This is a genomic window from Pedobacter zeae, from assembly GCF_014196715.1.
In the GTDB taxonomy this organism is placed as follows: Bacteria; Bacteroidota; Bacteroidia; order Sphingobacteriales; family Sphingobacteriaceae; genus Pedobacter; species Pedobacter zeae.
In genome coordinates this window covers 576127-633797 of the sequence record NZ_JACIEF010000004.1, presented here as the reverse complement: position 1 = coordinate 633797, position 57671 = coordinate 576127, and the positions used below count along the sequence as shown (strand labels likewise).

The 57671-nt window shown below is 39.3% G+C and carries 46 protein-coding genes (2 of these 46 only partly in view); 20 read left to right on the top strand and 26 right to left on the bottom strand.

What is annotated here, in order from left to right:
• The 7 genes from GGQ60_RS21320 to surE all read right to left on the bottom strand — a co-directional run.
• Nucleotides 1-1177 carry the 5' portion of a GH92 family glycosyl hydrolase gene (locus tag GGQ60_RS21320; RefSeq protein WP_183768157.1) on the bottom strand. 1091 nt of this gene lie to the left of the window's left edge, so the window shows 1177 of its 2268 coding nt (coding positions 1-1177); its start codon is at nucleotides 1175-1177; its stop codon lies beyond the left edge, outside the window.
• Nucleotides 1178-1731: 554 nt separating this feature from the next.
• Entirely contained in the window at nucleotides 1732-3390 is a 1659-nt protein-coding gene (locus GGQ60_RS21315) for a RagB/SusD family nutrient uptake outer membrane protein (RefSeq protein WP_183768155.1), read from the bottom strand.
• 11 nt (nucleotides 3391-3401) lie between these two features.
• On the bottom strand, nucleotides 3402-6437 hold the full coding sequence (locus tag GGQ60_RS21310; RefSeq protein ID WP_183768153.1) for a SusC/RagA family TonB-linked outer membrane protein: 3036 nt from the start codon (nucleotides 6435-6437) through the stop codon (nucleotides 3402-3404).
• A gap of 335 nt (nucleotides 6438-6772) precedes the next feature.
• Nucleotides 6773-7777: a LacI family DNA-binding transcriptional regulator gene (locus tag GGQ60_RS21305; protein ID WP_183768151.1), complete on the bottom strand. Its 1005-nt coding sequence runs from the start codon at nucleotides 7775-7777 to the stop codon at nucleotides 6773-6775.
• Between the two features lie 142 nt (nucleotides 7778-7919).
• On the bottom strand, nucleotides 7920-9023 hold the full coding sequence (lpxB, locus tag GGQ60_RS21300) for a lipid-A-disaccharide synthase (protein WP_183768149.1): 1104 nt from the start codon (nucleotides 9021-9023) through the stop codon (nucleotides 7920-7922).
• Between the two features lie 77 nt (nucleotides 9024-9100).
• Nucleotides 9101-9373, bottom strand: a complete 273-nt coding sequence (locus GGQ60_RS21295) for a stationary phase survival protein SurE (protein WP_183768147.1) — start codon at nucleotides 9371-9373, stop codon at nucleotides 9101-9103.
• Nucleotides 9374-9376: 3 nt separating this feature from the next.
• Nucleotides 9377-10222, bottom strand: a complete 846-nt coding sequence (surE, locus tag GGQ60_RS21290) for a 5'/3'-nucleotidase SurE (protein ID WP_183768145.1) — start codon at nucleotides 10220-10222, stop codon at nucleotides 9377-9379.
• Between the two features lie 220 nt (nucleotides 10223-10442).
• On the opposite strand from surE, the gene GGQ60_RS21285 reads away from it, so the two are divergent.
• Nucleotides 10443-13376, top strand: a complete 2934-nt coding sequence (locus GGQ60_RS21285; protein WP_183768143.1) for a M16 family metallopeptidase — start codon at nucleotides 10443-10445, stop codon at nucleotides 13374-13376.
• A 270-nt stretch (nucleotides 13377-13646) separates the two neighbouring features.
• Here the strand turns inward: GGQ60_RS21285 and GGQ60_RS21280 are convergent, their stop codons facing one another.
• Nucleotides 13647-14699, bottom strand: a complete 1053-nt coding sequence (locus GGQ60_RS21280) for a glycoside hydrolase family 130 protein (protein WP_183768141.1) — start codon at nucleotides 14697-14699, stop codon at nucleotides 13647-13649.
• 66 nt (nucleotides 14700-14765) lie between these two features.
• The gene (locus GGQ60_RS21275) at nucleotides 14766-14951 is read right to left on the bottom strand and encodes a CsbD family protein (protein WP_029276197.1); all 186 of its coding nucleotides are present in this window, start codon (nucleotides 14949-14951) and stop codon (nucleotides 14766-14768) included.
• A gap of 198 nt (nucleotides 14952-15149) precedes the next feature.
• Between GGQ60_RS21275 and GGQ60_RS21270 the strand changes: the two genes are divergently transcribed.
• Nucleotides 15150-18152 (top strand): SusC/RagA family TonB-linked outer membrane protein, encoded by a 3003-nt coding sequence (locus GGQ60_RS21270; protein ID WP_183768139.1) that lies wholly within the window; start codon nucleotides 15150-15152, stop codon nucleotides 18150-18152.
• Between the two features lie 20 nt (nucleotides 18153-18172).
• Complete coding sequence (locus GGQ60_RS21265; protein ID WP_183768137.1) at nucleotides 18173-19540, top strand: RagB/SusD family nutrient uptake outer membrane protein; 1368 nt, start codon at nucleotides 18173-18175, stop codon at nucleotides 19538-19540.
• 186 nt (nucleotides 19541-19726) lie between these two features.
• On the opposite strand, the gene acs is transcribed toward GGQ60_RS21265, so the two are convergent.
• A complete protein-coding gene (acs, locus tag GGQ60_RS21260; protein WP_262891945.1) occupies nucleotides 19727-21655 on the bottom strand; it encodes an acetate--CoA ligase in 1929 nt (642 codons plus the stop codon).
• 396 nt (nucleotides 21656-22051) lie between these two features.
• On the opposite strand from acs, the gene rpmB reads away from it, so the two are divergent.
• The 8 genes from rpmB (at nucleotide 22052) to GGQ60_RS21220 (ending at nucleotide 26567) form a co-directional block, all read left to right on the top strand.
• The gene (rpmB, locus tag GGQ60_RS21255; protein ID WP_025145121.1) at nucleotides 22052-22285 is read left to right on the top strand and encodes a 50S ribosomal protein L28; all 234 of its coding nucleotides are present in this window, start codon (nucleotides 22052-22054) and stop codon (nucleotides 22283-22285) included.
• Between the two features lie 44 nt (nucleotides 22286-22329).
• Nucleotides 22330-22512, top strand: a complete 183-nt coding sequence (gene rpmG, locus GGQ60_RS21250) for a 50S ribosomal protein L33 (RefSeq protein ID WP_010599807.1) — start codon at nucleotides 22330-22332, stop codon at nucleotides 22510-22512.
• Between the two features lie 84 nt (nucleotides 22513-22596).
• Entirely contained in the window at nucleotides 22597-22752 is a 156-nt protein-coding gene (locus tag GGQ60_RS21245) for a DUF4295 domain-containing protein (RefSeq protein ID WP_010599808.1), read from the top strand.
• A 117-nt stretch (nucleotides 22753-22869) separates the two neighbouring features.
• Nucleotides 22870-23097 carry a hypothetical protein gene (locus GGQ60_RS21240; RefSeq protein WP_183768133.1) on the top strand — a complete coding sequence of 76 codons (228 nt, stop codon included), beginning with the start codon at nucleotides 22870-22872 and terminating at the stop codon, nucleotides 23095-23097.
• Nucleotides 23098-23505 (top strand): type II toxin-antitoxin system VapC family toxin, encoded by a 408-nt coding sequence (locus GGQ60_RS21235; RefSeq protein ID WP_183768130.1) that lies wholly within the window; start codon nucleotides 23098-23100, stop codon nucleotides 23503-23505.
• A gap of 6 nt (nucleotides 23506-23511) precedes the next feature.
• Nucleotides 23512-24474, top strand: coding sequence for a signal recognition particle-docking protein FtsY (ftsY, locus tag GGQ60_RS21230; RefSeq protein ID WP_183768128.1), 963 nt, complete (start codon nucleotides 23512-23514; stop codon nucleotides 24472-24474).
• Nucleotides 24475-24594: 120 nt separating this feature from the next.
• Nucleotides 24595-25926, top strand: a complete 1332-nt coding sequence (gene rimO / locus GGQ60_RS21225) for a 30S ribosomal protein S12 methylthiotransferase RimO (RefSeq protein ID WP_183768125.1) — start codon at nucleotides 24595-24597, stop codon at nucleotides 25924-25926.
• Nucleotides 25927-26060: 134 nt separating this feature from the next.
• Nucleotides 26061-26567: a hypothetical protein gene (locus tag GGQ60_RS21220; RefSeq protein ID WP_183768123.1), complete on the top strand. Its 507-nt coding sequence runs from the start codon at nucleotides 26061-26063 to the stop codon at nucleotides 26565-26567.
• 60 nt (nucleotides 26568-26627) lie between these two features.
• Here GGQ60_RS21220 and GGQ60_RS21215 read toward each other — a convergent pair whose 3' ends face one another.
• The 5 genes from GGQ60_RS21215 to GGQ60_RS21195 all read right to left on the bottom strand — a co-directional run bounded on the left by GGQ60_RS21215 (nucleotide 26628) and on the right by GGQ60_RS21195 (nucleotide 32232).
• Nucleotides 26628-26972 carry a hypothetical protein gene (locus GGQ60_RS21215; protein WP_183768121.1) on the bottom strand — a complete coding sequence of 115 codons (345 nt, stop codon included), beginning with the start codon at nucleotides 26970-26972 and terminating at the stop codon, nucleotides 26628-26630.
• Between the two features lie 653 nt (nucleotides 26973-27625).
• Nucleotides 27626-28120, bottom strand: coding sequence for a hypothetical protein (locus GGQ60_RS21210; protein WP_183768119.1), 495 nt, complete (start codon nucleotides 28118-28120; stop codon nucleotides 27626-27628).
• Between the two features lie 103 nt (nucleotides 28121-28223).
• Nucleotides 28224-29222, bottom strand: coding sequence for an NAD(P)H-dependent glycerol-3-phosphate dehydrogenase (locus GGQ60_RS21205; RefSeq protein ID WP_229685181.1), 999 nt, complete (start codon nucleotides 29220-29222; stop codon nucleotides 28224-28226).
• 173 nt (nucleotides 29223-29395) lie between these two features.
• The gene (locus GGQ60_RS21200) at nucleotides 29396-30727 is read right to left on the bottom strand and encodes an efflux RND transporter periplasmic adaptor subunit (protein WP_183768117.1); all 1332 of its coding nucleotides are present in this window, start codon (nucleotides 30725-30727) and stop codon (nucleotides 29396-29398) included.
• 101 nt (nucleotides 30728-30828) lie between these two features.
• Entirely contained in the window at nucleotides 30829-32232 is a 1404-nt protein-coding gene (locus GGQ60_RS21195) for a TolC family protein (RefSeq protein WP_229685180.1), read from the bottom strand.
• Nucleotides 32233-32251: 19 nt separating this feature from the next.
• Here GGQ60_RS21195 and GGQ60_RS21190 point away from each other — a divergent pair, with 19 nt between their 5' ends.
• The 5 genes from GGQ60_RS21190 to GGQ60_RS21170 all read left to right on the top strand — a co-directional run bounded on the left by GGQ60_RS21190 (nucleotide 32252) and on the right by GGQ60_RS21170 (nucleotide 39816).
• Nucleotides 32252-32908 carry a polysaccharide deacetylase family protein gene (locus GGQ60_RS21190; RefSeq protein ID WP_183768115.1) on the top strand — a complete coding sequence of 219 codons (657 nt, stop codon included), beginning with the start codon at nucleotides 32252-32254 and terminating at the stop codon, nucleotides 32906-32908.
• Between the two features lie 159 nt (nucleotides 32909-33067).
• Nucleotides 33068-33694 (top strand): hypothetical protein, encoded by a 627-nt coding sequence (locus GGQ60_RS21185; protein ID WP_183768113.1) that lies wholly within the window; start codon nucleotides 33068-33070, stop codon nucleotides 33692-33694.
• Between the two features lie 293 nt (nucleotides 33695-33987).
• The gene (locus tag GGQ60_RS21180; RefSeq protein WP_183768111.1) at nucleotides 33988-36753 is read left to right on the top strand and encodes a bifunctional aconitate hydratase 2/2-methylisocitrate dehydratase; all 2766 of its coding nucleotides are present in this window, start codon (nucleotides 33988-33990) and stop codon (nucleotides 36751-36753) included.
• A 190-nt stretch (nucleotides 36754-36943) separates the two neighbouring features.
• A complete protein-coding gene (locus GGQ60_RS21175; protein ID WP_183768109.1) occupies nucleotides 36944-39226 on the top strand; it encodes an aconitate hydratase in 2283 nt (760 codons plus the stop codon).
• A 134-nt stretch (nucleotides 39227-39360) separates the two neighbouring features.
• Nucleotides 39361-39816, top strand: a complete 456-nt coding sequence (locus tag GGQ60_RS21170) for a lipocalin family protein (protein ID WP_183768107.1) — start codon at nucleotides 39361-39363, stop codon at nucleotides 39814-39816.
• Nucleotides 39817-40327: 511 nt separating this feature from the next.
• Here the strand turns inward: GGQ60_RS21170 and GGQ60_RS21165 are convergent.
• The 3 genes from GGQ60_RS21165 to GGQ60_RS21155 form a co-directional block, all read right to left on the bottom strand.
• Nucleotides 40328-41665, bottom strand: coding sequence for a GH1 family beta-glucosidase (locus tag GGQ60_RS21165; protein ID WP_183768105.1), 1338 nt, complete (start codon nucleotides 41663-41665; stop codon nucleotides 40328-40330).
• A 249-nt stretch (nucleotides 41666-41914) separates the two neighbouring features.
• Complete coding sequence (locus GGQ60_RS21160; RefSeq protein ID WP_183768103.1) at nucleotides 41915-42346, bottom strand: hypothetical protein; 432 nt, start codon at nucleotides 42344-42346, stop codon at nucleotides 41915-41917.
• A gap of 151 nt (nucleotides 42347-42497) precedes the next feature.
• The gene (locus GGQ60_RS21155; protein ID WP_183768102.1) at nucleotides 42498-44312 is read right to left on the bottom strand and encodes a MutS-related protein; all 1815 of its coding nucleotides are present in this window, start codon (nucleotides 44310-44312) and stop codon (nucleotides 42498-42500) included.
• A 42-nt stretch (nucleotides 44313-44354) separates the two neighbouring features.
• Here GGQ60_RS21155 and rlmH point away from each other — a divergent pair, with 42 nt between their 5' ends.
• Nucleotides 44355-44828: a 23S rRNA (pseudouridine(1915)-N(3))-methyltransferase RlmH gene (gene rlmH, locus GGQ60_RS21150; RefSeq protein ID WP_183768100.1), complete on the top strand. Its 474-nt coding sequence runs from the start codon at nucleotides 44355-44357 to the stop codon at nucleotides 44826-44828.
• Between the two features lie 97 nt (nucleotides 44829-44925).
• Nucleotides 44926-45054, top strand: a complete 129-nt coding sequence (locus tag GGQ60_RS23075) for a hypothetical protein (protein ID WP_260300629.1) — start codon at nucleotides 44926-44928, stop codon at nucleotides 45052-45054.
• Nucleotides 45055-45112: 58 nt separating this feature from the next.
• Here the strand turns inward: GGQ60_RS23075 and GGQ60_RS21145 are convergent, their stop codons facing one another.
• Complete coding sequence (locus tag GGQ60_RS21145; RefSeq protein WP_183768098.1) at nucleotides 45113-45652, bottom strand: DUF5606 family protein; 540 nt, start codon at nucleotides 45650-45652, stop codon at nucleotides 45113-45115.
• 153 nt (nucleotides 45653-45805) lie between these two features.
• On the bottom strand, nucleotides 45806-46267 hold the full coding sequence (locus GGQ60_RS21140; RefSeq protein WP_183768096.1) for a peptidylprolyl isomerase: 462 nt from the start codon (nucleotides 46265-46267) through the stop codon (nucleotides 45806-45808).
• A gap of 225 nt (nucleotides 46268-46492) precedes the next feature.
• Here GGQ60_RS21140 and GGQ60_RS21135 point away from each other — a divergent pair, with 225 nt between their 5' ends.
• Together GGQ60_RS21135 and GGQ60_RS21130 are read left to right on the top strand one after the other, a co-directional pair.
• Entirely contained in the window at nucleotides 46493-47674 is a 1182-nt protein-coding gene (locus GGQ60_RS21135) for an asparagine synthetase B (protein ID WP_221236019.1), read from the top strand.
• A gap of 284 nt (nucleotides 47675-47958) precedes the next feature.
• Nucleotides 47959-48699: an outer membrane beta-barrel protein gene (locus GGQ60_RS21130; protein WP_183768094.1), complete on the top strand. Its 741-nt coding sequence runs from the start codon at nucleotides 47959-47961 to the stop codon at nucleotides 48697-48699.
• 68 nt (nucleotides 48700-48767) lie between these two features.
• Here GGQ60_RS21130 and GGQ60_RS21125 read toward each other — a convergent pair whose 3' ends face one another.
• The 6 genes from GGQ60_RS21125 to GGQ60_RS21100 all read right to left on the bottom strand — a co-directional run.
• Nucleotides 48768-50774, bottom strand: coding sequence for a putative porin (locus tag GGQ60_RS21125; protein ID WP_229685179.1), 2007 nt, complete (start codon nucleotides 50772-50774; stop codon nucleotides 48768-48770).
• Between the two features lies 1 nt (nucleotide 50775).
• Nucleotides 50776-51591 (bottom strand): purine-nucleoside phosphorylase, encoded by an 816-nt coding sequence (locus GGQ60_RS21120; RefSeq protein WP_183768092.1) that lies wholly within the window; start codon nucleotides 51589-51591, stop codon nucleotides 50776-50778.
• Entirely contained in the window at nucleotides 51563-52624 is a 1062-nt protein-coding gene (gene lpxK / locus GGQ60_RS21115) for a tetraacyldisaccharide 4'-kinase (RefSeq protein ID WP_183768090.1), read from the bottom strand. Before lpxK ends, GGQ60_RS21120 begins: the two co-directional genes overlap by 29 nt.
• Nucleotides 52625-52881: 257 nt before the next feature.
• Nucleotides 52882-55941 (bottom strand): efflux RND transporter permease subunit, encoded by a 3060-nt coding sequence (locus GGQ60_RS21110; RefSeq protein WP_183768088.1) that lies wholly within the window; start codon nucleotides 55939-55941, stop codon nucleotides 52882-52884.
• Between the two features lie 38 nt (nucleotides 55942-55979).
• The gene (locus tag GGQ60_RS21105; RefSeq protein ID WP_183768086.1) at nucleotides 55980-57032 is read right to left on the bottom strand and encodes an efflux RND transporter periplasmic adaptor subunit; all 1053 of its coding nucleotides are present in this window, start codon (nucleotides 57030-57032) and stop codon (nucleotides 55980-55982) included.
• 4 nt (nucleotides 57033-57036) lie between these two features.
• A protein-coding gene (locus tag GGQ60_RS21100; protein ID WP_183768084.1) for a TolC family protein crosses the window boundary here: on the bottom strand, nucleotides 57037-57671 show its 3' end. It continues 727 nt past the right edge of the window; only the last 635 of its 1362 coding nucleotides appear in the window; the start codon falls outside the window, past its right edge — the gene reads right to left on this strand; its stop codon occupies nucleotides 57037-57039.

Genomic DNA, 57671 nt, shown 5'->3' with positions numbered 1-57671 from the left:
CGCTAGGGAAAGACCATGAAGGTAACCAGCCACATTGTTGATAAGCATCCAATAAAGCCTGCATATAGCGACCATGCATTTCAGGTTGTACCAATGTATTTAGTGGGAATTGTGCACGAAAAGTATCCCAAAAACCAGTATCGGTAAACATATATCCATCATGTACTTTACCATCGTAAGGACTAAAATAATAAGGTTTACCGGCTTCATTCAGCTCGTAAAATTTTCTCGAAAACAAGCTTGCCCTGAAAAAGCAAGAATAAAATGTCTCCATATCGGCTTTCGAACCGCCTTCAACTTCAATTTTACCTAACGACTTATTCCAAACGGAAGCGGCATTTGCTTTGGTATCTTCCAGCGTTTTATCGCTACCCAGTTCTCTTTTTAAATTGAGTTCGGCTTGTTTTAAACTGATATACGATGAAGCTGTTTTAACCTGCACCTTTGCTCCGGCTTCGAACTGAACAAAGGCACCTTTACCTAAACCTTCGGCCATGGTAGAATCGGCCGAAACAGTATTGTTTTTATTTTCCCAGGTTCCGTACGATTTAATGGGCTGATCGAACTGAATTATAAAATAGCTTTTCCAACCTCTTTTAAATCCTTCGCCGTTATTTACCCAACCGGTAATTTTATTTTCTTTAGGAAAAATCTGTACTCCGCTTAACCGGTTGTAACCATCCAAAACCAAGAAACTTCTTTTATTTTTTGGGTAGCTGAAACGCAGATGTGCCCCCCGCTCTGAAGGTGAAATTTCGGTGGTAATGTCGTTTTCGAACTTGACCTTATAATAGTTTGGTTTGGCTATTTCATTGTTATGGCTGAATTTCGCTTCACGTTTGTTTTCATCAACCACCAACTCATCAACCATCGGCATTAAAGAAAATACAGCATAATCTCTGGTCCATGAGCTACATTGGTGCGCCTGCTGAAAACCCCTGATTTTATCTTTAAAATACTGGTATTTCCAACCGTCGCCATTTCTGCCGGTTTGGGGTGTCCAGGTGTGCATGCCGAAGGGCAATGCTGTTGTGGGGTAGGTATTGCCGCGGGTCAGCTCATGTTTGGAATTGGTTCCTTGCAAAGTGTTGACATACTGTACCCAATCTTTTTGCTGTGCCAATAACCCCTTGGTAGAAAGGCAAAACAGAACGGATGCGATTAATTTAATTTTCACTGTTTATTTTTGTGTTATTTTTTTTGCGTAACCTAAGAAACGGTATAATTTTCCATCAACTTTGATCATTCCCAATAGCGATTATTCCTTACCGTTTCATTGTTTGGTTGCGGAATTGGTAAAGCCATCGCCAAAAGGCCAGATGCTGAAATAAGCATTGTGGGTGATAAGGGGTAAGCCGTGGCTTTGTCCTGTGCTTTAACAATTAAATTAAGAAATAGGCCAATTGTTAATAAGGAAAATTTTCTCATATGTTTCATTATGGTCGATAAAACATTTTACCAATTTATCGGCTAAAATCTTATGCCAGACCTGAATAAAGGGCGGAAGACTGATAGTGATTAAAATGGATTTGGAGTTGAAAAACCAAAACCAAAGTAAAACGTTTTAGTAAATCAATATTAGTAAAAAAAGGAGAATTTAACCGCCAGGATCAGTAATATGTATGTTACACATTATCAGCACAAAAGCAGTCTTTTACAAAAAACAAGAACTAAAAAGAAGCAGCATTATATATTAATTATAAGCTGCTTCTTTTACTCTTAAACTAAGAACTAATTGTAACCTGGATTTTGCGCCAGATTTTCATTAAGTGTACGCTGAACCTGTGGAATTGGAAACAAATTTCTAAATGCTGCTGAAGGGGTATGATCCCACCAGCTTTCTGTAGTAAATTTACCAAATCTAATGAGATCATTTCTTCTAAAACCTTCAAAAATAAATTCTCTACCCCTTTCAGACAAAAGTTCATTTAAGGTTAACGTTCCTGGTGTATAAGCCCTTGTTACCCAATCTGCAGCAGTAAATGCTCTCTTTTTACAGTCATTAATTAACTGTACGGCTTCAGCAGTGGCTACACCACCGTTTTTACGCATTATGGCTTCTGCTTTGGCAAAATATACCCATGTTAAACGGTAAATATTCCAATCAGTATTGTTGTAGTTTGGATCAATAGGTACAGCCACTCCGTTTACCACGCCTGCAACCTGATTCCCTAATTTGTACTTATTAAAGCGAACACCGCTGTTCTCTTCACCTTCACTCATATTGGATACGGTAGATCCAGCTTTATTTTTGCGGATGTTATCAACAAAAACAATTTGTTGCCCATCATATTCGTTTCCTCCTTTTGCAATCGCGGGTTGGCCATTATCAAAACGAACCATCGGTCCTTCAAGTAACCAACCCCTTTTTCTTAAGTCGGCATCTTCATAATTGGTAAATACTCCTGGCACTACTACAACACCATCATTTCCATTTCGCGAACCACCATAGATCTGATCTTGCTGAAAATGATAAAACTCCCCTGTCCATGATGGCTGGAAAGAAGCCTTTTGAAACTCGTAGGCAATCGAAAAGATCACCTCCTTTGATAAATCGTTACTTGATTTAAACTGATCAACAATATTTGGATCTAGCTGCATCGTACCATTTTGTGCACCACCATCGCCTGCAATGAGTTTATTGGCAGCGGCAATACAATCATCCCATCTTGCTGTACCGGTCCAAACTTCAGCATTAAGATAAAGTTCAACCAACATTGCGTAGGCGCCTGCCTGACTCATCCTACCGATCATATTTCTTGATAATTTTGGCGCTTTATCGATATTTTCTTTAATCTCTTTTTCAATAAAGGCGAAAACTTGAGTACGGGGTAATGTTGCGGGTTTTGCTGGTATTCCCACTTGTGTAACCACAGGAATATTACCAAAAAGATCCATCAACTTAAGGTAATGAAAAGCTCTGAACAGTTTTAGTTCAGCGATATAAGCATCTTTTTCTGCCTGAGTAATACCCATCTGTGCCAGACTGCGTTTTTCAAGATTTTCTATTGGATCATTACATAAGCCCATTCCCCAGTACATGAGCGACCATGCGTTATTCAATGGCCCATCATCACTTAACCAGGTATGGTAATGCAACCGCTTCCATTTACCGCCATCTTCGCCGTGGCGTCCTTTTGTAGGCCATGCGAGCTGATCGCCAGATAATTCAGCAGGGCGCCACCAACCATCCTGACCAGAAGGAGTAACCCAGGCATTCGCATGGGTGTAAGGCCTTAAAACGGCTGAAAGCACTTCATTTTTATTATTATAGAAGTTATTACTAACCAATTCACTATATACCGTTTCATCTAATTTTGTACAGCCATTTATCAGACCAACAAAAACTATAAAAACGGATGCCAAAATAATTTTTTTATAATTTTTCATCTTGTTCAATATTAAAATCCAAAGTTTACACCAAATAGGAATTGTCTTGTTGCCGGATAAGGGCTTCTTGTATCAATACCTAAACTTCGTCCGTTTATCTCTTGTCCCATACCAACATCCTGAATATAATCGGGATCGTTACCTGTATAACTGGTAAATGTTACGAGGTTTTGTCCGGTTGCATATATTCTTAAGTTTCTGAAAGATTTAGAGTTCAGTTTGAATGTATAACCCAGTGTGATCTCGTCAATTTTCAAGAAATCACCTTTTTCCAGATAATAGTCGGCGTACATATAAGTATCCTTAATTTCAGCATACTTTGTGAATGCACTGTTTAAAAGGTTTGTTGAGGCACCATTTTTATTTCCATAAGAAATTGCAGTAGTATTTAAAACGTCAAAATCCAGTTTACTTCTTAAGAAAACCCTTAGATCGAAATTTTTATAGGTAAAACTGTTGGTTAATGATAGGTAGTATTTAGGAATCGCATTACCTATTACAGCTAAATCGGTCTGATCTCTGAAAGGGGAAGTATTGATGTTTTGATTAGAAACAATGGCTCCATCTTTGGTGTAGAACTGCCATTTTCCATCAGGTGTAAACCCGGCAAAACGCTTGCCCCAAAACTCACCAATATTACGACCTTCGTATGTTCTGAATGCGTTACCCAAAGCACCAAAACCTCCGATAGAACCAAATTCTTTCATGTCCCTTTTATACTCATCATTAGAATAGCTATCTAGTTTATTATCAGTAGTGCTTCCGGCAAAGTCAATTCTCCAAGTAAAATCACGCTTTTTAATTGCTGAATAACTTAAAGTTAACTCAATCCCTTTTGCAGAAATTGTTCCAACATTGGTATAAATAGAAGATTGAATAAATGGAGGCTGAGGAGAAGTATAAGTATCCAAAAGGTCTTTTGTTACCCTTTTATACAAGTCGATAGATCCGGTAAGTTTGTTATTTAACACAGTGAAATCAATACCGATATTGGTTTCTCTTTTACGTTCCCATCTTAAATTCGGATTAGGATTTCTGCTTGGTCCGTATGTTTGCTGATATTCTCCGGTAGGGAACAAATATATCCCTCCTGTACCAAGCGTTACCAACGATGCATAATTAGCAAAGCCCGAGTTTCCTGTTTCTCCATAGCCAACCCTAAGCTTTAAATTATTTACAAACTTTACATCCTTCATAAAATCTTCCTGGGTAATATTCCAACCTCCCGAAATTGCAGGGAAAGTTGCCCATTTATTATTTGCACCAAATCTTGATGAGCCTTCTCTTCTGATAATTGCCTGGGCAAAGTATTTATCGCCGAGAGCATAATTGATTCTGCCAAAAAGGGCAATAAGCGTATTATCATTTTTAAAACTACCCAATCCGACAGTATTCACCTTAATCGGCACACTACCCAGGTTGTTATCTTCGAAAAGATCGTTCACATAACCACGATTATTTGCGTTAAAACCTTCATTTACTTCATAACGATAGCTGTAACCTCCAATTGCCGATATCTTGTGCTTGCCAAATGTCTTTGTGTACTCTAAAGTAGGTTCAACGTTGAAGTTTTGGTTAAGTTCTGTTACTTTCGATGCATAGCCTCCATTAGGGGCATCATTGTTTTCAACGGAATTCTGACTTGCCCTATCACGATATTCACTCCATATTCTGGAATCGCGTTGTACAGCACCGAAAACGGCTGCTTTAAGGTCTTTAATAATTTCCAATTCCAGTTTACCATCTGCTGAAGTAGTTTGTTGCTGTACTCCATAACGTTCCTGCTCCAACCTTGCCAATTCATTTGTAATGGTCCTGGTAAACTGGTAGGAACCATCTGGATTGTAATAAGACTCTGTTGGATTTTTAGTTAATACATTCTCCCAGCCGCCGCCACCTAATAAGTTGGCTTTATTAAAATTGGTTGCTAAATTGAATTGTGCACTTAACCTGTTTTGAAATCCTCTTTGAGTTAAACTTAAACGCGCACCATATTCTTTCCTGCCGTTCTCTTTAGCAAAACCTTGCAATTCGCGATAATTAACACTTGCCCTGTAAGTAGAATTCTCTCCCCCACCAGATACGGCAAGGTTGTGGTTGTTTGAAATATTATTTTTGTTTATCAGATCTTGGAAATAATCAAAATCACCTCCTTTATCGGTTACCTTGTACTCACCGCTGGCAATTCTGGCTCTCCATTGATCTGCAGTCATGAAATCTGGTCTTTTAACCAAGCTTTCATGTCTGACGTAAGCATTATAATTAAATACAGAAGGCCCTTTTTTACCTTTTTTAGTTGTCACGATGATTACGCCTGCATTCGCCCTCGTACCATAAATCGCAGCGCCAGAACCATCTTTTAGCACACTAAAAGATTCAATATCATCCTGCTGAAGTAGATCAAGATTTCCACCCGGAATCCCGTCAATAATAATCAAGGGACTCGATGAACCCGAAATAGTGGTTACCCCACGTAATTGAATACCAACACCACTGTTTGGATTACTGCTATTTCTTGAGATTTGAAGACCAGCAACCTTACCAACCAACAAATCGAGAGGGTTGCGGGAACCGCTTTGCCTAAATTGTGCGGTATCCACTTTAGCTACGGCTGAGGTTATCTCTTTTTCCTTAAGTGTACCATAACCCACTACCACGACATCATCCAGCTTGGTATCTGAAGATACAACCAGTTTAATATTTAGAGTAGGCTGATTCGCTATTGTAATGTTTTGCGTTACATAACCTATATAGCTGATCCTAATTACGTCACCTACGTTTGCTTCTATGCTAAATTTTCCGACAACATCGGTTACAGCACCTTTACCGGAGTTTACATTCTTAATGCCAACACCTGGTACAGGCTGGCCATTTTCGTCGATCACCGTTCCGGTTACATTTTTTTGCGCCTGAACGCGCCCGCCGAGCAAATTTCCATTCAAGAACCTCCGTGTACTTTCCCACTCCGGGTTCATTGAAAACGCAGGACTATTCAGCAACACAATGGCGGCAGACAGTCCCGTAATTTTGAGTAAATTAATTTTCATTAACGGTTTTGTTTTAATTATAAATGATTAGTTATTGTTTTCTGGTGTTGTGTATCTGCGAGAGCGATAACCAGACAGGGCCAGTGCCCGATATGTATGTTATTGTTTGTTGTAATTAAGGTTTGATTGGATAGCCACAGAAAATCCCGACGACAAGACTTATACCTGTACTTGATGCAATCCCTTAATAATCAGTTGGAATTGGTGTAATGCTCATAAAAATTTAATCCGGTAAGGCTAAAACGTTTTAGCATATCAATGATAAGCATTATAATTATTAATAAAACGTTTTAGTCGGTAAAAAATTTATGACAATTGACGAAAAATAGGCTTTTTTAGTCTCTAAGCACTAAACGGGAAGGGATAATTACTTCTTCAGCTGGTAATTTACTTTTGGTTGAAAGCTGGCTTAAAATGAGTTTAATAATGGTTTCGGCTATTTCTTCGAGGGGTTGTTGAATAGCAGAAATACGGGGGGTATGCAGTTCGAATGCTTCATGATCATCGTACGCAATCACGCCAAAATCAGCTCCTACTGCTTTATTAATCTGCTTTAACACTTTTAGTCCGCTGATTGCCAGATAATTGGTTGCAAAAAGCACCGCGTCTATGTGTTTATGCTGAAGTAACTCCTTAATCTGGGCCATGGTTTCGCCTTCTTCCTGGTTAAAATGGATCTTTAGCACAAGGTTGTCGTCATATCTGATCCCGTTATCTTCCAGTGCTTTTTTATAACCATTGTATCGGTCTATAACCTGTTCCACATTAATATCGGTGGTAACTAATGCTATATTTTTTTTACCCTGATCGATAAAACTCTGAATGGATTGGTATGAGGCATTAAAATGATCGGCGCCAACATAACTGGTATTAACCGCCGGTAAATTCCTGTCGAACAGGATTACAGGGTTTCCATCATCCAGGAGCATTTGTATATCTTCTTCTATTCCTTTTATCGGAGAGATGATATAGGCATCAACTTTACGTGATTTGAACATATTGATCAGTTCCTTTGCCTTGTCGATACTATTTTCGGTACTGGAATAAATAATTTTATACCCTTTTTTATAGGCTTTATCTTCTATGAGCCTTGCGATCCTGGAGAAGAACGAATTGGAGATATCTTCGATGATTAAACCAATGATATTGGAATTACCGGTCCTTAAGCTTCTTGCAATCTGATTAGGCTTATAACCGCTTTCTTCAATGATTTTTTCTACTTTCTCTATTACTGCGTCGCTTATTGATTTCTCTTTGGCTTTACCGTTGATAATAAATGAAACGGTAGTAATGGATACATTTGCTTTTACGGCTATGTCTTTAATAGAAAGCGATTTCATTGGCTTGAATTTCTTATAATTTAATCGATTTAAAGTTAAATAAAAATTACAGCTTTAAATTTTTAACACGATAAAGGTGCAATTTAACATTTTTTATATTAATCGTCTTAGAAACGTTTATTAATGCTGAACAATGCGCCGTTTAGTGCAGGTAATCTATAATTAACCTGGCTGTTTTGGCCGAAGCACCGGGTTCTCCCATCAGTAAAAGCAATTCGTTATACTGTTTTAACATCTCGTTCCTGCCTTCTGCGCTTAAAATAATTTCAAGTTCCGCGCTTAATTTCTGCTGGTTGCAATCTTCCTGAATCAGTTCTGTTACAATTTTTTTGTTCACGATCAGGTTAACCAGCGAGATAAACTTAATTTTAACCAGCATCCTGGTAATCGCTATTGAAAGGGCACCTCCTTTATATACCACTACCTGTGGCACTTTAAACAGTGCTGTTTCCAGCGTGGCCGTTCCCGAAGCCACAATGGCCGCATGGGCCTGATGCAGTAAATTATACGTATTGTTAAAAAGAAGTTTAACTTTTTTACCTCCGGTAAACTGCTCGTAATAGGACTGGCTAAAAGTTGGAGCGGCTGCAACAGCAAAAATATAATCAGGATAATTTTCCGTTATGCTCAACATGACCGGCAGTAAACGTTCTATTTCCTGTTTGCGGCTACCCGGCAAGAGGGCAATAATTTTTCCATCTCCAAATTGGTTGTCTTCACGAAAGTTTACATCGGGTATAAACTGTGCAATTTCATCCAAAAGTGGATTTCCTACATAATCTACCTTCATGCCCCATTCCTTGTAAAAATCGACTTCGAAGGGCAGAATACAGAACATGTAGTCGACAATTCTTTTTATTTTGAGTACCCTTTTCTGGTTCCAGGCCCAAACTTTGGGCGAAATATAATAACATACCTTGATGCCTTCGGATTTTGCAAATTCGGCTATTTTTAAGTTAAAGCCAGGAAAATCGATCAAAATCAGTGCATCAGGTTTCCATTTTATAAGGTCTTCTTTACAGGCTTTAAGGTTTCTAAAAATAGTTCTTAAATTTAAAAGTACCTCGGTAAACCCCATAAAAGCCATATCGGCATAGTGTTTAACCAACTCGCCGCCTTCGGCCTGCATTTTATCTCCGCCGAAATACCTGAACGCAGCTTCGCCATCTTCCTTTTTTAAGGCTTTCATTAAATTGGCGCCGTGTAAATCGCCCGAGGCTTCTCCGGCTACGAGGTAATATTTCATAATTTGTCAGGTATGATGTAAGATGCTCTGGAAGGTATAATCACCTTAATCTCTTTTCCATCTTACATTTTCCGTTGCTAAAAAACTTTATAAGCAAAGAATATAAAAGCACACAAAAACGTTGCAGCTAAGATACCTCTGCCAATATTCTCTTTATTATATTTAAAAAATGTTTGCATGGTATAGGCATTTACTGCAATCCCACCAATGTACAGGAGATGAGCTTTAGACAGATAAGCCACATGGTGAATCAGGTACCAGGCAATGGAACAACACACTGCAGGTACAAGTAAACCTATCCCCAAACCAACCCATACCGAATTATTCAGGCTTTTTAAGCGATCGATCATGGCTTAACCTAAATTAATACCATCAGGCGCCGAAACTTTCGTACCTGTATTGCCAGATTCTGCATCATTACTGCCGATAAAATCCCAGCTGTTTAACGTTTGGATCGCATGATGCGCCGTTAAATCGAACTGAACAGGAACAATAGAAACATAATTGTGCTCCAATGCCCAAACATCGGTGTCTTCTCCTTTATCAAAATTTTCGAAAACGCCGGTTAACCAATAATACGGTCGCTTGTAAGGATCTGTCCTTTCATCAAACTCTTCCATCCATTTTGCATTGGCCTGGCGGCAGATTTTAACGCCTTTCAGGTTATTTCCTTTGGGGAAATTGACATTTAATAAAGTTCCTTCGGGTAAACCGTTAGCCAAAACCTGCTCACAGATATTTTTAATGTACTTTTTAGTATGATTAAAATCGGCATCGGCAGCAAAATCATCCAAAGAGAAACCAATGGATGGAATTTTTTCAATGGCACCTTCTACCGCAGCCGACATGGTGCCTGAATACAGCACATTGATGGAGTTATTCAAGCCATGGTTGATTCCGGAAACGCATAAATCGGGCTTTTTACCTTTAAAAATCTTATTTACGGCGAGTTTAACACAATCAACCGGGGTACCACTGCACTTGTACATTTCTACCCCTTTGTAAAGCTCTACTTTATCAAAGCGGATTGGTTTACCAATGGTTATGGCATGTCCCATCCCGCTCTGCGGACTATCGGGGGCAACCACTACTACATTACCCAGCTCCTGCATTACCTCCATTAAATTTTTGATCCCAGTAGCTGTAATGCCATCGTCATTTACAACTAAAATACTTGGTTTTGTGCCCTGCTTTGTCATGCCGGTAAAAATACAGAATTATTATTTGAGGGCGTAACAAACCCTGATTTATATGCCGAAATCATTTATTCCTGCTCTTTTAGTTGTTAAATAAAAATTATTTTCATTCGGTGGTGGAAAGCCTTTATATTTGGATAAATAACTTATTAAAAATGAATGTTGTATTCGGATCCATCTTAACAAGCCGGTACCATCATGATCATAAAACCAAAACCAAACAATGAAATTCAAACTATTTACTTTAGCTTGTTTTCTGATTACAGGTTCTATAGCCCAGGCACAGACAACCTATCAGTGGAAAACAGGAACATCAGGCGGTTATACTTATAAATATGTAACCAACGACCCAACCAAAAGCCGCTTTTATACTTTAAAAAATGGTTTAACGGTAATCTTATCACAAAACAATAAAGAGCCCAATATTACCTACAAGATGGCCGTTAGGGCCGGTAGCAATACCGATCCGCGTACGAATACCGGCTTGGCACACTATCTAGAACATCTTTTATTTAAAGGAACTGATAAGTTCGGAACTTTAAATTACGCGAAGGAGAAGCCATATCTCGATAAAATTGAGGCCCTTTACGAAACTTATAACAAAACTACCGATCCGGTTAAACGTAAAGAGATTTATAAGGAAATCGATAAAACTTCTGGTGAGGCTTCGAATTATTCTATCGCAAATGAATACGATAAAATGATGAAATCGATCGGAAGCAACAGCACCAATGCCCATACTTCAGTAGAGGAAACCGTATATGAAGAAGATCTTCCATCCAATGCGATTGACAAATTTTTGGCGGTACAGGCTGAGCGTTTCCGTGCACCGGTTTTCCGTATTTTTCATACGGAGTTGGAAGCGGTTTATGAAGAGAAAAACATTGGAATGGATAACGATGGGCGTAAAATGTACGAGAAAATGCTGTATTCGTTGTTTCCTACCCACAATTACGGACAACAAACTACCATTGGTACCATTGAGCATTTAAAAAATCCATCGTTGGTCGAAATCAGAAAATATTATGATAAATATTATGTGCCTAACAATATGGCCTTAATTATGAGCGGTGATATTAATTATGATGACCTGATTAAAAAAATTGATAAGGATTTTGCTTATATGAAGCCAAAACCCTTATCGTTATACAACCCTGCCCCTGAGAAACCATTAACACAGGTTCAGAAAGTTGATATTTATGGGCCAAGCGCTGAGAATTTATATGTTGCCTACAGGGGTTTTGCGCAAAACACCCACGAAAGTTTATTATTGGATTTAATCGGCAGCATTTTATCTAACGGTAAAGCGGGTTTAATGGATATCAACATCAACAAACAACAAAAAATGTTGCGTGCCGGTGCGGGTTATAACTCGATGAAAGATTATGGTATTTTTATTTTATCGGGTTCGCCAAAAGCAGGCCAGAGTTTGGAAGAAGCTCAGAAATTATTATTGGAACAAGTAGAATTGCTTAAAAAAGGCGAATTTGATGAAAGTCTGATCAAAGCGACTGTAGCCAACATTAAACTGGCCGAACTGCAGGGTTTCGATAATAACGATGTCCGTGCAGATGCCACCATGAATGCCTTTATCCAAAATCGTGGTACCGAATGGGATAAAACGCTGGCTTCAACTGATGCCATGGGTAAAATCACCAAAAAAGAAATTGTAGATTTTGCCAATAAATTTTTCATCAACAATTATGTTGCCGTTTTAAAGCATAAAGGTGAAGACAAAAGCATCATCAAAGTAGAAAAACCAGCCATTACAGCGGTTAAAACCAATACCAATGAGGTTTCGCCATTTACCAAAAATATTATTGCACAACCGGTAAAACCAATTGCACCTAAATTCTTGGATTATACAAAAGATCTTCAGTTTGGCAAAGCAGGTATTGCCGATGTGATTGCGGTTCAGAATACAGAAAATGGAATTTTCCGTATGGGCTACCGTTTTGATATGGGTTCTTATAACTACAAATTATTGCCTTATGCAGCACAATACCTGTCTTTCTTAAGTACCGATAAATATTCTGCAGAAGATATCAGTAAAGCATTTTATAACATTGCCTGCAGCTATAGCATCAACGTAGGTACCGACGTCACTACCGTTTCCATCACCGGTTTACAGGAGAATTTCGATAAAGCCGTGGCTTTACTTGAAGATGTTTTAGCACACTGCAAGCCGAACGAAAAAGCTTTAGAAGATTTAAAGGGACGTTTGTTAAAATCGAGGGAAAATGCAAAATTGAACAAAAGCTCCATACTGAGTGGTTTAATGAGTTATGCACAATACGGTTCTGATAATCCTTTCAATTATGGATTAAGCAACGATGAGATCAAAAATATGAAATCAGCCGATCTGATCTACATTTTGCATAACCTTACCAATTATAAACACACCATTACTTATTACGGGCCAAAAACATTGGCTGCATTTTCTGCTGATATTGTAAAAGCACATCCATTGGCAAAAGAATTTACTGATGCGGCGCCGATCAAAAAATTTGTATACACCAAAACCGATTCGAACAAGGTTTATTTTGCAGATTATGATATGGTTCAGGCAGAAATCCGTTGGGTACGCAACAGCGGCTTGTACGATCCGGCCAATTCAGCCAAAATTGCTTTATTCAACAATTATTTTGGCGGTGGTATGGGTTCTGTGGTATTTCAGACCATCAGAGAATCTAAAGCCCTGGCCTATTCTACCTTTGCGGTATATTCTTCTCCAAACAGTAAAGAAAAAGAAAATACCATCATTGCCTATGTAGGTACACAGGCTGATAAAATGAATGAAGCAGTGGCAGGTATGAACGAATTGCTGACCACTTTGCCTGAGTCTGACAAATCATTCGACTTATCCAAAACCAACTCTTTAAACGGCATCGAAACGAGCCGCATCACCAAAGATGGTATTATTTACAATTACCTTGCCGATAAAAAATTAGGTTTCGATCACGATTCAAGGATTGATGAGTATGCCAATTTAAAACCCTTAACTTTTAATGACGTAAAATCATTCCACCAAAACAATCTTTCAGGCAAACCTTACAACTATTGTATTGTTGCTTCTGAAAAGAAAATTAACATGGCCGATCTGGCAAAATTTGGCCCGGTTACGAAATTAAGCCTGGAACAGATTTTCGGGTACTAATAAGGCGGAAGCTAAAAGGTTGCAGGCATAAGATAAGGGCCTGATGCCTTAAAACCAGATACTAGCGATTCTCGGAAACGGGAATCGCTTTTTTTATTTGGTTTATTGGTTCATTCGTTCACTAGTCATTGGTTCATTAGCCTGCATGGTGCAGAAAAGTCCGCTAATACATTGAAACTGCCAACTGATAACTGGTTCATTTGCCATTGGTTCGTTAGTGGGCATGGTGCAGAAAAGTTCGTTAATTCATTGATAATTACCAGCAGAAAACTATTGGTAAAAAACAAGTGTTTCCAAAATTTCCTTTATCGAAAACTGAGCCCCGCAAACAAATTCATCAGCCGCGCCATAGTAAATGGTTAGTTCGTCGCCGTTAACGATGTGCCCGTTTGTGAATACAACTTCGCCAAAAAAACCGTGCAGTTCGTAATCTTCTTTAGGTATCATAATCGGTTCTTCGGTTCTGGCCAGCACTTTCGATGGATCATTTAAATCCATTAGAAACGCACCTAAACAATACTGATGCTTTTCATTCGCACCGTGATATATTTCGAGCCATCCTTCTGCAGTTTTGATCGGGGCTGCACCGGCGCCCACACGGGCACTATCCCATAGTTCAGATCGGGTTTTAATGATACACCGGTGTTTTCCCCAATGGATCCCATCGGGAGATTCGGCAAGCCAAATATAATTACCGCCCAGAGCCACACTGCTGGGCCGGTGTAAAGCATAAAATTTGCCATTTATACGCTCTTCAAATATGGCGCAGTCTTTATTATGAGGTGGAATGATCATCCCGTGATTTTCGAAATCTTTCCAATTCCTGGTGGTCCGCATCCCCACACCAACCCCATGCCCGGAAACGGCCGTAAAGGTCAAATAATAAGTATCATCAATAAAGGAAACCCGGCAATCTTCAATTCCAAATATCTCGTCTTTGCCTTCTCCCTGTAACAACGGAAAACCTTCGGGTTGATAAAAATGAATGCCGTCATCGCTGCAAACCAATCTTAAATGAGATAAAGTGGTTAAATAATCCTCACCTTTATACCTGATTACCCTCGGATCAGTTGCGATTAAAAATGGATCATTTTCTTCAATGGCCAGAATTTCTATTCCATGTTTCTTTAAAATTGGAAAAGAAATTATACCCGCTTTTTGTTCAGGTCTTTCAGCTACCCGGATCAACAGCCATACTTTTCCCTCAAATGTAAAAACACCGGGATTTAGCAGGCAAACGATCTCCAGTCCCTCCCTGCTGGGGGCTAAATCTTTTGGTAATAAGATTGGATTTTGAATAAACCGTTGGGCGATGTCGGCCATAAACTGTATTTAAAGCAGACAGGCGGCCAAAATTCTGACCGCCTGTTTAGTTTATTGAATTGATAATTATAAGGAATTTATCCATTTCACAAGTTCATCCCTTCCTTTTCCGGTTTTTTGTTGCAGTTTTCCCAACAATTCATCATCTTGCCCCTCTTCGTGTTTTAAATCATCGTCTGTTAAATCAGCATAAGCTTGTTTAACCTTCCCTTTTATTTCATTCCACTTTCCTTTTAATTCTAACTTATCCATGCTCGTTTTTTTAATTGTGAATAATGTATTTTATAGATTAAATAACAACATTAACTACTTTTTGTTTCATTTTCCGACCAATTACCTGAGCAACAACGGTGTTTTGTCTTTTTTCCGTCAGTTTTATGTAGATTTTATTTATATTAACGGTATTATTTCTATCAATTATTAAACATTACTAACTAAATCAACGATTTGATGAAAAAATTACTCTTAAGTATGATTTTATCTCTCTGCGTAATTTCGTTTGCTTTCGCACAAGGCAAAGTAATTACCGGAAAGGTGACGTCTACCACCGGACCGATTCCAGGCGTTAGCGTATTTGTAAAGGGCACACCAGGTAACGGCACGCAGAGCGATGCCACCGGGGCTTTTAAATTAACTGTTTCAGAAGATGCTAAAATACTTGTTTTTAGCTTTATAGGCTACAAAAGCAAAGAAGTACCCATCACCGGGCAAACCATTAATGTAAGCCTGGAGGAGGAAAACAATACCTTATCTGATGTGATTGTAGTAGGTTATGGTACACAGAATGCCAGGGATGTAACCGGATCAATAGCGAAAGTTACGGCAGCCGATTTAAAGGACAGGCCATTAGCAACCATTGAGAGTGCTTTACAAGGCAAAGCTCCTGGTGTATTTATCAACTCTAGCAGTGGTAAACTTGGGCAGGCACTTCAAATTCGGGTAAGGGGTATTTCTTCGATTTCTGCAAGTAACCAGCCATTATTTGTAATAGACGGCGTTCCTATTGTAAGCGATGCACTGGGAACTTACACGGAGGCTGATAACCCGCTTGCAGCCATTAGTCCGGATGATATAGAATCAATGGAAGTGTTAAAAGATGCGGCCTCTGCTGCGATTTATGGTGCCAGAGGTTCAAATGGCGTTGTATTAATCACCACTAAAAAGGGTAAACAAGGCAGAACCAATATAGATTTTGGATACTACGCTGGCTTTAGTGATCCGACAAGAAAAGGAGAATTCTTAAATGCTGCACAATATAAACAGTTAATGGAGGAGTCTTTCAAAAATGTTGACTACAATGGATATAGTAATTCTTCTGAGTTATGGAAAGATTATACCGGAACAAATGACTGGGACGGCACAACTGATGCAAACTGGGTAAATGCATCTTTTAGAAGAGGGCATGTACAACAATATAACTTAAATATCAGTGGTGGCGATGCTAAAACCCGCTTTTTAATCTCTGGTAATTACAGCAATAATGACGGAATTATAGTAAGTAACCGTTATGTACGTACAGGCGGTAGATTAAGCTTAGACCATACCGTTTCTAAAATTTTAGATATTGGTGGAGCAATAAATATTTCTAAGGTTGACAACTATCGTATTCCTACGGATAATGCATTTTCAAACCCTCTACAATTAAATGCACTGCCTCCGATTCAACCCATATATGATGCATCCGGTGAGCTGAACAATAATACGGTTTATTATAACTCACTAATTGATATCTCCAACGGAAGCAACTTATCTACTACCTACAGAACCTTTGCAAATGCATACGCAAGTTTAAAAATTACACCCGACCTCGTTTTTAGAAGCGAATATGGTTTTGACTTTAATAACCTGGAGGAAGAACAATATCTGGGTTCGAAAACACAAGATGGTGGTAGTACAAGTGGGTATGGAAATGATTATAATGCGAAGTCAATCAACTTTAACACCAACAACACTTTAAATTACACTAAAGTATTTAATCAGAAACACAGTTTAAATGTGTTAGGTGGTTTTACTTTTCAAGACACTAAATTTAGATATGGAACGGTTACAGGAACAGGTTTCCCGTCTGATAGATTTGTTAAAATTGCAAGTGCAGCAACAATTTCAGCAGGAAGTTCATTCGAAACTGAATACTCTTTTGTATCCTATTTAGCCAGGGTAAACTATAAATATGATGACAAATATCTGGTAAGCGCTTCCGTTAGAACGGATGGTTCATCAAGATTTGGGGCTAATAACAGGTACGGAACTTTCCCGGCAGCTTCTTTAGGCTGGATTGCTACTAATGAAAACTTTTTAAAGTCAAGCACTTGGTTAAGTTTATTAAAAGTTAGAGCAAGTTATGGATTAACCGGAAACGCGGAAATTGGAAATTTTGCATCCAGAACATTGTATGGTGGGGTTAATTATGCAGGTACGGCAGGTACACTTCCAAATCAGTTAGGAGATCCTAATTTAACATGGGAGAATACATCAAACTTTAATATAGGTTTAGACTTTGGCTTCTTATCGGATAGAATTACAGGTACCATTGAAGCCTATAAGAAAAAAACTACAGATTTACTCCTTAATGTTCCAATTGCAGCAACTAATGGGTTTACATCCATTACTCAAAATATCGGAGACATGCAAAATAAAGGTTTGGAATTCTCATTAAATACCAGAAACTTTATTGGAGCATTTAAATGGAGTACATCATTCAATATTGCCTTTAATAGAAATAAAATTCTTCGATTAGTAGATGGCCAGCCAATTTTTACTGGTGGCAGATTCTTAGGAAGGATTGCAGAAGGCGAACCATTCGGATATTTTTACGGTAAAGCTTATGCGGGGGTAGATGCAAATAATGGCGATGCACTTTACTATGTTGATGCAAGCCGTACAACCACCACAAATAACTATAATGCCGCACAAAACCAAAAAATCGGCGATCCAAACTCAAGATACTTTGGTGGATTTGGAAATCATCTCTCATTCAAAAATTTTGATTTAGATATTCAAGCTCAATTTGTTAAAGGAAACGATATTTATAATATGGCAGGTGGTTTTCAGTCTGCAAATGGCGATTATTTCGACAATCAAACCATCGATCAGTTAAACTACTGGACACCTACAAATAGGATTACAACCATTCCTCAGCCAAGATTTGATTCTGCAAACGGCACAAGACCTTCATCCAGGTATATTCAGGATGGTTCTTATTTAAGGATAAAAAGTGTTGTTTTTGGGTACAATGTACCAAAAGAGTTTATCACAAAATATAAACTACAGAATGTAAGAATCTACGCTTCGGCACAAAACCTGTTTACCATTACAGGCTATAATGGATATGATCCTGAGGTAAATACACCTGCAGGCTCTTCTCTTCAAACAAACAATATCCAGATTGGACACGATTTCTACACGCCACCACAGGCCAGAACGATAACTTTTGGAGTAAATATTGGGCTTTAATGGATATAAATATTAGAATTATGAAAAATTATTATAAAAATATATTGGCTGCAGCACTTATTATTTTAAGTGCATCGTGTAAAAAACAGCTAGAGATTGAGCCAAAACAATCGATTTCTTCGGATGTAGCCTTATCTACCACAGCTGATGTTCAAAATGCTCTTGTAGGCGCCTATACCGTATTAGCTACAGGAGATTTATATGGAACAAACCTTGTCTTTCTTCCGGATATCTATGCGAGTAATAGCTATTTAAACTGGACAGGTTCATTCAGCACTTATAGGGATATTTCTAATAAGGCAATCATTTCTACGAATGGAGATGTATTAAGAACTTGGGTTTCTGCTTACAAAGCGATAAACGTAGCCAATACTGTACTCTCTGCAACCGGAGTTGTAAGCAACGCCGCTACTAAAGACATCATTGAAGGCAAAGCTTTATTCATCCGGGGGATTATGCATTTTGAACTGGTGAGGCTTTATGCCCAGCCCTTCGATGCAACCGGAACTAACACAGGTTTAGGTGTTCCAATCATCACAAAAGCCGTACAATTAACCAGTGATATTGTAACGAGTGTTCCAAGAAATACAATTGCAGAAGTTTATACCGCTGTAGAAAATGATCTTAAATCATCAATTACCAAACTCAGTGCTGTTAATGAAAAATATGCATCAATGGCCTTTTTAGCCCGTGTGTATCTCCAGGAAGGGAAGTATGCTTTGGCCAGAGACCTTGCAAACGACATTATTACAAATAGTCCATACACTTTAATAACCAATTCTATGGAAGCTCCATTCAGAACCAAAAACTCAAGTGAGGGTATTTTTGAAATTCAACAGAACGAGCAAAGTAATGCCGGATCTTCAAATGATGGATTGGCAACTTTTTATGCTAGTTACGAAAACTCAACCGGAGGTAATGTTGGTCGCGGAGATGCAAATGTTAATACAACTTTTTATGATTCTTTTGAAGCCGGTGATAAAAGGCAAACTGATTTAATTTATACCGGTACTGGAGCAAAAACAGGCTTATTTACAAAAAAATGGTATGACTATTTTGGAAATATCCCCGTAGCACGTATTACTGAGCAATATTTAATTAGGGCTGAGTGTAATTTCAGATTAGGTACCGCTATAGGGGCTACCCCAGCTAGTGATATCAATACTTTAAGAGGTAGAGCAGGTTTAGGCACAGTAGTGCCAACGCTGGCTATAATTTTGAATGAACGTGAAAAAGAACTGGATTATGAGGGTTTCAGATTGCATGATTATAAACGTACAAAGCGTTCTCTCGGCGCTTTCGCATACAATGATCCAAAATTGGTTTTCCCTATCCCTGATCGCGAATTAACTGCTAACAAAGCATTAGTTCAAAACCCGGGGTACTAATTTATTAAACCGTAAAATATACCTTTCAACAATCGAAAGCATATTTTATACCAGAAATGGCCTCGAAAAAATCAGGGCCATTTCTATTACCTTTAATTATACTTTTGATTAAAAAACATTCATTACAGGTAAAACGAAAATGCCTCCTATCTTCTTTGGAGGCATTTTGATTAAATAAAGTCTGAACTAAAGCTGCTTAGCCGCTTCAATAATTTCCTCTACCACACCCGGATCAAGCAGTGTAGAGGTATCGCCTAAATTACTGGTATCACCTTCGGCGATCTTACGTAAAATTCTACGCATAATTTTTCCCGAACGTGTTTTTGGCAAACCAGAAACAAATAATATCTTATCAGGCTTTGCAATAGCCCCGATTACGCGAGTTACAGTTTGTAGAATATCTTTTTTAGACAGATCGGCTTCTCCATGCATATCCGGATAGATCACAAAGGCATAAATTCCCTGGCCTTTTACATCATGGGGGTAACCCACCACAGCACTTTCTACCACACCGGCATGCATATTAATGGCATTCTCTACCTCTGCGGTACCAATACGGTGCCCCGAAACATTCAGTACATCGTCTACCCTTCCTGTAATCCTGTAATAACCATCTTCATCCCGTAAACAACCGTCGCCGGTGAAATATAAATTATCATAAGTAGAGAAATACGTTTGTTTGCAACGTTCATGATCGCCATAGGTAGTACGCAACATACCAGGCCATGGGAATTTGATACAAAGGTTGCCCATTACGCCATTGCCTTCAATCTCATTACCGTTTTCGTCAACCAGGATCGGTTGGATACCCGGTAAAGGCAATGTAGCAAAACTTGGTTTGGTTGGTGTTACCGTAGCAATAGGCGAAATCATGATCCCTCCGGTTTCAGTTTGCCACCAGGTATCGGCAATAGGTGCTTTGCCATGCCCGATTTTCTCATCAAACCAATGCCATGCTTCTTCATTGATCGGCTCCCCTACCGAGCCTAAAACCCGGATAGTGCTTAAATCTTTGCCATTTAAAGGCTCATCGCCATAACTCATTAAAGAACGGATAGCCGTTGGAGCAGTATATAGCGTATTTACTTTGTGTTTTTCTACAATATCCCAAAAGCGGGAAGGACTTGGATACGTTGGAATACCTTCGAACAGTACTGAAGTAGCGCCCTGCGAAAGCGGTCCGTAAACAATATAAGAGTGTCCGGTGATCCAACCGATATCGGCCGTACAGAAATAAACTTCCCCAGGTTGGTAATTGAATACATTGGCAAAGGTATAACCTGCATATACCATATAACCACCGCAGGTATGTACCACTCCTTTTGGTTTTCCGGTTGAACCGGAAGTATAAAGGATAAACAGCATATCCTCCGCGTCCATTTCTTCTGCCTCGCAAACATCGTTCACGTGTTTTACCTCATCTTCCCACCAAACGTCTCTGCCCTTCAGCATCGAAACCGGAGTTCTGATATGGGTAAGTACAATACATTTTTCTACCGTCGGACAACCGATCAGCGCATCATCAATCACATCCTTTAAAGGGATCTGCTTATTGCCGCGATAAGAACCATCGGCGGTTATCACCAATTTACATTGCGAATCGTTGATCCTATCGGCGATTGACTTTGCAGAAAAACCACCAAAAATAACCGAATGTACAGCACCAATCCTCGCACAGGCCAGGACAGCAATAGCCAGTTCGGGTACCATAGGCATGTAGATACAGATGCGGTCGCCCTTTTTTGCTCCGTTACGTTTCAATACATTGGCAAAACGGCAAACACGCTCATGCAGCATTTTATAAGTATAGGTTACACTTTCTTCTTCCGGGTTATTAGGCTCCCAAATAATAGCAGGTTTATCTCCATTCGTAGCCAAGTGCCGGTCTAAACAATTTTCGGTAATATTAAGTTTAGCACCTTCGAACCACTTGATATTGGGTTCGTTAAAGTTCCAGGATAAGACTTTAAACCAAGGCTTACGCCACTGAAAGTTCTGTGCTACTTCTCCCCAAAACTGCTCCGGGTTTTCTACGCTTTTTTTATAATCTTCTTCGTACTGCTTAAAAGATGTAATTTGCATCGCTTGTTTATATTTTGGTTTAGTGGGGCTAATTTAAATAAATAATAATAAGGAGAAACAGACAAATCGTATCAAAATGAATATCAAACTTTGATGTTATATTATTTTTAAAGATCAAATATGTTAAATATCCATTTTCAGTATGGCAAAGCTTTTACTATCTATGAATATAAATTAACCTAAATTCGATGATTATTCTTTGAAACCTAAATACAACAGGTGCTATATCATAAAGCTCCTGCCTAAAAAATCAACAGTTACTTTTAGTCCAGCCCAGCTATTAAATGCTTAAAGTCAAAATTAATGATCTCACTTCAGCGAATTATAAAAATAATTAGCTAGGCTATTGCCGTTTACAATTTTTATTCAGATATTTGCACACTCTTAAAAAAATTAAGCGGACGATATTAACAACTATATTTACAAGTCATGTCAAGAGTTTGTGATTTAACAGGAAAAAAAGCAATGGTAGGTAACAACGTTTCTCACTCAAACGTTAAAACCAAACGCAAATTTTATCCAAACCTACAACTTCAGAAATTTTATATCCCTGAAGAAAACCGTTGGATTACGTTGAAAGTTTCTACTTCAGCGATCAAAACCATCAATAAGGTGGGTATCAGCGAAGCAATTAACCGTTTCGTAAAAAAAGGATTTTTGTAAAAAACATTAACTGTTGAGATTAACAGTTTTCAATTTATAATAAAATGGCAAAAAAAGGTAACAGAGTTCAGGTTATTTTAGAATGTACTGAACATAAAGAAAGTGGCATGCCAGGTATGTCTAGATATATTTCTACCAAGAACCGTAAAAACACTACTGAAAGATTAGAATTGAAAAAATTCAATCCGGTATTGAGAAAAGTAACCGTACATAAAGAGATTAAATAAGGCTGAAGGTAAAAGGCTTAAGGTTGAGGGTCTAACCACTCATTCAATCCTTTCTATCATTCAATCATTTAAAATTATAAGAACATGGCAAAGAAAGTAGTTGCAACCCTTAAAACAGGTACAGGTAAAGAATATTCGAAAGTAATTACAATGGTAAAATCACCTAAAACAGGTGCTTATTCATTCAAAGAACTTATCGTACACAACGACCACGTAAAAGATGCTATTGCATCTAAATAAGGTTAATATTTTTTAATATAAAAATATATAGGCCGTTCCGTTTTAACCGGAAGGGCTTTTTTTGTTAGCAAAATTTACGTTAGAAAATAATTGATTATCTTTGGAAAAAGCATAACCATGGAAGCGTACAAGTTTAAGGCAAAAGTTTCTGAAAACGGAACTATAATTGTTCCTGAAGGATTTGATGTAAAAAACAAAGAGGTTGAGGTTATTATCTTAGATGAAGTTATTCAGCATACCCCGAAAAAAAGCATGAAAGAATTTCTTGATAAATTTTCAGGTGTATTGGAAGGCATTGACCCAGATAAAGCGAAATACGATTATCTTATGGACAAGCATAAGTAAATGAATATTTTATTTGATACTAATATCTTTATAGATGTGAGTCTTAAAAGAGATCCGTTCTTTAACGATTCTTTTAAAGCACTTAGCAAGGCTGATGGTCTAAATATAAATGGCTTTATTCTGGCTTCAACTTTTACTGACATATATTACATCTGCAAAAAAAATATTGGACACGATAAAACTATTGATGTCCTAATCACACTTTTAGGTTCAGTTAATATTTTAAGTATAAATAAAGATACCTTAATCTTTGCTATCCATTCTAATTTTTCAGATTTTGAAGATGCGGTACAACATGCTGCCGCCGAACTCAATCAGATTGATCTTATTATAACAAGAAATGTAAAAGATTTTGCTGGGAGTAAAATAGCAGTACAAACACCTACCGATTTTTTAAAATATAATTAATAACTAATGGGTTTATTTGATTTTTTCAAAAAGAAAGAAACCGCACCTGAAGCTCAGGAAGCATTGGATAAAGGTTTAGAGAAAACAAAAGATGGTTTCTTTAATAAAATTACCAAGGCTGTAGCAGGAAAATCTTCTGTTGATGATGAAGTACTCGATAATCTTGAAGAGGTTTTGGTTACTTCTGATGTAGGCGTAAGTACAACCCTAAAAATCATCAAACGCATCGAAGAGCGTGTTGCCAGAGATAAATACCTTAACACTTCCGAGCTCAACTTTATCCTCCGCGATGAAATCCAGCTGCTGCTATCAGAAAATAACAGTAACGATTTCCGTCAGTTCGAATATGGCGATCATAAACCCTATGTAATTATGGTGGTTGGTGTAAACGGTGTAGGCAAGACCACTACGATCGGAAAATTGGCCCATAAACTGAAAGAATCAGGACTTAAAGTTGTTTTGGGAGCTGCAGATACCTTTAGGGCTGCCGCTGTTGACCAGATTAAACTTTGGGGCGAACGTGTTGGCGTAAGGGTGGTAGCCCAGGCCATGGGATCGGATCCCGCTTCTGTTGCCTTCGATACCCTGCAATCGGCCGTTGCCAATGGTGAGGATGTTGTAATTATCGATACCGCCGGGCGTTTGCATAACAAAGTTGGCCTAATGAACGAACTGGGCAAAATTAAACAGGTAATGCAAAAAGTAGTACCTGGTGCACCGCACGAAATTCTGCTGGTATTGGATGCCTCCACTGGCCAAAACGCTTTTGAACAATGCAAACAGTTTACCGAAGCTACAGATGTAAATGCCTTAGCCATTACCAAATTGGACGGAACAGCCAAGGGGGGTGTAGTAATTGGTATTTCCGATCAGTTTAAGATCCCGGTTAAATATATTGGTGTAGGCGAAAAAATAAATGACCTGCAACTCTTTGATAAAAAGGAGTTCGTAAACAGTTTGTTTAAGTAACCTGTAGAATATCTGTCATGCTGGATTTCTTCAGCATATTTTTTAAAACTAAAGACCCTGAAATAAATTCAGGGCGACAATCTCCTTACTTTTAATAACAGTAAAGATTAAGTGTAAAAGATGAATACTAAAGTAGTACGCAATAAAACAGCACTAAAACAACCCAAAATTAATGTGATAACCTTGGGTTGTTCTAAAAATATATACGATTCAGAAGTATTGATGGGCCAGTTGCGTGGCAACAATTTAAATGTTACCCACGAATCGGACAAAATGGGGAAAGATGATATCGTTGTGATTAATACCTGCGGTTTTATTGATAACGCCAAACAAGAATCAATCGATACCATCCTCCAGTTCAGCGAATTAAAAGAGGCCGGTAAAATTGGCAAAGTAGTGGTTACGGGTTGTCTTTCTGAGCGGTATAAACCGGAACTTGAATCAGAAATTACCAATGTTGATGCCTTTTTTGGCACCAACGATTTACAAAATATCCTGCACGAACTGGGCGCCAACTATAAACATGAACTGATTGGCGAACGTTTACTTACTACCCCGTCTCATTTTGCCTATTTTAAAATAGCCGAAGGCTGTAACCGGCCCTGTTCGTTCTGTGCCATTCCGCTGATGCGCGGCAAGCACATGAGCAAGCCCATGGAAGAACTGGTTAATGAAGCCAAAATACTGGCTAAAAACGGCACCAAAGAGCTAATCCTGATTGCACAGGACCTAACCTATTACGGCCTTGACCTCTACGGCGTACGTAAGTTAGATGAGTTGATGCGTCGCTTATCAGATGTCCCTGGAATTGAATGGATCCGCCTGCAATATGCCTATCCGTCAGGTTTCCCTATGGAAATTTTAGATGTTATGAATGAGCGCGACAATATCTGCAAATACCTGGATATGCCACTGCAGCACATTACCGATAACATGCTAAAATCGATGCGCCGTGGTACCACCAAGCAGAAAACGATCGATCTGGTTAATCAAATTAGAGATAAGGTGCCTAATATTGCTATGCGTACTACTTTAATATGCGGATATCCGGGCGAAACAGAACGCGACTTTGAAGAAATGAAGGAATGGGTAGCAGAAACCAAATTTGATCGTTTGGGCTGCTTTACTTACTCACATGAAGAAAAGACACATGCCCACACCTTGATTGACGATGTTCCTGAGGAAGTAAAACAACAACGTGTTGATGAGATCATGGAAATCCAGCAGGGCATCTCATTTGATATTAACCAGGAAAAAGTTGGCAAAACGTTTAAAGTGCTGGTTGATAAAAAAGAGGGGGATTTCTTTGTGGGCAGAACCGAATTTGATTCGCCAGAGGTGGATAACGAAGTGTTAATTGATGCTGCAACAGGCTATGCTGCCAACGGAAGCTTTGTTCAGGTGAAGGTTCACAGGGCCGAAGATTTCGATCTGTACGGCACAATTGTTTAATAAATATAACTGCTTAAAAAATCCCGGAAGTTGCCCTTTCGGGATTTTTGTTTTCAAGCCTTCCGGTTAATTGTTAACATGTTGTAGCAAAAAACAGTGTTTAACCGTTTATGCTGAAAAATCCTAAAAGAATCATGAAAAAATTTCTGATTATCCTCTCCGCTATCTTTATGATTGGTTTGGGCTGTAAAAAAGAGAATATCGGTGGTGGCGGCTTATGCGCCTGCTCACCAATTACATATCCACCGCTGAGCCTGGTGATTAAAAACAGCGCCGACGTTGATTTACTCAATCCAAAAACTACAGGCTACTTCGATAAAACCAAGATTCAGCTTTATGCCAAAGATACCAACCATACAATTAAACCAATCAACTTTGAAATACGCCAGCCTTTTAGTTATTCGGCCAATCAGAAATTGGAATATTACCAGCTTATTTCGAACGAAATACTCCTGTTAGCTAAGCACATCGACCAAACTTTTTACCTCAGGCTTGGCGATAACAAGCTTTATGAGCTTAATTTAAAGGTAAACAATAATGTAGTTGAAAAATTATTGATTGATAAAACAGAAGCTCCTAAAGAAATCCAAACCGGAACAAGTTCTTATATAGATAGTATTTACAGACTAAAAATTTCATAAGAACTCCATCATGCTCTTTAAATAAAAAATCCCGGTTTATGACCGGGATTTTTTTATGATTTAGTTTTTAGACGCTGGCCTGTTTTTAATCTGGCTTGGTTTCAACCAAATTTTGGCACCCTTAGCATTTACATAATACTTTTCGTTCTTTCCGTTAATGTAAACATCAGATCCATCAGGTGCCATTTTACCTTTCCAGGTTTTATCGGCTATTTTTGAACTGCCTTTTACCGCTACTTCGGCTGTTTTATTGCCTACTGACTTAGCCCCTTTACTAATTGCTTTTCCGGTATGATCTAATGCTTTACCAACTTCAGTTTTCTTTTTTTCTTGTGCATTTACGCTAAGGGTTACACCGCCAATTAAGGCCATTGTTAATAAACCCATTACAAATTTCTTTTTCATGACAGTTATATTTTATTAGAGCATAACAGCTGATGATTAGTTTTGTTTTATTTCTGTTACACTAATAAAGATAAAGAATATATTTTTTTTAAGCACCTGAAGTATACAGTCAAAAGAAAGACAATCTGTACAAAACATACTGAAAATACTTACCTCAAGGCTTAATTGTTTTTTGAAGCGCAGGGGCAGTCACAGCTATCAGAATCTGTTCCCGTTCTTCGCTATATCCTTTCGCTGCGCTGCAGGGATGCCGCTTCGCCCGGGGCTAAAAACGCAGTTACGGCAAAGAACAAAATGAAAAAGGCATAATAATAGGCAAGTGCTAGGCTGTTTCTTCTTCTGTCCCTTGTTAAATAAACCTTATTGAAGCGGTTATACTTTTGGCGCACAAACAAAAATGTTTCCACAAACCCTCACAAAAAGATAAAAGCGGAAAGAAGGACTACCCGAACCGACAGGCAAGGAACCTGCTTTCCAAAAAAGAAACACCATATATTTCAAGCGCAGGGCAGTTACAACTATTACAGTCTATTCCCGTGCTCCGCTATATCCTTGCGCTGCGCCAGGGGCTAAAAACGCGGTTACGGCAAAGAACAAAATGAAAAAAGCATAATAATGCGCAAGTGCTAGGCTGTTTCTTCTACTGCCCCTTGTTAAATAAACCTTATTGAAGCGGTTATACTTTTTGGCGCACAAACAAAAATGTCTCCACAAACCCTCACAAAAAGATAAAAGCGGAAAGAAGGACTGCCCCAACCGACGGGCAAGGAGCCTGCTTTCCAAAAAAGAAATACCATATATTTCAAGCGCAGGGCAGTTACAATTATTAGCGTCTGTTCCCATGCTCTGCCATATCCTTGCGCTGCGCCCGGAGCTAAAAACGCGCTTACGGCAAAGAACAAAATGAAAAAAGCATAATAATGGGCAAGTGCTAGGCTGTTTCTTCTACTGCCCCTTATTAAATAAACCTTATTGAAGCGGTTATACTTTTTGGCGCACAAACAAAAATGTTTCCACAAACCCTCACAAAAAGACAAAAGCGGAAAGAAGGACTGCCCCAACCGATGGGCAAGGAACCTGCTTTCCAAAAAAGAAACACCATATATTTCAAGCGCAGGGCAGTTACAATTATTAGCATCTGTTCCCATGTTGCGCTATACCCTTCCGCTGCGCCCGCCCGCCTGCAACAGGGGGCTAAAAACAAGGTTACTACAAAAAAACAAAGTGAAAAAGGGCGTTCTCTCCCCTGTGTTAGCTTAGCTTCTCTGCTAATAGTTTCATTTCTATCTGTGGCGAACGTTTCTCGTAAATGATGCTGTGTACGGCCTTGCAAATGGGCATATCAACGTTATATTCCTGATTTTTAAGGTGCATACATTTTGCAGCATAATAACCTTCAGCTACCATATTCATCTCGAGTTGGGCAGACTTTACGGTATAGCCCTTCCCTACCATGTTACCAAAAGTACGGTTGCGGCTAAATTGCGAATAAGCGGTAACCAGCAAATCGCCCAGATAGGCCGATTCCTTAATATCCCTATCGATAGGATGCACCACATCTACAAAACGTTTGATTTCGCGAATGGCATTACTAATCAGTACCGCCTGAAAATTATCGCCATAACCTATGCCATGACAAATACCACTGGCAACCGCATAAATATTTTTTAAAACTGCCGCGTATTCCGTTCCAAAAATATCGTCAGAAACATTGGTTTTAATGTAGCGGGTAGTTAAAAGCGAAGCAAATACCGATGCTTTTTCGATATCGGTACAGGCAATGGTTAGGTAAGACAATTTCTCTAAGGCTACCTCTTCGGCATGGCATGGGCCACTTACCACCAGAATATCGTGGTACGGAATATGGTAGTTTTTATGCAAAAATTCACCTATAATCAGGTTATCTTCAGGTACGATACCTTTAATGGCTGATACGATCTTCTTGCCTTTCAAATCTTCGGGTGTTATAACCGATAGAGTTTCTTTTAAAAACGCAGCCGGCACGTTTAAAATAACAATATCAGCCGATTTTATAATCGCAACAATATCAGACGAGATATTGTCCTGGCCGAGCTTTAACTCAACAGAACTGAGGTAATGCGGATTGTGCTTAAATTTTTTAATGTGCTCAATGGCTGTTTCATTGCGCATCCACCAAAAAATCTCTTTATCCGATAAATTATCTGCAAGCATTTTTACGATGGCAGTAGCCCAGCTCCCACCCCCTATCATTGCTATTTTAGGTACCATGTTTATAAAAAAAGGTTTAAGGTAAAGGTGTAAGGCCTTATTTAAAAGGCATAAGGCAAAAGGTGTAAGGCTTAAGGTTTAGACTAATGCCTTATACCTTAAACCTTACACCCTAAACCTTAGGAATACACCTTAAACAACGCAAGTTACTATTTCTTGCGATTAATTATAAACTACTTCTTGGCCTCTTTGCTAAACAATTGGTCTTTAGATGTTTTTTCTACAATCATACCGTCTTTCAGTTTGTTCTGAATGGCAGAATACGGACCGGTTACAATTTCATCGCCGGCTTTAACACCCGATTTTACAATGATAAACTGATCGTTCTGGATGCCTGTGGTTACCTCGGTCTTTTTAACCTTTTTGGTTTTAGCATCGTAAGCATACACATATTGCTTTATCTTTTTATCAGTCAGTTTTGATTTTTGTTTATCGGTATTTTCCTGGTTGCCCTGGCTTTCACCTGATTTTCCATTGTCAGTAAATACAGCCTGGATCGGAATAGCCAAACCGGTTAACGATTCGCTTTCAATATCAACCGTAGCCGACATTCCCGGGCGGAAAGCGGATTGCTGTTTACCTTCCATTTCTTCGCTGATCCTGATTTTTACAGAGAAATTGGTGACCTGATCTACCGAAGTAGATACTGCAGTACCCACAGCGGTTGATGAACTTGCAATTTCAGTTACTACACCTTTAAACTTTTTATCAGAGAAGGCATCTACTTCGATCGTAGCTTTATCGCCTACTTTAACACGGGTGATATCGTTTTCGTTCACATCCACGTTAACCTCCATGGATGACAGGTTAGATATACGCATGATTTCGGTACCGGCCATCTGCGAAGTTCCTAAGATACGGTCGCCCAATTCGATTGATAATTTAGAAACAACACCATCAACCGGTGCATAAATGGTTGTTTTGGCTAAGTTAGCCCCTGCTTCTTTCACATTTGCCCCTGTTTGCTCCAAGGTAAACTTAGCACCGATTACATTTTCTTTCGCACTGGCCAAATTGGCTTTAGCTGTTAAAAAGGCCGCTTTAGCCGAATCGAATTCTGAAGCTGAAATTACTTTTTTATTGAAAAGCTCAACATTACGTTTGTAGGTAGCCTCGGCATTTACAAAGTTAGCCTGGTTTTGGGCAAGTTGCTGTTGTGCCGCAGCTACACTGGCTTTCTGTGCATTAAAGGTAGCCACCGTTCTTTCGTAACCCGACTGCAATACATCCGGACGTACTTTACAAAGCAATTGGCCTGCCTTAACAATATCGCCTTCTTTCACTTTTAGTTCCACTACCTCGCCCGATACCTCCGAACTTAATTTAACCTCGGTTTCCGGCTGGATTTTGCCACTGGCCGTAACTGTCTCAATAACAGTTTTATCTGATGCTTTTTCTGTAGTTACTTTTTCAGTTTTATCGCCACCAATTACACCAGCGAGTTTCAGTATAACCAGGAGCGCTATAATCGCAACTACGGTAATAATAATATGCTTCAGTTTCATAATTTATGTATTGTATTTCGTTTGTTTAATTTATAAGGTTACACCGTTATAATTTGAAAGTTTTTGAGGTTAAAAATTCATTTTGCTTTCAGTCCCCGGTCTTAAAAAACAATCTGTTTGCCTAAATAATAATCAATCACTTTGGCACGGAACAGCAAATCGTATTTTGCCAGGATAAAATCTATTTCGGCTTTATTTCTGTTGGTTTGTGCAGTACTGTAATCTAAAGAGTTTACCAAACCAACGGCATAACGTTGCTCGATTACGTAAAAAGCATCTTTTTGTGCCTGGAAAGCATTTTGGGTAGAAGAATACCTGCTTTGAGCGGCGTTTAAGTCGGCAACAGCCTGATTAATTACCTTGATCAGGTTATTTTTCGAAAGCTGTTCATCTGTTTTGCGTTGCATCCAGGCAATTTTAGCTTTTCTAACCGACGACCTTGTAGTAAAGCCATTAAATATCGGGATAGAAATACCCATGCTCACATATTGGCCAAAGTTATCAGATAACTGATCTTTGAATTTTGACATTGGAAAACTTGAATTAAATTGATAATAGTAGGCTGAGCCTAAGCCTGCACCAAAGCTGATCTGAGGAAAAAAGCCCCCCTTGGCTACATCTATGGCTTTTTCTGCAGCCTTAGTATTCAATTCTGCAAGTTTTATATCAGGAAAGGTACTTAATGCCTGTTTGTAAATATCAGTTGGCACATAATTATTCTGAATGTTATTCAGCTCGTCAACCAGCGGTGGCTGCACTTTAAAGGTCATTGGCGGCTGTATTTCCATCAATTGCCCCAAGGTAAGGTAAGATATCGTTAACTGGTTTTGTGCATTGGTTAAATTCAGTTCTGCTGTTGCTGCCTGCGATTTAGCCTGCGAAATATCGGCCAACGTTTTGTTTCCTACATCCAGAAGCGCCTGTTCCCTTTTCAAGGTAGATTTTGCCACATCCAGCTGCTGCTGCGTAGCTTTAACCTGGTCCTGGTTATTTAAAACCTGCAGATAAGCCGTTACCACCTGCAGAATAAGATCATTTTTTACCTTCTCTACATTGGTTTGATCTGCAGCCAGCAAAATCTTGTTCTGCCTGATCTGATTGATTTTTGTACCTCCGCCAAAAAGTGCTACGTTTGAGCTCAGGTTTGGGCTCAGGTTATAGTTCTGGGTATTCTCGAACAATCCCGATACCTGCTGGCTCCTTCCCCATTGCATAGATTGATTGATGCTACCATTAAGTGTGGGTAAAAGGGCATTTTTAGACTGTCGTACATTTTCTTCGCTCAATGAAGCACTAAAGGCAGCCTGTTTGATATTGAGGTTATTTTTCAGCGTATTTTCAACCGCCTGTTGAATGCTGATCACTTCTTGAGCCTTAATTTGCTGACTAAAACTTAATGCCACTAATAATGCAGATCCGGTAATTAACTTATTCTTGGTAAACATCTTCATAATTTGTTTCAAATCTATATAAACAACTTTAATAATTTCAATCTGTTCAGGCATTTACTAACTTTGGGTCTGAATGTACCTGATCAAATCACCGCTTCTGCTTAAATGGTATTATCCATCACTGTTATGGAATAAATCCCGCACCGAAAAAGTTATTTATTTGACCTTTGACGATGGACCCATACCCAATGTTACAGATTTTGTATTAAAAACTTTAAAAGTCTTTAATGCTAAAGCTACATTTTTTTGCATTGGCGATAATATTGTTAAACACCCCGAAGTTTTTGAACGTGTAAAAGCTGACGGACATGCCATTGGCAACCACACTTTCAACCACTTAAAAGGTTGGAAAACTGATGATGAAACCTATCTCAAAAACACGCTAAAATGCCAGGAACTTACTCAAACCAATCTTTTTCGCCCACCTTACGGGAGAATTAAAAAAAGCCAGATTAAAAGTCTGAGGTCCGAAGTCCGGAGTCTGAAGTCTGACGCTCAACTGCAAACTGAAAACTCCAAACTGCAAATCGTCATGTGGGATGTACTCAGCGGCGATTTCGATATTAATCTTTCGCCCGAAAAATGTTATCAAAATGTGATCAAACATACCGAAAATGGTTCTATAATTGTTTTTCACGATAGTTTAAAAGCTTTTGACCGCTTAGCACATGCCCTTCCAAAGGTTTTGGCCTATTTTACCGAAAAGGGTTTCACTTTCGCTACCCTTTAGCCATAGTTATGCCACAACCCATCGGGTTTACTGTAAGGAGTTCAAAACAGGTTTTTAAACCGGATATTAATTTCAAGCTGTTCAAAAACGGACAAGATTGTACGAAATTGAACAGTTATGGAATAATCGACTTTCTTTCATCTAGAGTTAAAAACCGATATGCAGAACCGCTTTCACAAAAAATATTATCTGCTGCTCTTCCCCCTGTTTCTTGCAGCATGCCATCCCCGTATTGAGCAGGGTTTCGAGAAAATCCCAGCCCATTTAAATTCCGCTGAAGAGCTGGTGAGGATGATACGTCCGGTTAAAAAATATAAATATTGGGCATGCATCCGGCAGGATTTTGGAGGTAAAATCCATCCGGAAACTGAGATTATAGCTGCGAATGGGAATATTTCCCAGCTGATGAACAATAGGTTTGATCAACCACATTCTGGCTTTTTAACCGAAATGTGGAAGGGTTATTTTTATATCGTTTATATGGAAAACGACAGCATGAAATTGGTTACCAACAGAACACAATTGATCAGCTTTATCGGAAAGATAGATAGTTTGGAAGAAGCTTTATTACTTGCCAAAATAGACAATTTAGTGGCTGACTATTCCCGGAATATAGGCGGATCTTATCAGAAAACCCGAAAAGGATTCGAATTCTACCTGGCGAGATTTCACAAATGCACCGTAAGAACCGAACCATTTAAGGTAAGCATCGATACCCGGGGAAATATAAAGGCAAAAAGCTTAGGCTTTTGTTATGATGTTGATGATAATATCTGTTTAGATTGATCATTCTGCTCATAGAAAAAAGCCCTTCACAACGGTACAATTCCTTTAATTTTTCTGAATAGCCTACTGTTTTTCAAATCAGCAATAAACACCCAACCAACAATTTAGAACAATTCTAAATTATGTAATCACCGGCTTAAATTCCATTTAAAGCTTGCTTTTTGCTATTTTTGTTCTATCCAAAAATTCATTTTTTTGGGTTGATAACCACAATTAATCACAAATAATAATATTCTTTTGGTAAGGCGTATTTTATTACGCACAACTTCGCGAAAAAAGAATAAAAAAGCAAGATGAGTATTTATAACGATTATATCCAGGAGATTGAAGAGCGAAAAAACCAAGGTCTTCACCCTAAACCTATTGACAGCGCTGAATTATTGAGCGAAATCATCGATCAGATTAAAAATGTAAATAATTTTAACCGGGCAGATGCGGTTAATTTTTTCATATACAATACCCTGCCGGGTACCACAGCTGCCGCAGGTGTTAAAGCTCAATTCTTAAAAGAAATTATCGCAGGCGAAACGGTTGTTGCAGAGATTACACCCGATTTTGCTTTCGAACTGCTGGCACACATGAAAGGTGGTCCTTCTATTAAAGTTTTACTGGATATTGCCTTGGCTGATAATGGCGATAAAGCTAAAAAAGCTGCAGATGTTCTTAAAACACAGGTTTTCTTGTACGATGCAGATACTGATCGTTTAAAGGACGCCTACCACAATGGCAATGACATTGCCAAGGAAATATTAGAGAGTTACGCCAAAGCCGAATTCTTTACCGAATTACCTGAGGTTGCCGAAGAAATTAAGGTAGTAACCTTTATTGCTGGCATTGGCGATATTTCTACCGATTTATTGTCGCCGGGTAACCAGGCACACTCCCGTTCCGACCGCGAATTACATGGCAAATGCATGATTACGCCTGAGGCGCAACAGGCAATCAGAGACCTGCAGGCACAACATCCGGATAAAAGTGTGATGCTGGTAGCCGAGAAAGGCACCATGGGTGTAGGCTCGTCGCGTATGTCGGGTGTAAATAACGTGGCCCTTTGGACAGGTAAACAATCCAGTCCGTATGTTCCTTTTGTAAACATTGCGCCAATTGTAGGGGGTACCAATGGTATTTCGCCTATTTTCTTAACCACAGTTGATGTAACCGGCGGTATTGGTATCGACCTCAAAAACTGGGTAAAGAAAACTGACGAAAACGGCAATGTTATCCGTAATGAAAACGACGAACCGGTTTTAGAAGAAGTATATTCAGTAGAAACCGGAACCGTGCTTACCATTAATACCAAAACCAAAAAATTATACAATGGAGATCGGGAACTGATTGATATTTCGAAAGCCTTAACCCCACAAAAAATGGAGTTTATCAAGGCCGGTGGTTCTTACGCCATCGTATTTGGTAAAAAAATCCAAACATTTGCGGCCAAAACTTTAGGTATCGAAGCTCCGGTTGTATTTGCTCCGGCTAAAGAAGTTTCCATTGAAGGTCAGGGCTTAACAGCTGTAGAAAAAATATTCAACAGAAATGCAGTAGGTTTAACACCGGGTAAAGTTCTACATGCCGGTTCTGATGTGCGTGTGGAAGTAAATATTGTAGGTTCGCAGGATACCACCGGTTTAATGACCGCCCAGGAGTTAGAGGCCATGGCTGCTACAGTGATTTCGCCGATTGTTGATGGCGCTTACCAATCAGGTTGCCACACCGCCTCAGTTTGGGATAAAAAGGCACAGGCCAATATCCCTAAACTAATGAAATTCATGAATGATTTCGGGGTAATTACTGCCCGCGACCCTAAAGGTCAATATCATTCAATGACCGATGTTATTCACAAAGTATTGAACGACATTACCATTGATGAGTGGGCAATTATCATCGGTGGCGATTCACATACCCGCATGTCAAAAGGTGTAGCTTTCGGTGCCGATTCTGGTACTGTAGCATTGGCATTGGCCACCGGCGAGGCTTCGATGCCTATTCCGGAGTCGGTAAAAGTAACCTTTAAAGGTACAATGAAAGAACACATGGATTTCCGTGATGTGGTTCATGCTACACAATTACAAATGTTACAGCAGTTTGATGGCGAAAACGTATTTCAGGGCCGTATCATCGAGGTACACATCGGTACTTTACTGGCCGACCAGGCCTTTACTTTTACCGATTGGACTGCCGAGATGAAAGCGAAAGCCTCTATCTGTATTTCTCAGGACGATACGTTGATCCAATCGCTTGAAATTGCCAAAAACCGTATTCAGATCATGATCGATAAAGGCATGGACAACCATAACCAGGTGCTTCAGGGATTGATCAACAAGGCAAACAAACGTATTGAGGAAATTAAAACGGGCATTAAGCCTGCCTTAACACCGGATGACAATGCCAAATACTATGCAGAAGTAGTAATTGACCTCGATTTAATCAACGAACCTATGATTGCTGATCCTGATGTGAACAACGTTGACGTTTCTAAACGTTATACGCACGATACCATCAGGGATTTAACTTACTACGGTGGCGATAAAAAAGTAGATCTTGGCTTCGTTGGTTCTTGCATGATACATAAAGACGATTTAAAAATCGTTTCTCAATTATTGAAAAACGTAGAGAACCAAACCGGTAAAGTAGAATTTAAAGCACCATTGGTAGTAGCCGCCCCTACTTACAACATCATTGATGAATTGAAAGCAGAAGGCGACTGGGAATATTTACAAAAATATTCTGGATTTGAGTTTAGCGATGCATTACCTAAAAGCGTTGCCCGTACTGAATATGAAAACATCATGTATTTAGAACGCCCGGGCTGTAACTTGTGTATGGGTAACCAGGAGAAAGCCGCCAAAGGCGATACAGTAATGGCTACTTCTACCCGATTGTTCCAGGGTCGTGTGGTAGAAGACAGGGATGGTAAAAAAGGAGAGTCGTTGCTGGCCTCTACACCGGTGGTTGTACTTTCAGCCATCCTGGGTCGTATTCCAAGCATCGAAGAATATAAAGTAGCAGTAGAAGGCATTAACCTAACCAAGTTTACCCCTATCTCTACAAAACAATAGGAAACAAAAAATCATATTATTTGTTAAGCACTAGAAAAGGCTATCCGAAGTATCAGGTAGCCTTTTCTTTTACACAAAGATTGGATAGAATGGTTTTAAATAACAGATTATGACAAATCTCAAAAATAACTGTGTTTAAAATTGTTTACTTTAGATAGTACCTTATTGATAATAATTAAAAAATTAAAATATGGCTTTTGATATAGACATGATTAAAAAGGTTTATGCAAACTTTGGTAGCCGCGTTGAGGCTGCGCGTAAAGTTGTGGGCAGGCCTTTAACCCTATCTGAAAAAATATTGTATGCACACCTTTGGGATGGAGATCCTAAAACGGCGTTTAAACGTGGTTCTGACTATGTTGATTTTGCACCTGATCGGGTAGCAATGCAGGATGCAACAGCACAGATGGCTTTATTGCAGTTTATGCAAGCAGGCCGTCCTAAGGTGGCCGTTCCATCTACAGTGCATTGCGATCACTTAATTACGGCTAAAGAAGGTGCTGCGATAGATTTACCCCATGCCAAAACAGAGAGTGCCGAGGTTTTTGATTTCTTATCGTCCGTATCCAACAAATATGGCATTGGTTTCTGGAAGCCCGGAGCAGGTATTATCCACCAGGTTGTTTTAGAGAACTACGCTTTCCCGGGTGGAATGATGATTGGTACCGACTCACACACGGTAAATGCCGGTGGTTTAGGTATGGTTGCCATTGGTGTTGGTGGTGCCGATGCCTGCGATGTAATGGCAGGTTTACCATGGGAGCTTAAATTCCCTAAGTTAATTGGGGTAAAATTAACCGGTAAATTAAACGGCTGGACTGCTGCCAAAGACGTGATTCTGAAAGTTGCCGGCATTTTAACAGTAAAGGGTGGTACCGGTGCCATTGTAGAGTATTTTGGCGATGGCGCGACTTCCATGAGCTGTACCGGTAAAGGCACCATTTGTAATATGGGTGCCGAAATTGGTGCAACCACTTCTACATTTGGTTATGACGAAAGTATGGAACGCTACTTACGCGCTACCAACAGAAATGAAGTAGCTGACGAGGCCAACAAAATTGCAGCTTATTTAACCGGCGACCCTGAAGTTTATGCTGATCCTGAAAGCTATTTTGATCAGGTGATTGAGATCGATTTAGATACTTTAGAACCTTATTTAAACGGCCCTTTTACACCAGATTTAGCTACTCCGGTTTCGCAAATGAAAACTGAAGCCGAGAAAAATGGCTGGCCTTTAAAAGTAGAATGGGGTTTAATTGGTTCCTGCACCAACTCTTCATACGAAGATTTATCGAGAGCAGCTTCTATTGCGAACCAGGCTATTGAGAAAGGTTTGGTAACTAAAGCAGAGTTTGGTATTAACCCGGGTTCTGAGCAGGTACGTTATACGGCTGACCGGGATGGTTATTTAAAAACCTTCCAGGACTTAAACGCTACCATCTTTACCAACGCCTGCGGCCCATGCATTGGTATGTGGGACCGTACCGGTGCAGAAAAAGCAGAAAAAAACACCATCGTACACTCGTTTAACAGAAACTTTGCGAAACGGGCCGATGGTAATCCAAATACTTATGCTTTCGTGGCTTCGCCAGAAATGGTTGCGGCCATTGCCATTTCGGGCAATTTAGGATTTAACCCATTAACAGATACCTTAACCAACGATAAAGGTGAGCAGGTTAAATTAGACCCTCCTACCGGTTACGAATTGCCAACCAAAGGCTTCGCTGTAGAAGATGCAGGTTTCCAGGCACCGGCTGCAGATGGTTCAAAGGTACAGGTTTTGGTTTCTCCTACTTCTCACCGTTTGCAGTTGTTAGATCCGTTTGCCCCATGGGAAGGTACCGATCTTAAAGGCTTAAAACTGTTGATTAAAGTGAAAGGTAAATGTACTACCGATCACATTTCGATGGCTGGTCCGTGGTTGAAATTCCGTGGGCACCTGGATAATATTTCCAATAACATGTTAATCGGTGCGGTAAACTATTTTAACGATAAAACCGATACAATTAAAAATGAATTAACAGGTGAGTACGGACCTGTTCCGGCTACACAACGCGATTACAAAGCTGCAGGTTTAGGCTCTATTGTAGTGGGCGACGAAAACTATGGTGAGGGTTCATCACGTGAGCATGCTGCCATGGAGCCACGCCATCTGGGTGTACGTGCAGTGTTGGTAAAATCTTTTGCCCGTATCCACGAAACCAACCTTAAAAAACAAGGTATGCTGGCCTTAACTTTCGCCGATAAAGATGATTATGATAAAATTTTAGAAGACGATACGATAGACATTTTAGGCTTAACTGAGTTTACTCCTGATCAACCTTTAACATTGGTATTACACCATGCAGATGGTACTACTGATCAGTTCCCGGTTAATCACAGCTATAATGCACAGCAGATAGACTGGTTTAAAGCTGGTGGTGCATTAAACATCATTAGGGCTGAAGCCGCTGCAAAAGCTGCACTTCAATAGACTGAAAGTCTGGAGTCGGAAGTCCGAAGTCTGGATGTATATTATCAATCCCGTTTTGTTGATTCAGAACGGGATTTTTTGTTTGCAAAACATAATAATAAATCTAATTTTGCCGATTAAACTAAATTAAATTAATGAAAAAACTATTTCTAGCATTTACGCTCTTAACTTTAATTAACCTCAGCTCATGCAAAAAGGATGAAACTACCAAGACTACTATTGTTGGTAAATGGCAAATAGATTCCTACGTAATTACCAATTTTGAAAACACCGGTAAAGATCAGGACGATACCAAAGGAGAAAGTCCGAGGCCAACTTTGGAATTTAAGGAAGATGGTAATTTACATGCCATTTTTTATTTTAAAGACCCTTTCAGCAATAATCAAAACACAATAGAGGATGTTAAGGTAAAATATACCGTAAATGGGGACAAATTAAACCTGAGCGGAAATTTGGCTTTTAATCATAACAGCTTTACCTTTTCTATATCAAATAACATATTGATCATGAAAAGAACTGATGTCTCCAGTATCGGGAATTCGGGAACGTACACTGAAAATACAACCGTTACCGCAACCAGAATACAGTAATTTCCTTAAAAGATTATAACGTGTAAATCCCGTTTTGTTAAAGCAGAACGGGATTTTTTGTTTCAGATAAATTTTAGATCTCTTTTTTGGAAAGCAGGTTTATCGCTGTCGGTTCCGGCAGTCCTTCTTTCCGCTTCTATCTTTTTATGATCGTTAGTAGAATACGTTTGTTTGTGCACCAAAAAGTATAACCGCTTCAATAAGGTTTATTACACAAGGGCAGTAAAAGGAACGGCCTGGCGATTTGCCTGTTATGATGCGTTTTGTTCTTTGCAGTAACAGCGTTTTTAGCCCCGGGCGCAGCGGCATCCCTGAAGCGCAGCGAAAGGATAAAGTGGAGAACGGGAACCAGCTTTAATAGTTGTGACTGTCCATGCGCTCCAAAAAATACTAATCAACCTACTAATTGATAACGTCATCGTAACAATGATGGCACTTACTACCTTTATTGGGATAGTAAATATTAAAATGCAAGTAATAGTTGCCCAAATACCGCAATGCATATTATCAACTAACCCTTCAGGAACTCTTTCCACCAATAGCCAGAATACTTTATGGTGCGTTTCAAAGTATGAAAATCGGTATAAACCAGGCCAAACCTGGCTGTAAACCCTTCCGCCCATTCGAAATTATCCATTAATGTCCAGGCCATGTAGCCGGTAATATTCACCCCTTCTTTTTTTAGTTTTAGCAGCGCATTCAGGTAAAGTTTAAAATATTCGATCCGTTCGGTATCTTCTATTTTGCCATCAATTAATTTATCGTGGTAAGCGGCACCGTTTTCGGTAATGATAATATTTTTGATATTAGGATAGGCCGCAAACTGTTTTACAATATTATAAAAGCTATCGGCATTAATCTCCCAGCCCATGGCTGTATGCGGTTTTTTCCTGCTTTTGGCTTTTACCTCCCAGGCCTGAACTACCGGGATAAAAGCATTGTATTTTACCGTCAATGGAAAATAATTTTGCAGGCCGATAAAATCGAAATCGAATTTCATTCTGTCCTGCAATCGCCAGGTACCATATTCGATCTGAAATTTCTCCAGCACATCCCAATCTGCTGTGGGGAAGCCTAAGCCCAATGCAGGCTCTACAAACAGACGGTTCATTAAACAATCAATCCGCTTGGCAACCAGGACATCACTGTCGCTTTGCGTATAAGGAAGTATTTCGGAGCAGGAATAAGTAGTCCCGATATTAGCCTTGTCTACTTCAGCACGCAAAATCTTCCCCCCCTCTGCTTGCGCCAAAGCTGTATGCAAAACCGCAGGGAAGAAATTGCTTAAACCAGTTTTACCCGGCGCATGCACGCCAAGCATATACCCTAAAGAAGTATAACCAAAAGGTTCGTTTAATACAATCCAATTTTTCACTTTATCGCCGTATTCCAGCGCACAGATGCTTACAAAAGTATTAAAAGCAGCATTGATGCTAAAGCTGGTCCACCCCCCTTCGTCTTCAAGTGCCTGTGGCAAATCCCAATGATAAAGCGTAACATAGGGTGTAATGCCCTGGGTAAGGCATTCATCAATGAGATTATGATAAAAACGGATGCCTTCCTGATTTACTTCTCCTCTTCCCTGTGGCAAAATCCTCGACCAGGCAATAGAGAATCGGAACACTTTAAAGCCAAGTAGCTTTACCAGCGCAACGTCTTCTGTATACCGGTTATAAAAATCGCAGGCTGGATCTAATTTGTGGTTCTTCTTTATTTTGCCGTTTTTAGCCGTAAAAGTATCCCAAATGGAAGGGCCTTTTCCATACTGGCTTGCTGTTCCTTCTATCTGAGCTGCAGCTGTAGCCACCCCCCACAAAAAATCCCGACCAAAATCGCTTGCATTAATCATTGTTTACCAATTAATTGCCATAAGTTGCAAGTTTAATATTAACAAATCATTAAGCTATAAATTTTATGTTAAAGATTCGGTCATTTTTAAAAAGAAGAGTGAATATTAACCCTTGATACTACCAAACAATTTAAAAATCAGGTAAAATTGCAAAGAAAACAGGCTTAATGATCTTTATTATTTTAACTGGCTTCTCCCTGCTCACCACATGGCAATGCCTGATGTCACAATTATCCAGTAGCCCGGCTTTTAAACTAATTTAGTCTCATTCTCTTCATTCTTTAGCGGATAAATCCTCATACAAACAAAAGCAATGGAAAATGTAGGTGCATAAGTAATCAAGAATTCACTAATTGAGAGTGACATTAATTTTCCGCACAACCATAGGTATATCAAAAAAACTGCGATAGAAGCCATCATGGCGTTTATTGCAATATTGCGTTTGTTGTAAATTAACTGTGAGGCGCCGCGAATTTTCCTCATGTAAAATAAAAGAGCGCAGAAAGTTAGTATAACAAAAACAACGGCATCCCTTATATCAAGATGAACACTGAAACTGTAATTTGAAAATATAAGTGGCAACAGCCTTACAAATCCCATCATGATTACAAAAGTAACCGGCAGGCAAAACAATAAAGTAGTTAATGTAACTTTTAACGTATAAGTGAGCGCTTGTTTCATAGAACAATTTAATTTAGATTGAGCTTATAGATTTCTTTCAACTAAGATACAAACAGCTATGTTTTTCATTGCGGTTTTGGTGTAGTGAGGGTTAAATTTAACTGGTAAAAATATTTCTTTACATTATCAGACGGCACTTAAATCTTCTAAATTAATCTAAAGTAAGCCCAATCTGCTTCAGTAAAATTGCCGCATTAAAAGTTTTACATGGCCCCTGCTTTAATAAATAATCAAATTTCATTTCGCCATCGCTGATCTGGATATCGAAATGGAAATTACGGACCGTTTCTGGATGATCGATGATCAGATCAGCCAATTGCAAATCGTGCGTGGCAAAAAGTGCAGGTGTTTTTTCTGCAATCAGTTTTTCTATAAATACTTTCGATCCGAGATATTTATCCCTGCTATTTGTACCACGGAGCATCTCATCAATCAGTACAAAAGTATCGTTATCTTTTACCACATTGTCCAAAATCATTTTCAGTCGGTTTAATTCGGCTTTAAAAGTAGAGGTACTTTCGTTCAGCGAATCTTTTATCCGCATATAGGTATTGATCGAAAAAACCGGTAACTGCATGCTCCTGGCACAAACAGGCGCACCGGCATATGCCAATACCATGTTAATACCCAAAGTACGCAAAAAAGTACTTTTACCTGCCATATTGGAACCGGTTACGATATCAACCGTTGGGTTTGTACTTAATTGAAAATCATTATCTATCCTAAGCTCAGGCCGGATGAGCGGATGGCCAAGCTGTTCTGTCTTTAACGTAAACTGGTCGGTTACTATTGGGAAAACCCAATCAGGCTGATTATAGGCAACCGTAGCCAGTGAAATCAGTTCTTCAAAGTCGCCAAGGTGATTCAGCGCAGCAATTAGATCTTTGGAGGAAGATTTGTACCAGATATCGAGATTTATACAGCATTTTAAATCCCACAGCAACAGTGCATTCAATATGCCGCCTACCAGAATATTCAGGCGGGCATCGAAGTTTTGGATAATTTTAGACAGGCTTTTGATTTCCTGGCTTACCGGAACATGTGAATCAAATAAACTTAAAATATAAGTGCTTTTCCAATTTTGTTTTTCTGTCCATAAGATAGCGCTGGCATAACCATTTAACAAACCTGAACTACCACCAAAACTATAAAATACCTTATTAATTTTTGCACTGAGCAATACATTCCAACCCGTGTGAATGATAAATACAAGTGCCAATATTTTCCAAAAAGCACTGCTGAAGATAATGGCGGCTAAAATTAAACCAAATGTAACAAAGGGTACCAGTTTAACATACAACCGCAAAAATTTACTGAGCACAAATTCAAGTTGTTCACCCAATTGCAGTTTTAACTGTGTTTTAATCTGCTCTATTTTCTCAGGATCGTAACCATGCAAACTGGCCCTGAAACTGTAAGTCTCCTCAATTTTAATTATTATTTCTTTTACTGCTTCCTGCCGGTTTAAAATGATATCGCGCGTTGATTTCCCTGCCAGCTTTTTCGCCAGCACATCCTTACCTTTTTTGGTGCTGCAACGATTTAAAAGGGCAAATAAAGATGCTTTTCCAAAAATATCGAGATCGGAAGTATAGGGGTGGGTTTCAGACTCGAATGCTGTACCGTGGTCATAACCATTCTCCTGGCCGTTCAAAACATTCCATTCGTTCTGGTACACCCACAACAACTGTTTTTTGTAGTCAATTTCGAGATCGAGCCTGCTCTGTTTGCGTACCACATAGGCAAATGCAATTACCGGCCACAATAAAGCAATCTGAATTAAGGTGCGCAAGCTATCATCGGCAGATCGTACCAGTAAAATAAAGAACAAGATTTCGGCCAGGAACAACCCCACCCTTACCAACGACAGTTTGTCGATTAATTTTTTAGTCTGATTTATATCATCAGTAACCTCTTTAATTTTTTCACTGTAACCTGATATGATCTGCGCTTGTAATTTTAACATTATATTTGAATCTCGAAATTCTAAAGATAGGCAAAATATTAAATGAAGATTACCCTGATTGCGATTGGCAAAACCGAAGATAAATATTTAATTGAGGGGATTGATAAATACATTAATCGCTTAAAACACTACATTAACTTCAGTTTTTTAGCCATACCAGATGTAAAAAACGTTAAAAACCTGAGTGAAGCGCAACAAAAAGCAAAGGAGGCAGAACTCCTGCACAAACAAATCAACAATGGAGATGTTGTTATTTTATTGGATGAGAAAGGAAAAAAATACTCATCCGTAGAATTTTCAAACTACCTGAATAAACAGATGGTGGGCAGCATCCAGCATTTAATTTTTATCATTGGTGGCCCTTATGGATTCGACGATAGTATTTACAAGCGGTCAAACGGTTTACTTTCGCTATCGGATATGACTTTTTCACACCAGATGATCAGGTTGTTTTTTGTAGAACAACTTTACAGGGGATTTAGTATTTTAAGGGGAGAACCTTACCATCATGCTTAAGCAATGGAAGATATGTTTTAGGAACATGGATAACATAAATTGTAGGGTTTTGGATATGGAAAACGGGAATAAAAATCATCATTAAATAAAAGAAACGATGTTACTAGATAAATATAAAAGGGAATACAGGTACAAAAGCGATCAGAATCGCAACAATAAATACTTATGGATCAGCATTATCGTTTCTTTGGTGATTGTTGCGCTGCTTTGGTATTTTTTCGATTAACCCCATAAAAAAACACCAGACGAATGGCCCGGTGTTTTCTACATTAATGAAATAAAGCTTAAACGCCTTTTTTACTTGTCATGCTTGCTTTTTTAGCAGGAGCCGAAGTTTTAGTCGTTGCTTTTGCGCTGGCTGTTGCCTTGGCGCCTGAAGTTTTTACTTTTTTATCAGCTGTTTTTTCTTCAGCCAATTTAACCTCTGCAGCGGTTCCCGGTGTTTCAGGGGCTTCTTCTGTAAATAAAGGAAGATCTTTAAGCAGGTTATACCAGGTAATGATTTTTTTCATATCCGAAGCATAAACTTTCTCCTGATCGTGATTTGGAGCTACTTCCAAGAAATAAGCACGTAAATCGCCCTTTAAATCCGGGGTAGATCCCTTGGCAGAAATTTTAGCAAAAATATCAGCCAGTTTGATTTCTTCATCTTCACCATATACGGTAATATCTTCTAACGAAGCTAATTTAGTATTGGTAATATTGGCTACAATTTTAGTTTTTTGAGCATCCAGGCTTTCCAAAATATAACCTACTTTATTTTGCCCAACCAGTTTAAACAAACCTGGCCTGCCGGATACGGCAACAATTCCTCTTAAATTCATATTTTTTTTGAGATATGAGATTCGAGATATGAGAAATGAGAAATCACTCAAATCAAATAACTAAAACTCTTTGTTCAATTATTAAATGAGATAGAGCATCAATCAGAGAGATCAAGTCTCAAATCCAATGTCTCAAATCCCGTATCATTTTTTTTAATCTTCTAAAACTTCAATATTTACAATTCTATCGCCTTGGCGGATATCGTCTACAAGATCTACATTTTCGATAACTTTACCAAAACAAGTGTGGTTACGGTCTAAGTGCGCGGTATTTGTTCTGCTGTGGCAGATAAAAAACTGCGAACCACCGGTATTACGGCCTGCATGTGCCATTGATAAAACGCCACGGTCGTGATATTGGTTATCGCCATCCAATTCGCAATCGATTTTGTAACCCGGACCACCAGTACCTGCTAAATGCGCAGTAGCGGGGTCTTTTGAATTCGGACATCCACCCTGAACCACAAAGTTCGGAATTACACGGTGAAAGGTTACTCCATCATAAAAGCCTTCTTTCGCTAATTTTTTAAAGTTTGCAACGGCTTTTGGCGCATCTTTATCGTAGAATTCTACGGTCATGCCGCCTTTTTCTGTTTTTATAATTGCTTTACTCATATCAATATCGGTACTAATTTTAAACACCTAAAAAAATTCTCATTTTTTGGGTAGAGGGCAAAAATAACAAAATTGTGTAACTTATAACATCATTAAATTTTTCTATCCAGTTTAAATGCGGTATTTTAGTGTTTTAAGTACACCGATTTGATCAAAAAATATTATATCCTGCTCATTTGCCTGTTCTGCTCTTTAGGGCTCAGGGCTTCATCACTATTGATTTATATGGATGAAGACCAAAAAAATCACCTGAAAGCATATGGGATTGCCTACTGGACCATCAGCAAACAGCTGGAAGTTGATTGGCTTTTAAATTACCGCGGCGGAAGTTTTTTAATCAAATATAACAAAACGGTTGAGGATGAACTCAAGATCAGAGGAGTATCTTATGAGGTAATGGCCGACGGGAAAGTGGTGAATCTCTTAAACGAAATAAGTGATCCATCAGTAAATATGGAAATGGTGAAACTGGAAAAAACACCAAAAATTGCGGTATACTCTCCTAAAAGCAAATTACCATGGGATGATGCCGTTACCTTAGTGCTCACCTACGCCGAGATTCCCTACGATGTGATTTACGATGATGATATTTTACAGGATAAATTAAGTAAATATGACTGGCTGCACCTGCACCACGAAGATTTTACCGGTCAATACGGACGTTTTTGGGCCAATTTCAGGTACGCTACCTGGTACCAGGAAGATGTTAAAAATCAGGAAGCCCTGGCCAAACGCATGGGATATAAAAAAGTATCCGAAATGAAATTAGCTGTAGCCAAACACATTAAAGAATACTGTGCCGGTGGTGGTTTTCTTTTCGCCATGTGTTCGGGTACCGATAGTTTCGATATTGCTTTGGCGGCAGAAGGCGTGGATATCTGTGCACAAATGTTTGACGGAGATGCTGCTGACCCCAATGCACAATCTAAACTGGATTTTAACAAAACGTTGGCATTTCAGAACTTTAAACTCGACAATAACCCTATGAATTACGAGTTTTCTGATATCGATGCCACTCAAACCCGTTCCTTAAATCAAACAAACGATTACTTTACCTTATTCGATTTTTCTGCAAAATGGGACCTCGTTCCAACCATGCTTACCCAGGATCACGATAAGGTGATTAAAGGTTTTATGGGACAAACCACAGCTTTCAGAAAAAGCTTAGTGAAACCCAGTGTAACTGTTTTAGGCGAAAACAAAGGTGCCGCAGAGGTCAGGTATTTACATGGCGAAATTGGCAAAGGACAGTTTACTTTTTACGGCGGACACGATCCGGAAGATTATCAGCATGCTGTAGGCGATCCGCCAACAGATTTAAACCTGCACCCAAACTCGCCGGGCTATCGCCTGATCCTTAACAATGTACTTTTTCCGGCAGCAAAAAAGAAACCTCAGAAGACATAACTTATCAGAATTCAACTTTTGGCATTGTTCCTTCTTCGTTTAAAAATTTGTTAATTCTCCGCTATTTTCCTGTTATGTATACAATAAATGGCACTTTATACCCTCCCTCAACTGAGCCATAAGTATACTTAAGCATTGCAAAAAACATCCTGATAACCAATAAATTAGCCGCCTAATTGTAACACACTTGATACTTTGGCACAGCTTTTGGATTAGCAATGGCAATTAACAAACAGGGTAAAACCTGAAATTTTAAACAAGATTTTTATAAAAAGAAAAATATCATGAAAAAGTTACTATTAAGCGCATCGATCATTTTATTAGCAACTGGTGCTTTCGCTCAAACCAAAATGACTGGGGAGACTGCACGTTTTGGAATTAAAGCCGGTGTTAACCTTTCAAAATTCCATGCAGGTGGAGATGATAACGCTGCTAATACATTTAACGATAATGCAAAAAACAATGTTGGGTTCAATGTTACTGCATTTGGCGACTTTGGTGTAGGAAACAATTTCTTTATCCAACCGGGAGTATCATTACAGAATAAAGGTAATAAGTTCGAATCTACTGGTACAGCAACGGTAGGAAATAATACCATTACCACTACATCATCTGTTAAAACCAATTTAATGGCTATTGAAGTTCCGGTTAATGCAGTATTCAGAATCCCTACAGGTGATGCCGGAGCGGTTCAGATCAGTGCTGGTCCTTACATCGGTTTTAATATCTCAGGTAAAGATAAAGGACAAACTACCACTACAACAGTTAACAACAGCAACAACACAAGTGCAACTGTAACCAGCTCTAATGATAGAGACCTTTCTTTTGGTAGCGCAAGCGACAAAAATTATGGTAGTACAGACTTCGGTGCAAACTTTGGTTTAGCTTACCGCACCACTTCAGGTTTCTTGATCGGTGCTAACTATGGCTTGGGTTTAACAGACTTAACGCCAAAAGACAGGCAAGCAAATTCAAATAAATTAACTAACCGCGTATTAGGCTTCTCAGTTGGTTATTCATTCTAAGAAAACGCCTTAAGGCAAAAAACCTTCCTGATTTTACATCAGGAAGGTTTTTTTATGCTTTTTTATTATTAATCGTAAAAGTTCCAGCTTACCCCAAATTTTAACAGGGCATCCTGCATCGGGTACCTGTTAACCGTATAATAGCCCGGTTGAAATAAACCCTGGTTTACAAAATCATATTTAACAAAAATATTGGCCCTTTTTAAATTTGCCTTAAAAAACACATCAACTACAGGTTTGGAAGACAAATTGGTTGGGTTGCGTTCATCTATATAAAATTGGGCTGTTGCCGGTGAATACAAGTAATTTGCATATTCAGAATTATACCTTACATCAAATCCCACATTGGCTTTCAATACCTTAAAAAAAGTATTATCAAAGTAAATACTGTTATAAGTATAAAATTCTGGCGTTCTTAATATTGCATTTTTATCTGTTTTTTGATAAGCGAGGTAATTTTCGATTACAAACCTGCCAAACCTGGTTTTCTTGGATAGGTCCAACCTCACTAAACTAATATCAGCAGTTGCCTGTTTTGGCAAAATAGCCGTTGTACCATTGGTATGGTCGGCCGCAAAATAAACATAGTTACTGGTTAAATAATATTTGGCTCCCGCCGTAAAACCATATTTATCATTGATGTAATTGAACGACAGGTTGGCAATTTTAGTGTTGTTAAAATCGGTGTTTGTCCATTGGTAATGGTTACCATGATAGTAATTAAAAATAGCTGCCGGGGTTTGGTTTTGAACATAAGCCCCCAATTCGATTCTTCCGATGGTTTTACCTAAAAGAATTTTACTTTTTGCCTCATATAAATAATCGCCGGCATTTTCGCCCTGCAAAATCTGCTGTAAATCTAAATTAAAATCGATATTATTAGAAAAACGGTAGCCTGCTGCACCTAAAATGGTAATGTTTTGATAAGCGAATTTACTGTGTTCGTAAAGCGTCACATCTTGTTTTATACCCAGGTATTCGTGCCTGTAATAATCGTGCCTTACGCCTGCATCCACCTTTAATTCATTTTTAATAACGGAACTATTTTTGGGCCTTAAAAAGAAACTGTAAATAAATTCATTTTTAAGGTGTTTTACGTGGGTAGAATCGTTCGTAAATACTGTACTTGCCATTCCCGGAGGTAACACGTTATTAACATCCGCTCCATTTCTGAAAAAATCGAAACTATCGTTATTATATTCAAACGTATACGAAACCTTATTGGTTGGTAAAACGGCATTGTTCAAATTTGCAGAAGTATCTATCCTGCCTACATAATAAGTTTGCTTTAAAAAAACGGTGTTTTTGCGGTATAAATTTCTTGCATCGGATAGGTTAATGGGCTCCGCCTCTCTCGCAATTTTAGAATAGTTTGGATCGAATAAATCTTTAGCCACTGTAGAACCATTCTCGTATGCGCGCATGGTATTAAAAATAGCTGATGCCCACATATTATAACGTTTACTTGGCGATTGGTACCAGGAAAATATAGCCACATTCAGATTATCACCACGTTGCCTGGCATAAAAGCCTCTCGAATCGCCACGGTTAAAATTAACACCAACGTTCCAGTTCTTCTTTATATTCTGTGTGTGAATAGCCCTAAAAAGCTGTTCTTTTTGCCCGGCACTCACAAAGTACAAGCTGGTAAAAGGGGTTCTGGCCTGATAGTAGATAATGTCTTCTGGCGTTAGAGCATAATAATCAAGCGAATGAAATCCTGGATCAAAACCAATCCTTTTACTCGGTTCGTACAGCAAGGGCCTGGCAGACAAGCCCATGTTACCATTATTTATGGTTGGGTGTAGGGGCTGTAAAAGCGGACTATAATTTTGAATATTTGTAGTTGAGGTATCTAGAGGTAACAGCACAATACTGTCTTTAGTTAACGACAACTTGGTAAACCGGATATATTTTGCCGTAAAAACGACAGAATCTTTCCCTGAATCTAATTTCTTCCGAACAGAATCCAATTCTTTATTGGTACCAACACTTGTTTTTAAGTCTTGTGCGAAGGTTTTGTTAATGCCCAGCAACAGTAAGAAAAAAAAACAGATTTTAACACCTCTACGCATCTTACAGTTCAGAAATTAAACGGGTTAAAATCTCGGTCATTTTAGGCTCGGCTTTGGCCGCCGCAGCTAAAATTTCGTCTAAATTAAAAGGTTGCAGCTGTTCCGGAAAGCCTTCATCTGTTAATACAGAGATAGCAAAAACAGGTAAACCAGCATGATTGGCCACAATAACTTCAGGTACTGTACTCATACCAACGGCATCAGCACCGATTAAACGCAGGTATTTATACTCTGCTTTTGTTTCCAAATTGGGACCTGAAACGGCAACGTACACCCCTTTATGGCATTTGATATCAACATTTTCAGCTATTTTTAGTGCTTTGGCAATGATATCGCGTTTATACGGCTGACTCATATCAGGGAAACGGGGACCTAATTCGCTTTCAATTAAACCCCGTAACGGATTATCAGGCTGCAGGTTGATGTGATCGTCTATAATCATTAAATCGCCCTTCTTAAACTCGGGATTTAACGAACCGGCAGCATTAGATACAATTAAGTTTTCGATACCCAAACCTTTCATTACCCTTACCGGGAAGGTGATCTGTTGCATGCTGTACCCTTCGTAATAATGTAATCGGCCCTGCATGGCAATAATTTTCTTCCCGTTCAAGGTTCCGAAAATCAGTTTCCCGCTGTGGAACTCTAAAGTAGAAATCGGAAAATTTGGAATATTAGAATACATTAACTGGTGTTCAACTTCGATTTCTTTTACCAAGCCGCCCAGGCCAGTACCCAAAATAATACCTATTTCCGGTTTAAAATTCTCTGTCTTACGTTTTATATATTCAACGGTTTCTTCTATTGCTCTTAACATAGTTTAAAATGAGTTCGTCAAAGGTAATCTTATCTTCTTCAAATAATTCAACCTCTATGGGTAAATAATATATGGGTAAATCTACCAGTAAATCTTCAAATCCGGTAGCTTTTAAACGCTTGCTATCCTTTTCTGTTGTGATGATGATTTTATCTTTTTCATTTCCTGCCAAAAAAGCTGTTTTAAACTTCCTGATATCCTCTTCTTTAAAGGCATAATGATCAGGAAATTTTCTATGTTTAATATTACGGGTATATTTTTGAAGTTCTTCTATTAAAGGAGCAGGATTTGCAATTCCGGTGAGCAGAAAAATTTCGAAATCTTTAATTGACTTTAGTTCGAGGTTTTCGTTATGATACACATGAACCAGATCGCCATACTTAAGATAAGAATGTAATACAGGTTGGCCCACATTTGGCTGCAGCTCGTTTATGGAGGCTTGCTGGGCTACATGCAACAAGGGAACCGGCGATTTTGTAACCAACAATATTTCGGCTCTTTTACGCGAGGAGAAAACATCTCTTAAATTTCCGGCAGGTAGCAAAAACTGTAGGGTGCCCAGTTTCCTGAACTCGAAAAGCAGGATATTGAAACCTGCTTTGATGGCACGGTGCTGAAAAGCATCATCCAGGATAATGACATCGTGGTTGTTTTGCAACTGCTTTATGCCTTCCACACGGTCTTCGGAAACGGCCACGGTAACCTGCTTAAATTTCTGGTAATATTGTAAAGGTTCATCACCAATGGTTTCGGCTGTGGCATGGTGATCAGCCATTATAAAACCTTTGGTTTTACGCCCGTAACCCCTGCTTAAAATAGCCACATTATAACCAGACAGCAGCCTGACTAAATATTCGGTTGTAGGTGTTTTTCCGGAGCCGCCAACGGCAAGGTTACCTACACAAATTATGGGCAAATCGAACGATACGCTGCGCATGATCCCCCAATCGTAAAGCTTTTTCCGGAGTACAACTGCCATAGCATAAATCCATGAAAAAGGAAGCAGTAAAAGGCGTAGGTAGTTAAGTAGCATATCGTGGTCTCAAAAATAAGGATTATTTAAAAAAGAAAGGCACAGGCTTTAGCCGATGCACAATAAAGCAACCATTGAGTGAGGTAAATGGTTTGTAGGAAGGTAATTTAGTCTGAGATCGGTTAACCGGTTTAAACATTTAACCGGTTAACCTCATCACAATTATTTTATTATTGGAGGCGCCACCAACAACCAAGGATCTGCTTAGTGGTCGGTGAGAACACCGACCGCCCGAAAAGTTCAGCCTGCCTTAAGATCTAAACCTCCTCATTAGCCTCCACCCTTGGCGGCATTAATTTATAAACCACCGGCGTTACTATCCGCGATAAGAGGGTAGAACTGATTAAACCACCAATCATTACAATGGCCAGTGGCGAAATAAGTGGGTTACTGGAAAGTGCGATAGGCAACAAACCGCCGATAGCTGTAAATGTAGTTAAAATGATGGGCAGAAACCTGATCTCGCCAGCTTCTTCGATGGCCTGGTTCAAAGGCATTCCTTCGGCACGCAACTGGTTGGTAAAATCGACCAGCAGAATCGTGTTTTTCACTTCAATACCGGCCAAAGCCACAATACCGATAGTTGCCACAAACGATAGCGAGTTGCCCGTAACCATCAGTGCCAGTACAGCCCCTACAATACCCAACGGAATAACAGAAAGCACAATAAGCGTACTTTTAAAAGTTTTAAACTCGAGCACCAGCACCGCAATAAAAAGGAAAAGCGTAACCAGCAATATACTGCCAAAACCTCCAAACGACTGGTTTCTGCTTTCTATTTCACCGCCCATCTCAAAAGTATAACCTTCAGGGAGCTTCAGTTTTTTCATCTGCGCCTCTACATCCTGAATCACCTTATCATTCAAAAAGCCTTTCTGCACAAAAGCATTTACCGAAATGGTCCGGGTTTTATTGTAATGGTTAATACTTAAAGGCGAAGTTTCGAGCTTTAACGAGGCCACCTGCATCAATGGAATGGATGTACCCTGATTATTATTGATATACAGGTTATTGAAAACGGTTAAATCGGGATACGACGGACGTTTGGTGGTAAGCAGGATATTGTAATCATCGCCGTTAGATTTAGGGTTGATAAATTTCCCTACTTCCAAACCGGCTACTGCCATCCGTACCGTACGGTCGATATTAACTGTCGGAATGCCCAATGCTTGCGCCTTATCTTTATTAATATCAACTTTAATATCAGATTTTAAGTTTTTAAGCGGGTTGTTTACATAAATGGTACCGGCAGTTTTAAGCAACATATTTTCGACACGGCCACCAAGGTTCCTTAAAGTATCTAAATTATCGCCCAGCAAACGCACTTCAACCGGCGAAATAATGGGTTGTCCCTGCTCAAAATCTTTAACTTCTACTTTCGCACCCGGGTAAGGCGTCCATTTTTTGCGCAGCATCTCGATAATCTCAATTTTACGGTCTGATTTAATATGGGGTTGCAGCAGCACAAAAAGTTCGGCAAAGTCTGTTCTTTCATTCTGCGGCAATACGTTATAATAAATCCGCGGATTACCTTTTCCCACATTAGCGGCAAAATACCTGACCTCCGGAATCTTTTTCAATTCTTTTTCAATCGCCCTGGTAACAGAATCGGTATAATTTAGATTCGACTGCAAAGGGGTAGAGATGTTGATTAAAAACTGTGGTTTTTCTGAAGCCGGAAATAAACTAAATCCAATAACGGGGATAAGCATAATAGAGCCGGCAAAAATAGCCACTGCAATTACAATGGTTAAAATGGGTTTCGCTAGTGCCTTATCCAATAATCTGGAATACGAGCCATGGATGATTTTCTGCAAAGTGCGGAGAAAAATATTGCCATTGGCATCAGCATGCGGTTTTAACAGTTTGCTCGATAGAAAGGGAACCACAGTTAAGGCCACCAGCATAGAGGCAATAACCGAACAGATCACCGCTACAGGCAAACTCCTGATAAATTCGCCCGAAGCTTCGGGTAAAAACATCAGGGGCATAAAGGCGATGATCAGCGTGGCGGTACAACCCATTACAGCCATACCAATTTGTTTGGTAGCTTTCAGTGTAGCATCCAGCCGGCTATGTCCGTCGCGCATCCAGCGTTCTATATTTTCAACCACCACAATACTATCATCAACCAGTAAACCCAACGATACCACCAGCCCCACAATACTCAACTGGTTTAGGCTAAAGCCCAAAACGTTTAACAAAACTACACCGATGGCCAAGGATAGCGGAATAGAAACCATTACTACAATGGAAGCCCGTGTACCCAAAGGTAAAAGTGTAACCAAAACCAATAAAATGGCAATCATAAAATCGGTACCCAAACCGCCCAAGCGGCTGTTCACATTATCGGCCTGATCGAACATTAACTGCTGATCGATATTGGCAGGCAAAGTTTTCCTGAACTTTTCAATTACCGGTAAATAGGCTTTCTGGGCAGCGGTAATATTTCCACCCGCTTTTTGTGCCGCTACTACAAAAACACAACGGTGGCCATTTAAACGCGTAATATCTTTTTCCTGCGAATAATCGAAATAAACGTTGGCAACATCTTTTAAAGCCGTGTTTTTGCCGTTGCCGCTAAAAACAATGGTATTTTTAATTTCATCGATATTCTGGTAGTTGCCGCTGGTTTTAATGTTAAACGATTTATTTCCTGCATTTACACTTCCGCCGGGAATATTGGCTACTTCGCTCTGAATGGCACTGGCAACAAAGGTAACCGGGATGTGCAACTGCGCCAGTTTTTCGAGGTTTAAATCTACCCGAACCAACTGATCGGGCAAACCCATAATTTCTACATTTTTTAAAAATGGGATTTTCTCGAGCTCCGACTGCAAATCTTCGGCTTTCGCTTTCAGTTTATCGCGCGAAGCATTCTCTGACACCAGTGCAATCTGCAATACATTTACATCCGAAGGAGAAACTTTTTGCACTTCCATGCTGTAAATTTCCTGCGGAAGGTTAGCCCGCTCGCTGTTTACCTCGCGTACCAGTTCCTGGTATTTATCATCGACATTTACAGCATACTTATACTCTACAAAAAGTACAGCCAAGCCATCGCGAATAGTGGTTTTAATGTTTTTAATATCGTCCAATCCATAAATGGTTTTCTCTAATGGCTTTACCACCAGCTCTTCCATATCCTTCGGACTCGCTCCAGGGTATACCACCACCACAGGATAATTTGGTGCATTCATATCAGGGTCTTCAGACCGAGGCATATTGAATATAGTGGTAATACCCAGTGCCAGCACCATGAGCACCATGATGAGTGTAAACTGGTAATTTTTTACAGCGTATTCTGATATTTTCATCTCAATTTGCTTTAGTTTTTGGTCCTTGAGCTTTGATCTTACTTCAGCACCTTAATCTTCGAACCATCGGTTAAATAAGCGCTACCTGAAACAATTAAGCCTGCCGCATTTTCTAAACCTCCGGTGATATTGATTTTATCGTTCTGGATTGCCCCTAACTGAACTTTTACTTTTTGGGCCGTTTTGTTATCGTTCGTAATAAAAACATAACCTTCATTTTCGCCACCGTCCAAAAGTGCATCATAAGGAATGGTATAACCGCTGCTTGTTTTGGTAGGAATAATTGTAGCTTTTCCGAACAAACCAGCTGCAAGTCCCTGAACTTTTACATCAATCAGGCTCAGTTCCACGCCAAAAGTTCCGCTTTGTGGGTCAATGCCTTCGGCTTTACGGCTTACTTTTGCACTTAAGGTCTGGTTAGGCAGGGCATCGGTAGTAATGGTGGCACCATCGCCTATTTTTAAAGCTGCCCATTGGGCATCGCTCAAACCCACTTTTAAAATCCACTTGTTTTGTTTTGCACCGTTTATCTGTAAAACAGGGGTTCCCGGTCCTACAATCTGACCATCGTTAGCCAGCTTTTTTAGCACATAACCGCTGCTTGTGGCCCTGATTTCGGAGTAGTTCTGATTAAATTTTACGGCATCCAATTGTTGTTTTGCTACCTGTAGTGCAGTTTTGGCATTTTGCATTTGCTCCAAAGTGGCCACACTATCTTTATACAGTTTGCTTGCCCGGCTATAATCACGCTCGGCTTTTTGATAAGCCAGGTTAACCTGCTGCACCTGTGCTGAGATTTCGGTTTGGTTTACTATGGCAAGTAGCTGCCCTTGGTGTACAGCATCGCCTTCTTTTACCAGAATACGGTTAATGATCCCTCCGTTTTTAAAAGAAAGAAAAGTCTCATCGTTAGTGGTAAATTGCCCCGAAGCCGCAATGGCATGACTGGCATCTTCTACCTGAAGTGGCATAACTTTTACAGGAACAGTATCCTGATTACCAATACCGGCAGTATCGGTTTTGTGGTTGCTGCAGGCGCTTATGCTGAAAACCGCAGCGAGCAGGGCTTGGTAAATAAATATCTTCTTCATAAAATTAATTTATTGAATAGGTTGCGGTTTCGCGTTCTACATCGGCCATGGCCGATAAAACTTTGTACCGGTTTATATTAACTAATAATTGCGCAGCTGTATACTGGTTACGGGCATCGATGGTTTCGATAAAGGAATTGGTACCAGCCTTATACCCTTTTTCAATCAGACGTTGATAACTGGAGGCCGCCTCAAACTGTTTGAGCGAAGACTGATACGTTTGGTAAGCTGCCTTTAAATTATTTTGAGCTGTTTTAGCTGCAAGATTTAGCTGTTGCGCTACTAAACTGGCATTTAGTTCGGCATTTTTAAGATCGAGATTGCTTTGCCTGATTTTAAAATTATTGCGGTTACCGGTAAAAATAGGAATATCGAGCTGCAGACCAATCATATAATAACGTGTATTGTCGTTAAAATGAAAACCTTCCGACTGTGAGCCCAGGTCGACAAAGCCACCTAATTTTGGCACCGCAAATTGCCTGTTCATTTTAAGTGCTGTTTTATTGATACTGATGATTTGATCTAAAGCCTTTAATTCTTCCCTTCTGCCGGTTACCGATAAATCGGCGATGAGTGCTGTGACTTTGTTCAGATCGGCCTGGTTATCAAAATTTGCATCAATCTTTTCGCCAGCATCGC

Excerpts from the sequence above, each read along its gene's own strand:
- GGQ60_RS21315 (WP_183768155.1), bottom strand. The coding sequence starts at position 3,390 with ATGAAAAATTATAAAAAAATTATTTTGGCATCCGTTTTTATAGTTTTT.
- GGQ60_RS21310 (WP_183768153.1), bottom strand. The coding sequence starts at position 6,437 with ATGAAAATTAATTTACTCAAAATTACGGGACTGTCTGCCGCCATTGTG.
- GGQ60_RS21305 (WP_183768151.1), bottom strand. The coding sequence starts at position 7,777 with ATGAAATCGCTTTCTATTAAAGACATAGCCGTAAAAGCAAATGTATCC.
- lpxB (WP_183768149.1), bottom strand. The coding sequence starts at position 9,023 with ATGAAATATTACCTCGTAGCCGGAGAAGCCTCGGGCGATTTACACGGC.
- GGQ60_RS21295 (WP_183768147.1), bottom strand. The coding sequence starts at position 9,373 with ATGATCGATCGCTTAAAAAGCCTGAATAATTCGGTATGGGTTGGTTTG.
- surE (WP_183768145.1), bottom strand. The coding sequence starts at position 10,222 with ATGACAAAGCAGGGCACAAAACCAAGTATTTTAGTTGTAAATGACGAT.
- GGQ60_RS21285 (WP_183768143.1), top strand. The coding sequence starts at position 10,443 with ATGAAATTCAAACTATTTACTTTAGCTTGTTTTCTGATTACAGGTTCT.
- GGQ60_RS21280 (WP_183768141.1), bottom strand. The coding sequence starts at position 14,699 with ATGGCCGACATCGCCCAACGGTTTATTCAAAATCCAATCTTATTACCA.
- GGQ60_RS21275 (WP_029276197.1), bottom strand. The coding sequence starts at position 14,951 with ATGGATAAGTTAGAATTAAAAGGAAAGTGGAATGAAATAAAAGGGAAG.
- GGQ60_RS21270 (WP_183768139.1), top strand. The coding sequence starts at position 15,150 with ATGAAAAAATTACTCTTAAGTATGATTTTATCTCTCTGCGTAATTTCG.
- GGQ60_RS21265 (WP_183768137.1), top strand. The coding sequence starts at position 18,173 with ATGAAAAATTATTATAAAAATATATTGGCTGCAGCACTTATTATTTTA.
- rpmB (WP_025145121.1), top strand. The coding sequence starts at position 22,052 with ATGTCAAGAGTTTGTGATTTAACAGGAAAAAAAGCAATGGTAGGTAAC.
- rpmG (WP_010599807.1), top strand. The coding sequence starts at position 22,330 with ATGGCAAAAAAAGGTAACAGAGTTCAGGTTATTTTAGAATGTACTGAA.
- GGQ60_RS21245 (WP_010599808.1), top strand. The coding sequence starts at position 22,597 with ATGGCAAAGAAAGTAGTTGCAACCCTTAAAACAGGTACAGGTAAAGAA.
- GGQ60_RS21240 (WP_183768133.1), top strand. The coding sequence starts at position 22,870 with ATGGAAGCGTACAAGTTTAAGGCAAAAGTTTCTGAAAACGGAACTATA.
- GGQ60_RS21235 (WP_183768130.1), top strand. The coding sequence starts at position 23,098 with ATGAATATTTTATTTGATACTAATATCTTTATAGATGTGAGTCTTAAA.
- ftsY (WP_183768128.1), top strand. The coding sequence starts at position 23,512 with ATGGGTTTATTTGATTTTTTCAAAAAGAAAGAAACCGCACCTGAAGCT.
- rimO (WP_183768125.1), top strand. The coding sequence starts at position 24,595 with ATGAATACTAAAGTAGTACGCAATAAAACAGCACTAAAACAACCCAAA.
- GGQ60_RS21220 (WP_183768123.1), top strand. The coding sequence starts at position 26,061 with ATGAAAAAATTTCTGATTATCCTCTCCGCTATCTTTATGATTGGTTTG.
- GGQ60_RS21215 (WP_183768121.1), bottom strand. The coding sequence starts at position 26,972 with ATGAAAAAGAAATTTGTAATGGGTTTATTAACAATGGCCTTAATTGGC.
- GGQ60_RS21210 (WP_183768119.1), bottom strand. The coding sequence starts at position 28,120 with ATGGGAACAGATGCTAATAATTGTAACTGCCCTGCGCTTGAAATATAT.
- GGQ60_RS21205 (WP_229685181.1), bottom strand. The coding sequence starts at position 29,222 with ATGGTACCTAAAATAGCAATGATAGGGGGTGGGAGCTGGGCTACTGCC.
- GGQ60_RS21200 (WP_183768117.1), bottom strand. The coding sequence starts at position 30,727 with ATGAAACTGAAGCATATTATTATTACCGTAGTTGCGATTATAGCGCTC.
- GGQ60_RS21195 (WP_229685180.1), bottom strand. The coding sequence starts at position 32,232 with ATGCCTGAACAGATTGAAATTATTAAAGTTGTTTATATAGATTTGAAA.
- GGQ60_RS21190 (WP_183768115.1), top strand. The coding sequence starts at position 32,252 with ATGTACCTGATCAAATCACCGCTTCTGCTTAAATGGTATTATCCATCA.
- GGQ60_RS21185 (WP_183768113.1), top strand. The coding sequence starts at position 33,068 with ATGCAGAACCGCTTTCACAAAAAATATTATCTGCTGCTCTTCCCCCTG.
- GGQ60_RS21180 (WP_183768111.1), top strand. The coding sequence starts at position 33,988 with ATGAGTATTTATAACGATTATATCCAGGAGATTGAAGAGCGAAAAAAC.
- GGQ60_RS21175 (WP_183768109.1), top strand. The coding sequence starts at position 36,944 with ATGGCTTTTGATATAGACATGATTAAAAAGGTTTATGCAAACTTTGGT.
- GGQ60_RS21170 (WP_183768107.1), top strand. The coding sequence starts at position 39,361 with ATGAAAAAACTATTTCTAGCATTTACGCTCTTAACTTTAATTAACCTC.
- GGQ60_RS21165 (WP_183768105.1), bottom strand. The coding sequence starts at position 41,665 with ATGATTAATGCAAGCGATTTTGGTCGGGATTTTTTGTGGGGGGTGGCT.
- GGQ60_RS21160 (WP_183768103.1), bottom strand. The coding sequence starts at position 42,346 with ATGAAACAAGCGCTCACTTATACGTTAAAAGTTACATTAACTACTTTA.
- GGQ60_RS21155 (WP_183768102.1), bottom strand. The coding sequence starts at position 44,312 with ATGTTAAAATTACAAGCGCAGATCATATCAGGTTACAGTGAAAAAATT.
- rlmH (WP_183768100.1), top strand. The coding sequence starts at position 44,355 with ATGAAGATTACCCTGATTGCGATTGGCAAAACCGAAGATAAATATTTA.
- GGQ60_RS23075 (WP_260300629.1), top strand. The coding sequence starts at position 44,926 with ATGTTACTAGATAAATATAAAAGGGAATACAGGTACAAAAGCGATCAG.
- GGQ60_RS21145 (WP_183768098.1), bottom strand. The coding sequence starts at position 45,652 with ATGAATTTAAGAGGAATTGTTGCCGTATCCGGCAGGCCAGGTTTGTTT.
- GGQ60_RS21140 (WP_183768096.1), bottom strand. The coding sequence starts at position 46,267 with ATGAGTAAAGCAATTATAAAAACAGAAAAAGGCGGCATGACCGTAGAA.
- GGQ60_RS21135 (WP_221236019.1), top strand. The coding sequence starts at position 46,493 with ATGGATGAAGACCAAAAAAATCACCTGAAAGCATATGGGATTGCCTAC.
- GGQ60_RS21130 (WP_183768094.1), top strand. The coding sequence starts at position 47,959 with ATGAAAAAGTTACTATTAAGCGCATCGATCATTTTATTAGCAACTGGT.
- GGQ60_RS21125 (WP_229685179.1), bottom strand. The coding sequence starts at position 50,774 with ATGCGTAGAGGTGTTAAAATCTGTTTTTTTTTCTTACTGTTGCTGGGC.
- GGQ60_RS21120 (WP_183768092.1), bottom strand. The coding sequence starts at position 51,591 with ATGTTAAGAGCAATAGAAGAAACCGTTGAATATATAAAACGTAAGACA.
- lpxK (WP_183768090.1), bottom strand. The coding sequence starts at position 52,624 with ATGCTACTTAACTACCTACGCCTTTTACTGCTTCCTTTTTCATGGATT.
- GGQ60_RS21110 (WP_183768088.1), bottom strand. The coding sequence starts at position 55,941 with ATGAAAATATCAGAATACGCTGTAAAAAATTACCAGTTTACACTCATC.
- GGQ60_RS21105 (WP_183768086.1), bottom strand. The coding sequence starts at position 57,032 with ATGAAGAAGATATTTATTTACCAAGCCCTGCTCGCTGCGGTTTTCAGC.